This is a genomic window from Streptomyces sp. DvalAA-14 (assembly GCF_900091855.1).
Taxonomy (GTDB): Bacteria; Actinomycetota; Actinomycetes; order Streptomycetales; family Streptomycetaceae; genus Actinacidiphila.
Map to the genome: position 1 here is coordinate 1 of NZ_FMCH01000431.1, position 53,755 is coordinate 53,755.

At 72.9% G+C, this 53,755-nt stretch carries 45 protein-coding genes and 3 pseudogenes; 23 read left to right on the forward strand and 25 right to left on the reverse strand.

Features of this window, described 5'->3' with window-relative positions:
• Nucleotides 1–133: 133 nt before the first annotated feature.
• The 3 genes from GA0115240_RS23045 to GA0115240_RS23055 are packed head-to-tail and all read left to right on the forward strand — an operon-like array spanning nt 134 to nt 6,536.
• Entirely contained in the window at nt 134–1,519 is a 1,386-nt protein-coding gene (locus GA0115240_RS23045; protein WP_093739202.1) for an LLM class flavin-dependent oxidoreductase, read from the forward strand.
• Nucleotides 1,516–5,502, forward strand: a complete 3,987-nt coding sequence (locus tag GA0115240_RS23050) for an ABC transporter ATP-binding protein (protein ID WP_093739204.1) — start codon at nt 1,516–1,518, stop codon at nt 5,500–5,502. Before GA0115240_RS23045 ends, GA0115240_RS23050 begins: the two co-directional genes overlap by 4 nt.
• A complete protein-coding gene (locus GA0115240_RS23055) occupies nt 5,499–6,536 on the forward strand; it encodes an aldo/keto reductase (RefSeq protein WP_093739206.1) in 1,038 nt (345 codons plus the stop codon). Before GA0115240_RS23050 ends, GA0115240_RS23055 begins: the two co-directional genes overlap by 4 nt.
• Nucleotides 6,537–6,588: 52 nt before the next feature.
• On the opposite strand, the gene GA0115240_RS23060 is transcribed toward GA0115240_RS23055, so the two are convergent.
• The 7 genes from GA0115240_RS23060 to GA0115240_RS23090 all read right to left on the reverse strand — a co-directional run bounded on the left by GA0115240_RS23060 (nt 6,589) and on the right by GA0115240_RS23090 (nt 14,032).
• Nucleotides 6,589–7,773, reverse strand: a complete 1,185-nt coding sequence (locus GA0115240_RS23060) for an LLM class flavin-dependent oxidoreductase (protein WP_093739208.1) — start codon at nt 7,771–7,773, stop codon at nt 6,589–6,591.
• On the reverse strand, nt 7,770–8,861 hold the full coding sequence (locus GA0115240_RS23065) for an LLM class flavin-dependent oxidoreductase (RefSeq protein ID WP_093739210.1): 1,092 nt from the start codon (nt 8,859–8,861) through the stop codon (nt 7,770–7,772). Before GA0115240_RS23065 ends, GA0115240_RS23060 begins: the two co-directional genes overlap by 4 nt.
• Complete coding sequence (locus tag GA0115240_RS23070) at nt 8,858–10,234, reverse strand: NtaA/DmoA family FMN-dependent monooxygenase (RefSeq protein WP_093739212.1); 1,377 nt, start codon at nt 10,232–10,234, stop codon at nt 8,858–8,860. The genes GA0115240_RS23065 and GA0115240_RS23070 overlap by 4 nt, the downstream gene beginning before the upstream one ends.
• A gap of 22 nt (nt 10,235–10,256) precedes the next feature.
• Nucleotides 10,257–11,489 carry an LLM class flavin-dependent oxidoreductase gene (locus GA0115240_RS23075; RefSeq protein ID WP_093739214.1) on the reverse strand — a complete coding sequence of 411 codons (1,233 nt, stop codon included), beginning with the start codon at nt 11,487–11,489 and terminating at the stop codon, nt 10,257–10,259.
• Between the two features lie 125 nt (nt 11,490–11,614).
• Nucleotides 11,615–11,830: a putative leader peptide gene (locus GA0115240_RS23080; protein ID WP_093739216.1), complete on the reverse strand. Its 216-nt coding sequence runs from the start codon at nt 11,828–11,830 to the stop codon at nt 11,615–11,617.
• Nucleotides 11,831–11,981: 151 nt separating this feature from the next.
• Complete coding sequence (locus GA0115240_RS23085; protein ID WP_093739218.1) at nt 11,982–12,734, reverse strand: GNAT family N-acetyltransferase; 753 nt, start codon at nt 12,732–12,734, stop codon at nt 11,982–11,984.
• A gap of 215 nt (nt 12,735–12,949) precedes the next feature.
• Nucleotides 12,950–14,032, reverse strand: coding sequence for a non-homologous end joining protein Ku (locus GA0115240_RS23090; RefSeq protein ID WP_093739220.1), 1,083 nt, complete (start codon nt 14,030–14,032; stop codon nt 12,950–12,952).
• Between the two features lie 38 nt (nt 14,033–14,070).
• On the opposite strand from GA0115240_RS23090, the gene ligD reads away from it, so the two are divergent.
• Complete coding sequence (ligD, locus tag GA0115240_RS23095; protein WP_093739222.1) at nt 14,071–14,958, forward strand: non-homologous end-joining DNA ligase; 888 nt, start codon at nt 14,071–14,073, stop codon at nt 14,956–14,958.
• Nucleotides 14,959–15,024: 66 nt separating this feature from the next.
• Here the strand turns inward: ligD and GA0115240_RS23100 are convergent, their stop codons facing one another.
• From GA0115240_RS23100 to GA0115240_RS23120, 5 genes are all read right to left on the reverse strand, one after another.
• Nucleotides 15,025–15,660 (reverse strand): hypothetical protein, encoded by a 636-nt coding sequence (locus GA0115240_RS23100; RefSeq protein ID WP_093739224.1) that lies wholly within the window; start codon nt 15,658–15,660, stop codon nt 15,025–15,027.
• 78 nt (nt 15,661–15,738) lie between these two features.
• Nucleotides 15,739–16,167 (reverse strand): DUF779 domain-containing protein, encoded by a 429-nt coding sequence (locus GA0115240_RS23105; protein ID WP_093739226.1) that lies wholly within the window; start codon nt 16,165–16,167, stop codon nt 15,739–15,741.
• Nucleotides 16,168–16,318: 151 nt separating this feature from the next.
• Nucleotides 16,319–17,215 (reverse strand): alpha/beta fold hydrolase, encoded by an 897-nt coding sequence (locus GA0115240_RS23110; protein WP_093739228.1) that lies wholly within the window; start codon nt 17,213–17,215, stop codon nt 16,319–16,321.
• Between the two features lie 83 nt (nt 17,216–17,298).
• Nucleotides 17,299–18,303 (reverse strand): RNA polymerase sigma factor, encoded by a 1,005-nt coding sequence (locus GA0115240_RS23115; RefSeq protein ID WP_093739230.1) that lies wholly within the window; start codon nt 18,301–18,303, stop codon nt 17,299–17,301.
• Between the two features lie 38 nt (nt 18,304–18,341).
• Complete coding sequence (locus GA0115240_RS23120; protein ID WP_093739232.1) at nt 18,342–19,286, reverse strand: DUF5996 family protein; 945 nt, start codon at nt 19,284–19,286, stop codon at nt 18,342–18,344.
• 227 nt (nt 19,287–19,513) lie between these two features.
• Between GA0115240_RS23120 and GA0115240_RS23125 the strand changes: the two genes are divergently transcribed.
• Together GA0115240_RS23125 and GA0115240_RS23130 are read left to right on the forward strand one after the other, a co-directional pair.
• Nucleotides 19,514–20,014: a MarR family winged helix-turn-helix transcriptional regulator gene (locus GA0115240_RS23125; protein WP_256069941.1), complete on the forward strand. Its 501-nt coding sequence runs from the start codon at nt 19,514–19,516 to the stop codon at nt 20,012–20,014.
• A 191-nt stretch (nt 20,015–20,205) separates the two neighbouring features.
• A complete protein-coding gene (locus GA0115240_RS23130) occupies nt 20,206–21,360 on the forward strand; it encodes an ROK family transcriptional regulator (RefSeq protein ID WP_093739234.1) in 1,155 nt (384 codons plus the stop codon).
• Between the two features lie 201 nt (nt 21,361–21,561).
• Here the strand turns inward: GA0115240_RS23130 and GA0115240_RS23135 are convergent, their stop codons facing one another.
• Complete coding sequence (locus GA0115240_RS23135; RefSeq protein ID WP_093739236.1) at nt 21,562–23,031, reverse strand: aldehyde dehydrogenase family protein; 1,470 nt, start codon at nt 23,029–23,031, stop codon at nt 21,562–21,564.
• A 233-nt stretch (nt 23,032–23,264) separates the two neighbouring features.
• On the opposite strand from GA0115240_RS23135, the gene pip reads away from it, so the two are divergent.
• Entirely contained in the window at nt 23,265–24,242 is a 978-nt protein-coding gene (gene pip / locus GA0115240_RS23140) for a prolyl aminopeptidase (protein ID WP_093739238.1), read from the forward strand.
• Nucleotides 24,243–24,296: 54 nt separating this feature from the next.
• Here pip and GA0115240_RS23145 read toward each other — a convergent pair whose 3' ends face one another.
• Nucleotides 24,297–25,052, reverse strand: coding sequence for a LysR family substrate-binding domain-containing protein (locus GA0115240_RS23145; RefSeq protein WP_093739240.1), 756 nt, complete (start codon nt 25,050–25,052; stop codon nt 24,297–24,299).
• Nucleotides 25,053–25,138: 86 nt separating this feature from the next.
• Here GA0115240_RS23145 and GA0115240_RS23150 point away from each other — a divergent pair, with 86 nt between their 5' ends.
• Both GA0115240_RS23150 and GA0115240_RS23155 read left to right on the forward strand, forming a co-directional pair.
• Entirely contained in the window at nt 25,139–25,504 is a 366-nt protein-coding gene (locus GA0115240_RS23150; RefSeq protein ID WP_093739242.1) for a DUF5997 family protein, read from the forward strand.
• Between the two features lie 121 nt (nt 25,505–25,625).
• Entirely contained in the window at nt 25,626–26,432 is an 807-nt protein-coding gene (locus GA0115240_RS23155) for a GntR family transcriptional regulator (protein ID WP_256069942.1), read from the forward strand.
• Nucleotides 26,433–26,474: 42 nt separating this feature from the next.
• Here the strand turns inward: GA0115240_RS23155 and GA0115240_RS23160 are convergent, their stop codons facing one another.
• Nucleotides 26,475–28,166 (reverse strand): TauD/TfdA family dioxygenase, encoded by a 1,692-nt coding sequence (locus GA0115240_RS23160; protein ID WP_256069943.1) that lies wholly within the window; start codon nt 28,164–28,166, stop codon nt 26,475–26,477.
• 240 nt (nt 28,167–28,406) lie between these two features.
• Between GA0115240_RS23160 and GA0115240_RS23165 the strand changes: the two genes are divergently transcribed.
• A complete protein-coding gene (locus tag GA0115240_RS23165) occupies nt 28,407–28,889 on the forward strand; it encodes a signal peptidase II (RefSeq protein ID WP_161302389.1) in 483 nt (160 codons plus the stop codon).
• Nucleotides 28,890–29,207: 318 nt separating this feature from the next.
• On the opposite strand, the pseudogene GA0115240_RS23170 reads toward GA0115240_RS23165, so the two are convergent.
• Nucleotides 29,208–30,620 (reverse strand): annotated as a pseudogene (locus GA0115240_RS23170) (N,N-dimethylformamidase beta subunit family domain-containing protein); the annotation flags it as partial.
• A 131-nt stretch (nt 30,621–30,751) separates the two neighbouring features.
• The gene (locus GA0115240_RS23175) at nt 30,752–31,279 is read right to left on the reverse strand and encodes a DoxX family membrane protein (RefSeq protein ID WP_093739246.1); all 528 of its coding nucleotides are present in this window, start codon (nt 31,277–31,279) and stop codon (nt 30,752–30,754) included.
• 294 nt (nt 31,280–31,573) lie between these two features.
• Between GA0115240_RS23175 and GA0115240_RS23180 the strand changes: the two genes are divergently transcribed.
• The 3 genes and pseudogenes from GA0115240_RS23180 to GA0115240_RS38505 all read left to right on the forward strand — a co-directional run.
• A complete protein-coding gene (locus GA0115240_RS23180) occupies nt 31,574–32,665 on the forward strand; it encodes a DUF1996 domain-containing protein (RefSeq protein ID WP_093739248.1) in 1,092 nt (363 codons plus the stop codon).
• A 377-nt stretch (nt 32,666–33,042) separates the two neighbouring features.
• On the forward strand, nt 33,043–34,071 hold the full coding sequence (locus GA0115240_RS23185; RefSeq protein ID WP_176725154.1) for a thaumatin family protein: 1,029 nt from the start codon (nt 33,043–33,045) through the stop codon (nt 34,069–34,071).
• 170 nt (nt 34,072–34,241) lie between these two features.
• A pseudogene (locus tag GA0115240_RS38505) lies at nt 34,242–34,517 on the forward strand (hypothetical protein); the annotation flags it as partial.
• 303 nt (nt 34,518–34,820) lie between these two features.
• Here the strand turns inward: GA0115240_RS38505 and GA0115240_RS23195 are convergent.
• Nucleotides 34,821–35,459, reverse strand: coding sequence for an NAD(P)-dependent oxidoreductase (locus tag GA0115240_RS23195; protein ID WP_093739254.1), 639 nt, complete (start codon nt 35,457–35,459; stop codon nt 34,821–34,823).
• A 79-nt stretch (nt 35,460–35,538) separates the two neighbouring features.
• Here GA0115240_RS23195 and GA0115240_RS23200 point away from each other — a divergent pair, with 79 nt between their 5' ends.
• Nucleotides 35,539–36,114 carry a TetR/AcrR family transcriptional regulator gene (locus GA0115240_RS23200; RefSeq protein WP_093739256.1) on the forward strand — a complete coding sequence of 192 codons (576 nt, stop codon included), beginning with the start codon at nt 35,539–35,541 and terminating at the stop codon, nt 36,112–36,114.
• A gap of 70 nt (nt 36,115–36,184) precedes the next feature.
• Here GA0115240_RS23200 and GA0115240_RS23205 read toward each other — a convergent pair whose 3' ends face one another.
• The 3 genes from GA0115240_RS23205 to GA0115240_RS23215 form a co-directional block, all read right to left on the reverse strand.
• Complete coding sequence (locus GA0115240_RS23205; RefSeq protein WP_093739258.1) at nt 36,185–37,051, reverse strand: geranyl diphosphate 2-C-methyltransferase; 867 nt, start codon at nt 37,049–37,051, stop codon at nt 36,185–36,187.
• Nucleotides 37,052–37,131: 80 nt separating this feature from the next.
• Complete coding sequence (locus GA0115240_RS23210; protein ID WP_093739260.1) at nt 37,132–38,181, reverse strand: family 2 encapsulin nanocompartment cargo protein terpene cyclase; 1,050 nt, start codon at nt 38,179–38,181, stop codon at nt 37,132–37,134.
• Nucleotides 38,182–38,197: 16 nt separating this feature from the next.
• Entirely contained in the window at nt 38,198–39,640 is a 1,443-nt protein-coding gene (locus GA0115240_RS23215) for a family 2B encapsulin nanocompartment shell protein (protein WP_093739262.1), read from the reverse strand.
• Nucleotides 39,641–40,103: 463 nt separating this feature from the next.
• Here GA0115240_RS23215 and GA0115240_RS23220 point away from each other — a divergent pair, with 463 nt between their 5' ends.
• The 4 genes from GA0115240_RS23220 to GA0115240_RS23235 all read left to right on the forward strand — a co-directional run bounded on the left by GA0115240_RS23220 (nt 40,104) and on the right by GA0115240_RS23235 (nt 44,010).
• Complete coding sequence (locus GA0115240_RS23220; RefSeq protein ID WP_093739264.1) at nt 40,104–40,838, forward strand: biuret amidohydrolase; 735 nt, start codon at nt 40,104–40,106, stop codon at nt 40,836–40,838.
• A gap of 79 nt (nt 40,839–40,917) precedes the next feature.
• Nucleotides 40,918–41,811, forward strand: coding sequence for a cysteine hydrolase family protein (locus tag GA0115240_RS23225; protein ID WP_237555137.1), 894 nt, complete (start codon nt 40,918–40,920; stop codon nt 41,809–41,811).
• 49 nt (nt 41,812–41,860) lie between these two features.
• The gene (locus GA0115240_RS23230; RefSeq protein WP_093739266.1) at nt 41,861–43,546 is read left to right on the forward strand and encodes a regulator; all 1,686 of its coding nucleotides are present in this window, start codon (nt 41,861–41,863) and stop codon (nt 43,544–43,546) included.
• A gap of 38 nt (nt 43,547–43,584) precedes the next feature.
• Nucleotides 43,585–44,010, forward strand: coding sequence for an AtzH-like domain-containing protein (locus GA0115240_RS23235; RefSeq protein ID WP_093739268.1), 426 nt, complete (start codon nt 43,585–43,587; stop codon nt 44,008–44,010).
• A 167-nt stretch (nt 44,011–44,177) separates the two neighbouring features.
• Here the strand turns inward: GA0115240_RS23235 and GA0115240_RS23240 are convergent, their stop codons facing one another.
• The gene (locus tag GA0115240_RS23240; RefSeq protein ID WP_093739270.1) at nt 44,178–45,323 is read right to left on the reverse strand and encodes a glutathione-independent formaldehyde dehydrogenase; all 1,146 of its coding nucleotides are present in this window, start codon (nt 45,321–45,323) and stop codon (nt 44,178–44,180) included.
• A gap of 284 nt (nt 45,324–45,607) precedes the next feature.
• Here GA0115240_RS23240 and GA0115240_RS23245 point away from each other — a divergent pair, with 284 nt between their 5' ends.
• The 3 genes from GA0115240_RS23245 to GA0115240_RS23255 all read left to right on the forward strand — a co-directional run bounded on the left by GA0115240_RS23245 (nt 45,608) and on the right by GA0115240_RS23255 (nt 46,925).
• Nucleotides 45,608–46,228, forward strand: coding sequence for an L-threonylcarbamoyladenylate synthase (locus tag GA0115240_RS23245; RefSeq protein WP_093739272.1), 621 nt, complete (start codon nt 45,608–45,610; stop codon nt 46,226–46,228).
• An 80-nt stretch (nt 46,229–46,308) separates the two neighbouring features.
• Nucleotides 46,309–46,545, forward strand: a complete 237-nt coding sequence (locus GA0115240_RS23250) for a hypothetical protein (protein ID WP_093739274.1) — start codon at nt 46,309–46,311, stop codon at nt 46,543–46,545.
• Nucleotides 46,545–46,925 (forward strand): toxin Doc, encoded by a 381-nt coding sequence (locus tag GA0115240_RS23255; protein WP_093739276.1) that lies wholly within the window; start codon nt 46,545–46,547, stop codon nt 46,923–46,925. Before GA0115240_RS23250 ends, GA0115240_RS23255 begins: the two co-directional genes overlap by 1 nt.
• 66 nt (nt 46,926–46,991) lie before the next feature.
• Here GA0115240_RS23255 and GA0115240_RS23260 read toward each other — a convergent pair whose 3' ends face one another.
• Together GA0115240_RS23260 and GA0115240_RS23265 are read right to left on the reverse strand one after the other, a co-directional pair.
• Complete coding sequence (locus GA0115240_RS23260) at nt 46,992–47,645, reverse strand: phosphatase PAP2 family protein (RefSeq protein WP_093739278.1); 654 nt, start codon at nt 47,643–47,645, stop codon at nt 46,992–46,994.
• A 147-nt stretch (nt 47,646–47,792) separates the two neighbouring features.
• Nucleotides 47,793–48,026 (reverse strand): Ig domain-containing protein, encoded by a 234-nt coding sequence (locus tag GA0115240_RS23265; protein WP_202451659.1) that lies wholly within the window; start codon nt 48,024–48,026, stop codon nt 47,793–47,795.
• A 229-nt stretch (nt 48,027–48,255) separates the two neighbouring features.
• Here GA0115240_RS23265 and GA0115240_RS23270 point away from each other — a divergent pair, with 229 nt between their 5' ends.
• On the forward strand, nt 48,256–49,290 hold the full coding sequence (locus tag GA0115240_RS23270; protein ID WP_237555138.1) for a hypothetical protein: 1,035 nt from the start codon (nt 48,256–48,258) through the stop codon (nt 49,288–49,290).
• A gap of 477 nt (nt 49,291–49,767) precedes the next feature.
• Entirely contained in the window at nt 49,768–52,638 is a 2,871-nt protein-coding gene (locus GA0115240_RS23275) for a glycoside hydrolase family 2 protein (RefSeq protein WP_093739284.1), read from the forward strand.
• Between the two features lie 68 nt (nt 52,639–52,706).
• Here GA0115240_RS23275 and GA0115240_RS23280 read toward each other — a convergent pair.
• A pseudogene (locus tag GA0115240_RS23280) lies at nt 52,707–53,739 on the reverse strand (zinc-binding dehydrogenase).
• Nucleotides 53,740–53,755 lie beyond the last annotated feature (16 nt).

The following is a 53,755-nucleotide window of genomic DNA, read 5'->3' on the forward strand; positions in this document are numbered from 1 at the left end:
ACCCTCCGCGCCCGCACCCCCCGCGCCCACGCCCGCCGCACCGGCCCACCCGCCGCCACCGGGTATCCGACCGGCTCACAGCCCTCCGCCGTAGACTCCGCCGCCGTGCGATCCGATGAGGAGAAGAACCTCCATGACCCGAAGGACTGACCGCAAGCCGCTGCACCTCAACGCCTTCCTCATGTCGGTCGGGCACCACGAGGCCGCCTGGCGGCTGCCGCAGAGCCCCGCTGCCGGCGGCACCGGCGTCGAGCACTACAAGAACCTGGCCCGGATCGCCGAGCGCGGCCTGCTCGACTCGCTCTTCCTCGCCGACAGCCCGGTCCTGATGGGCGACCCCGGCCGGCGCCCGGCCGGCAAGCTGGAGCCCACCGTGCTGCTCACCGCCCTCGCCGCGGTCACCAGCCGGATCGGGCTGATCGCCACCGCCTCCACCAGCTACAACGAGCCCTACAACCTGGCCCGCCGGTTCGCCTCCGTGGACCACGTCTCCGGCGGCCGGGCCGGCTGGAACATCGTCACCACCGCCGGCGCCGACGCCGCCCGCAACTTCGGCCTCGACGACACCCCGCTGCACCGGGACCGCTACCTGCGGGCCGCCGAGTTCGTGGACGTGGCCACCAAGCTCTGGGACAGCTGGGCCGACGACGCGGTGATCGCCGACAAGGAACTCGGCGTGCACGCGGGCCCCGACCGGGTGCGGAGGATCGAGCACCGGGGTACGTATTTCCGTGTGGACGGCCCGCTGAACGTCGAGCGCTCCCCGCAGGGCTACCCGCTGCTCGTCCAGGCGGGATCCAGCCATGACGGCAAGGACTTCGCCGCACGCTACGCCGAGGCCGTCTTCACCGCGCAGCAGACCCTCGACGAGGGCATCGCCTTCTACAAGGACGTCAAGCAGCGCGCCCTCGGCTTCGGCCGCGACCCCGAGGGCATCAAGATCCTGCCCGGCATCGTGCCGGTCATCGGCGACACCGAGGCCGAGGCCAGGGAACTCGACGCCGAACTGGACCGCCTGATCCGCCCCGAGTACGCCAAGCGGCAGCTCGCCGACCGGCTGCGCCTGCACCCCGACGAGCTGGACCTCGACCGGGAACTGCCGCTGGACATCCCCACCGAGGACGAGATCGAGGGCGCCAAGAGCCGCTACACGCTGGTGGTGGAGCTGGCCAGGCGCGAACACCTCACCGTGCGCCAGCTGATCGGCCGGCTCGGCGGCGGACGCGGCCACCGCACCTTCGCCGGCACCGCGGAGCAGGTCGCCGACACCATCGAGCACTGGTACGAGCAGGGCGCCGCCGACGGCTTCAACATCATGCCGGCCGTGCTGCCCTCGGGGCTCGAACTGTTCGTGGACCGGGTGGTCCCGATCCTGCAGCAGCGCGGCCTGTTCCGCACCGAGTACACCGGCAGCACGCTGCGCGAGCACTACGGGCTGCCGCGTCCCGCCAACCGGATCTTCGAAACCGTCGACACCAGCGCCGGGCATCTCGGCATCGCCCTTACGGAGGTCCGGTGACGGACTGTCAACCCGCGACACCCGGGCCGGCCGCTTCGGCGGCCGGCCCGGCCGCGCGCCAGGAACCCGCCGCCGGCTGGGTCCGCCGGCTGGGCGGCTACTGCCTGCGGCACCGCGCCGACCTCGGCGCCGCCTTCCTCGGCGCCGTGCTGGCCGCCGTCGCCACCGCCACCTTGCCGCTCGTGCTGCGGCACGTGGTGGACGGCGTGGCGGCCGGCACCACGAGCTCGCTGACACCGTGGACGTCGCTGCTGGCCGGCCTGGGCGCGCTGCGCTTCGGCGCCAGCTTCCTGCGCCGCTACCGGGCCGGACGGCTCTCCCTCGGTGTCCAGTACGACCTGCGCAACGACGCGTTCGCCGCGCTGCTGCGGCTGGGCGGCGCCCAGCAGGACGGCCTGCGCACCGGGCAGATCGTCAGCCGCTCGATCTCCGACATCACCTTGATCCAGACCCTGCTGCAGTTCCTGCCCAACATGACCGGCAACGCCTTGATGTTCGTCGTCTCGCTGGTCTTCATGGCGCTGCTGTCCCCGCTGCTGACCGTGGTGGCACTGGTGGTCGGCCCGCTGCTGTGGCTGATCGCGCTGCGCAGCCGCCGCGACCTGTTCCCGGCGAACTGGCACGCCCAGCAGGAGGCCGCGGAGGTCGCCTCGGCGGTGGAGGCGACCGTCACCGGCGTCCGCGTCGTCAAGGGCTTCGGGCAGGAGCAGCGTGAGCTGGCCGCGCTGGAGCAGCGGGCCCGCACCTTGTTCTCCTCCCGGCTGCGGGTGGTGCGCTGCACCAGCCGCTACAACCCCGCCCTGCAGGCGGTGCCCGCGCTCGGGCAGGTCGCGGTGCTCGCGCTCGGCGGCTGGCTGGCCCTGCACGGCCGGATCTCACTGGGCACCTTCCTCGCCTTCACCACCTACCTGGGCTCCTTCGTCACCCCGGTCCGCCAGGTCGCCACCCTGCTCACCGTCTGGCAGCAGGCCAGGGCCGGCACCGAACGCGTCCTGGAGGTCATCGACGAGGCGCCCGCCATCACCGACGCGCCCGATGCCCGCGAGCTGCCCGCCGGACCTCCCGCGGTGAGCTGGCAGGACGTCACCTTCGGCTACGACGGCCACGAACCGCTGCTGCGCGGCTTCACCCTCGACATCGCGCCCGGCGAGACCGTCGCCCTCATCGGACCGGCCGGCTCCGGCAAATCCACCGCGGCCGCGCTGCTGCCCCGCTTCTACGACGTCCCCTCCGGCTCGGTACGCGTCGGCGGCATCGATGTCCGCGCGCTGCGGCTGTCCTCACTGCGGTCGTCGATCGGCTTCGTGTTCGAGGAGAGCCTGCTGCTGTCCGACACCGTGCGGAACAACATCGCCTACGGGGACCCGGACGCCGACCGGCGGCGGGTCGAGGAGGCCGCCAGGATCGCCCGCGCCGACGAGTTCGTGGAGCGGCTGCCGCAGGGCTACGACACGGTGGTCGGCGAACAGGGCCTCACCTTGTCCGGCGGGCAGCGCCAGCGGGTCGCGCTGGCCCGCGCCCTGCTCGGCGACCCCGCCGTGCTGGTGCTCGACGACGCCACCTCGGCGATCGACGCCCGGGTGGAGTCCGAGATCCACACCGCGCTGCGCAAGGCGACCCGCCGCCCCACCACCTTGATCGTGGCGCACCGGCGGTCCACGCTGGAACTCGCCGACCGGATCGCGGTCCTGGACGGCGGCCGGGTGGTGGACACCGGCACCATGGACGAACTGCGCGCCCGCTCGGCGCTGTTCCGTTCGCTGCTGATGGCCGCCGAGGTGGCCGAGCCGGAAGGCGACACCGACCCGGCCGCCGACGGACCCGCCGGACAGGCACCGCCCGAGCCCGCACCCGGCGCCCAACTGCCCCCCGACGAGCAGGAGCTGGTGACCGCGGCCCCCGCGGCGCCCGCCGTCACCGCCGCCCTGTGGCGCCGGCCCGACGCCGACAGCCCGTCGCGCCAGGAGGGCACCGCGCTGCGGGCCGCCCAGATGATGGCGATGGCGGCCGCCGCCGCGGGCCGCGGCCGGGCCGGTCCCGGCGGGGGAGTCCTGGGCTCGGCCCCGCCGACCCCCGAACTGCTCGCCGGGCTGGCCAGAATGCCGCTGCCCGACGCCGACCCGGAGGTGCCCACCGAGGAAACCCGCGCCGCCGACCCGCACTTCGGCCTGCGCGCGCTGATCCGCCCCTTCCGGGTGGCCCTGACGCTCGGCCTGCTGCTGGTCGCGCTGGACGCCGTCGCCCAGATCGTCGTCCCCATCCTGGTCCGTCAGGGCGTGGACCGGGGCGTCACCCGGCATTCGGGAACGGTGCTGCTGATCGCGGCCGGCGCCGCCGCGGCCGTGGTCGCCGCGGACTGGACAATCTCCGTCGCCCAGCTGCGCACCACCGGACGCACCGGGGAACGGCTGCTCTACACCTTGCGGGTGAAGACGTACGCGCAGCTCCAGCGACTCGGCCTCGACTACTACGAACGCGAACTCGGCGGCCGGATCATGACCCGGATGACCACCGACGTGGACGCCTTGTCCAACTTCCTGCAGACCGGGCTGATCACCGCGGTGGTCAGCCTGCTCACCGTGCTCGGCGTACTCGTCACCCTGCTGGTCATCGACGCCGGGCTGGCCGTCGTGCTGCTGTGCGCCCTGCCGCTGCTGGTCGGGGCGACCGCGCTGTTCCGCCACTACTCGGTGCCCGCCTACCACGAGGCCCGCGAACGGGTCAGCGCCGTCAACGCCGACCTGCAGGAGAACGTGACCGCCATCCGCGTCACGCAGGCATTCCGCCGCGAGGAGCGCAACGCCCGCGATTTCGCGGCGCTCGCCTGGTCCTTCCGGGACTCGCGGCTGCGCGCCCAGCGCTACATGGGCACCTTCTTCCCGTTCGTGGAGTTCCTCGGCACCCTGTCCACCGCCGCCGTGCTGACCGTCGGCGCCGGCCAGGTCCGCGGCGGGACGCTCACCGCCGGCACCCTGATCGCGTTCCTGCTCTACGTGGACCTGTTCTTCTCGCCGATCCAGCAGCTCTCCCAGGTCTTCGACGGCTACCAGCAGGCCGTCGTCGGCCTCGGCCGGCTGCGCACCTTGATGCGCACCCGGACCGGCACCCCGGCCGCCGCGGCGCCACTGCCCGTCGAGGCGCTGCGCGGCGGGATCGAGTTCGACCAGGTGTCCTTCGGCTACGCGGGCGGCGGCGGCCAGGAGGTCCTGCACGCGCTGGATCTGCGGATCGCTCCCGGCGAGACCGTCGCCCTGGTGGGTGCGACCGGCGCCGGCAAGTCCACCGTGATGAAGCTGATCGCCCGGTTCTACGACCCGACGTCCGGCTCGGTCCGGGTGGACGGCCATGATCTGCGCGAGCTGGACCTGGCCGGATACCGCCGGCGGCTCGGCGTGGTCCCGCAGGAGGCGCACCTGTTCAGCGGCACCGTCCGGGACGCCATCGCCTACGGCCGGCCGGAGGCCGCTGACGCCGAGGTCGAGGCCGCGGCCCGCGCGGTGGGAGCGCACGACATGGTGGCCGGGCTGCCGCTCGGCTACCTCCAGCCGGTGGGCGAACGGGGCCGCAATCTGTCCGCGGGACAGCGGCAGCTGCTGGCCCTGGCCCGGGCCGAGCTGGTGGACCCCGACATCCTGCTGCTGGACGAGGCCACCGCCTCGCTGGACCTGGCCACCGAGAGCCGGGTCACCGCGGCCACCGAAGCCCTCACCCGGCGCCGGACCACCCTGGTCGTCGCCCACCGGCTGACCACCGCCGCCCGCGCCGACCGGGTGGTCGTCATCGATCGCGGCGCGGTGGTGGAAAGCGGCACCCACGCCGCCCTGCTCGCCGCCCAGGGGCCGTACCGCAGGCTGTGGGACGCCTTCCGGCAGACCGGCGGCGGGGCCACCGTCGACCAGCTCACCCCGGACCCGCCGTCCGGTCCGCCCGTCCGGCTCGCCGGCGACACCGGCGACCACCTCGTCAATGGGAGCGCACGATGACCGACTACCGCCTCTTCGGACGCACCGGCCTGCGGGTCAGCCCGCTGTGCCTGGGCGCCATGATGTTCGGACCCCGGGGCAATCCCGACCACGCCGACGCCGTACGGATCATCCACCACGCCCTGGACAGCGGCATCAACTTCGTGGACACCGCCGACGTGTACTCGGCCGGCGAGTCCGAGACCGTGGTCGGCAAGGCGCTGGCCGGCGGCCGCCGCGAAAACGTGGTGCTGGCCACCAAATTCCACGGCAGCCTCGGCACCGACCCCAACGAGCAGGGCAACTCCCGCCGCTGGATCGTCCGCGAGGTGGAGAACAGCCTGCGCCGGCTCGGCACCGACTGGATCGACCTCTACCAGGTGCACCGCCCCGACCCCGAGACCGACTTCGACGAGACGCTCGGCGCCCTGACCGACCTGGTCCGCCAGGGCAAGATCCGCTACATCGGCACCTCCACCTTCCCGCCCTCGTCGATCGTGGAGGGCCAGTGGATCGCCGAGCGGCGCGGCCGGGAGCGGGTGGTCTCCGAGCAGCCGCCGTACTCGGCGCTGGCCCGCGGCATCGAGCGCGAGATGCTGCCGGTCGCCCAGCGCTACGGCCTGGGCGTGCTGTCCTGGTCGCCGCTGGCGGGCGGCTGGCTGTCCGGCCGCTACCGCAAGGGCGCCGAGCAGCCCCGCTCCAGCCGCGCCGACCGGCAGGCGGCCCGCTTCGACATCGGCTCACCGGAGAACGCGGCCAAACTGGCGGCGGCCGACGCGCTCGCCGTGCTCGCCGAGGACAGCGGGCTGACCCTGGTCCAGCTCGCCCTGGCCTTCGTGCTGGAACACCCCGGCATCACCTCGGCGATCATCGGCCCGCGCACCTTCGAGCAGCTGGACAGCCAGCTCGGCGCGGACAAGATCACCCTGAGCCCGGACGTGCTCGACCGGATCGACGAGATCGTGCCGCCGGGCACCAACCTGGTGGACCGGGACGCCGGTTACACCCCGCCGGCCATCGCCGACCCGGCCCTGCGCCGCCGCGGCGCCCGCTGACGGCAGGCGCCCGGTGACGGCACGCTCCCGCTGACGGCAGCCGCCCGCACCGCTACCGCCAGGCCCGGGCCAGCAGTTCGAGCGAACGCACCCGGTCCTGGTGGTCGTGCGTGATCGTGGTGACCAGCAACTCGTCGGCGCCGGTGGCCCGCTGCAGCACCCGGAGCCGGTCCACCACGGTCTGCGGCGAACCGGCGAACTGGGTCCGCACCCGGTCCTCGACCAGCCCCCGCTCCTGCGCGGTCCACTCGTGGGCGGCGGCCTCCCGCGGAGCCGGGAAGGGGATGGCGCCCCGCCCGGAGCGGATGCTGTGCACCCACAGGCCGTACGGGGAGGCCAGGTGCCGGGCGGTCGCGTCGTCCTCGGCGACCACCACGTCGGCGGAGACCAGCACATGCGGCGCGGCCAGCGCCGCCGACGGCACGAACGCCTTGCGGTAGGCCTCCACCGCCTCCAGGATCGCCGCCGGGCTGACGTGGTAGTTCGCCCCGAAGGGCAGCCCGAGCGCGCCCGCGGTCCGGGCACTGATGCCGCCGCTGCTGCCCAGGACCCACAGCTGGAGGTCCGCGCCCTCACCGGGCAGCGCGTGTGCCTCCAGGCCGTCCCGGGTGCGGAAGTCGCCGCGGATCAGACCCTGGATCTGCTCCACCTGCTCGCGGTAGTCGGCCGGTTCGGCGCCCTGCTGCTGCACGAGCTGGATGTAGCGGGCCAGCAGCGGCGAGCCGATCAGCGAGCTGATGTCGAACGGCGCGGGAATCAGCAGACCCTCCGGCGTGGTGTACTCCTCCTTCGTCGGCGTCGGCGTCGGCGTAGGCGCCGGGGCCTTGGCCGCTGGGGCGCCGCCGCCCCCGCCGGCCGCGGGCTTTCGCTGCGGGAAGCCGGACCGGCCCAGGCCGAGATCGATCCGGCCGGGGAACAGCGCGTCCAGCAGGCCGAACTCCTCCACCACCGACAGCGCCGTGCGGTGGCCGAGCTGCACCGCGCCCGCGCCCACCCGTATCCGCTCGGTGGCCGCCGCGACCAGCTGGATCACCAGCGCCGGCGAGACCCCGGCCACACCGGTCGCCAGATGGTGCTCGGCCAGCCAGTAGCGGGCGTAGCCGGCGGCCTCGGCCCGCTGGGCCAGGTCCACGGTGTTGCGCAGCGCCTGCGCCGGGGTCGAGCCGGACGGTATCGGCGACAGGTCGAGGATCGACAGGGGGACAGCCGGCCGGCCGGCCGCCGTGGGCGCGCTCATAGGGCGCCGCCTTCCTGGGTCGTGGTGGGCGCGGGGCCGGCGGGGGCCCACGGCCAGGGCGGATCGGGGATGCCCCTGCGCAGGGCGGGGGCGATGTCGGACTGGAAGAGTTCCAGCGCGCCGCGGTGCTGGGCCTCGGTCAGACCGCCGGCGTCGGCGTGCAGATGGAGCACGGTGTGCCCGAACTCCTCGTGGTAGCGGTGCACCTTGTCGATGATCTGCTGCGGGCTGCCGATCAGCGCGGAACTGCGCTCGACGAAGTCCTCCAAGGTGGCGAAGACCGGGGCGGCGCCCAGCGACTTCTGCAGCGCCAGCTGGCCTTCGAAGACCGGCCGGTAGGTGGCGAGGGCCTCCTGCGAGGTACGGGCGGCGTAGTAGCCGGCCGTTCCGGCCCCGACGGTGGCCAGCGCCGGGTCGTGGCCGTAGTGCTGCCACCGCTGCCGGTAGTGGCGGACGAGTTCGGCGTAGGGCTCGATGGGATGGGTGACGTTGGCGGAGAACAGCGGGTCGCCGTAGCGCGCCGCCAGGTCGACCGAGGCGCGGCTGGTGGCGCTGCCGTGCCAGACCCGGATCGGCTGCTGGAGCGGGCGCGGCCACACCTCGGCGTCCTTGAGCTGCGGCCGGAAGCGGGGGTCGGCGGTGACCTTGTCCTGCCGCCAGATCCGCCGGAACAGCTCGTAGCTCTCCGCGTTGCGGTCCCACTGGTCCTCGGTGGTGACATGGAACAGCTCGCGCTGGGCGGCCCCGTTGCCCTTGCCGACGATCAACTCCAGCCGCCCGCCGGACAGATGGTCCAAGGTCGCGTAGTCCTCGTAGGCCCGCACCGGATCGAGCAGGCTCAGCGTGGTCACCGCGGTGAACAGCCGGATCCGGGAGGTGAGCGCCGCGATGTGGCTGAGCACCACCGGCGGGGAGGACGAGATGAACGGCCGTTCGTGGCGCTCGCCGACCCCGAAGCCGTCGAAGCCCAGCTCCTCGGCCAGCACGGCGTTGCCGACCACCTCCCGGAAGCGGTCGAGTGTCGGCTTCTTGACGCCGGTCCGGTGATCGGGCGTGTGCACGATCAGGGTGATGGCGAGGAATCTCATGAGGCCGCCTCCCGCGGTGCCGCGCCGGCCGGCGGCGGGATGCGCAGGCCCAGGTGGTCGCGCAGCGTGGAGCCCGTGTAGTCGGCGCGGAAGACCCCGCGCTCCTGGAGCAGCGGCACCACCGAGTCGGCGAACTCGTCCAGGCCGCCGGGAGTGACATGCGGCACCAGGATGAAGCCGTCGGCGGCCTCGGCCTGCACGAAGGAGTCGATGGTGTCGGCGATGGTCCGCGCGGAGCCGACGAAGGTCTGCCGGGCGCTGGTCCTGATCATCAGGTCCCGGATCGACAGTCCCTCCGCCTCGGCCAGCTGCCGCCACTCGCGGGCCACCGCCAGCGGGTCGCGGTGCATCCGCACGCTGGCCCGGCCGCGGGCGACGGTGTGCTCGCCCGGGTCGGGATCGATGTCCGGCAGCGGGCCCTGCGGGTCGTACGCCGACAGGTCCCGGTTCCACACCTGTTCCAGCAGCTTGATCGCGGTCTGCCCGCTGACCTGGCTGCGCCGCACCTCATGGGCCTTGTCCCGGGCCTCGGCGTCGGTGTCGCCGAGGACGAAGGTGGCGGCGGGCAGGATCAGCAGCTCGTCGCGGGCACGGCCGTACTTCGCCAGCCGGCCCTTGACGTCCTGGTAGAAGGCCTTGCCCGCCTCCAGTTCGGCGTGCCGGCTGAAGATGGCGTCGGCGCCGGAGGCGGCGAACTCCCGGCCCTCCTCGGAGTCGCCGGCCTGGAAGACCACCGGCCGGCCCTGCGGGCCGCGCGGCACATTGAACCGGCCCGCGATGTCGAAGTGCTCGTCCTTGCGCCGGAAGGCGCCGGCCGCCGGATCGGCCAGGAAGCGGCCGGATTCCTTGTCGGCGACGATCTCGTCCCCGTGCCAGGAGTCGAACAGCTCCGTGGTGGCCTCCAGGAACCGCCGGGCCCGCGAGTAGCGGTCGTGCTGGGCCAGGAAGCCGCCGCGGCGGAAGTTCTCGCCGGTGAACGCGTCCCAGGAGGTGACCACGTTCCACGCGGCGCGCCCGCCGGACAGATGGTCGAGGCTGGCGAACTGCCGGGCCACCTCGTAGGGCTCGTTGAAGGTCGAGTTGATGGTGCCGGTCAGCCCGATCCGCTCGGTGACCGCGGCCAGCGCCGCCAGTACGGTGAACGTGTCGGGGCGGCCGACCACGTCCAAGTCGTAGATGAGGCCGCCCTGTTCACGCAGCCGCAGCCCTTCGGCCAGGAAGAGGAAGTCGAACTTGGCCCGCTCGGCGGTGCGGGCGAAGTGGGCGAAGGAGCTGAACTCGATATGGCTGCCGGCCGCCGGGTCGCTCCACACGGTGGTGTTGTTGACGCCGGGGAAGTGGGCCGCGAGATGGATCTGCTTGGGCGTGCTCATGATGGGATACGGTCCCTCCGGCTCAGGCACCGACGGTGCCGGCGGCGTAGCGGTTGGCGGGCCTGGGCAGTCCGAGCAGGCCGCGCAGGGTCGTGGCCTGGTAGGAACGGCGGAACGCGCCGCGGCCTTGGAGCTCGGGCACCAGACCGGCGGTGATCGCCCGCAGATCGTGGTCGGCGTCGGCCGGGCGCAGCCGGAAGCCGGTCAGCCCGGCCCGCTGGAATTCCACGAGCAGATCCGCGAGTTGGGCCGCGGTACCGGTGAAGATCGGCGCGTCGCCGACGTAGGGCGTGTCCAGCAGCGCGTCGAGCCGGTCGCGGCGGGCGCGGGCGGTCGCCGCGTCCTGGTCCAGGAAGACCACCAGGTCCCCGAAGATGTGCACGGTCTCGGCCGCGCGGCCCGCGGCCTGCTGCTCGGCGCGGATCTCGGCCACGATCGGGGCGGCCTGCGCCGGCTCGTGGGGCGTCACGAAGCCGACATCGGCCGAGCGGGCCACCAGCCGGTACGGCACCGTCCTGTGCGCCAGCGCGGTGACCAGGGGCTGGCCCTGCGGCGGCCGGGGGGTGATGGAGGGGCCCTTGACGCTGAACCGCCGCCCCTGGAAGTCGATGTAGTGCAGCTTGTCGCGGTCCACGAACCGCCCTGTGGCCTCGTCGCGGATCTCCGCGTCGTCCTCCCAGCTGTCCCACAGCCGGCGGACCACTTCCACGTAGTCGGCGGCCTCGTCGAACAGCTCGGTCAGCAGGTCGTCCAGCGCCCGCGACGTCCGAGCCCCGGTGAGGTCGGCCGCGGCGACCGGGGGCAGCGTCCGGCGGCCGAAGTGCGCCGCCACGTGGGCCTGGGCCGCGACCTGCACCCGCAGACCGGCCCGGCCGCCGCTCACGAAGTCCAGGGTGGCGATCGCCTTCGACAGGTGGAACGGCTCGGTGTGGGTGGCGACCAGTGTCGGGACCAGCCCGATGTGCCGGGTCAGCGGGGCGACCCGGGCGGCGGTGAGCACCGCGTCGAGCCGGCCGCGCACCTGGTCGGTGCGGTCGTCGGGCTCGAAGGGGTCGGCGGACTGGAGGGCCAGCGAGTCCTCGAAGGTGACGAAGTCGAGCAGCCCGCGCTCGGCCTGCCGCACGGAGTCGGTCCAGTAGCGGGCGTCGAACAGTTCGCGGGGCCGGGCGCCGGGCTCGCGCCAGGCGGCGGGGTGCCAGCCCGCGTCCTGGAGGGCCACGGCGAGATGCAAGGGGGGCAGCGCTGATGCGGACATACCGGGGGAGCCTTTCTCGATCGACCGGGGGCGGACGCGAGCGGGCAGGACTCCGGTACGGACGCCGGCGGGCGTACGTCAGTGGCGGGGCCGGAGCGGGCGCGGTCGCGTCGCGAGGAGGCGGATCAGCGGCAACAGAGCGCGCCGGCCACGCGCAGCAGATCGATGTGCTGGCGTCCGTAGAGCCGGACCAGCGGTCCGCCGGGCACCAGGACGCGCACGGCGGCGGGGTGGAAGGAGCCGAGGCGGATGCGGTCGCGGGAGCCGGCCCGCGGGTGGGCCGGTGAGCCGGCCCGGGGGCAGCAGGCGTCGTGGACGGCGCGGCGGAGCTGTGCTCGCACTGCCGTCACCCCCTGTCCGGACCCGAAGGTCCATTGACGCTAACCCGCCCGCACTGCCCCGCGCAATCCCCGCAGCACCCCGCTGTCCTCAGCCTTCCCCGCGGGTCCGGCACCCGCCCCGGCGGACGGCCGGAGCAGGGCCCGGGCCGCCTCAGCGGCCGGTGCGGGCGTCGTCGGGCACGCGCAGGAAGTGGAAGACGACGCTGCGGCGCACGGTGAAGCCGATCGACTCGTAGAGCCGGATGGCGCCGGTGTTCACCGCGGTCGCGTGCAGGAAGGGGGTGTCGCCGCGCTCCTGGATGCCCGCCGCGACCTGGCGGACCAGCCGGCCGGCCAGCCCCCGGCCCCGGTAGCGCTCGTCGGTGCACACGGCGCTGATCTCGGTCCAGCCGGGCGGGCGCAGCCGCTCACCGGCCAGCGCGACCAGCTCGCCGCCCTGCCGGATGCCGTAGTACGCGCCCATCTCGACGGTGCGCGGCAGGAACGGGCCGGGCTGGGTGCGGCCCACCAGGTCCAGCATCTCCGGGACGTCCGCGGGGCCGAGCCGCACCGCCTCCGGGTCGGCTTCGCCGCGCAGCGAGGTGGCGACCAGCTGAACGCCTTGCCCGGACTGGCCGGTGGCCCAGCCCTCGGGAAGGGTCGCCACCCCCGCCAGGGCGAAGGCGTTGCCCGGTCCGACCAGGGTGGCCAGATCGGTCCACCCGGCCGGGTCCGCGGGGTCGGCGATGGCGACGAAGGGGGAGACCTCCGGCTGGAAGCGGGCGGCGGAGCCGACGATCTCGGCCAGATGCCGCTGGCGTCCGGTCAGCGCCGCCCAGGCGACGTTGTCCAGAACGGAGTCCGCGTCGGCCGCGGGCTCATGCGGCGGCACCTGCTCGTGCGGGGGCTGAAGGCTGGTCGACATCGTCGGCTGTCTCTCCCTTTCCTGGGCGTACGGGTCGAGCTCGTGGCACCGGCGGCGGGCTGTCCGCCGTAGATCACCATGGAGGGAACTCGAAAGCGGCTCCGGAAAATCCCCCCGGACGGACTGACAGGCCGAAAAACATCCCGGAATAGGCGGGTTTGGCAGGCGTTGGCGGGTCCAGCCTTCACATGCCGTTCAGAAACGCCCGGCGGCGGTCACCCGGTGCGGCGCCGGGAAGCGGACTTCTTCGCGGGGGCCTTCTTGGCGGCCGCGCTTTTGGCGGTTGCCTTCTTGGTGCCGGCCTCGGCGGCGGTCTTCTTGGCCGCCGTCTTCTTCGGGGTCGCCGCCTTCGACCCGCCGCCCGACGATCCCCCCGACGGCGCCGATTCCGACCCGGCGCCCGAAGCGGAGCCCGGCTTCTTCGCCGCGGACTTCCCGGCGGCGGACTTCTTCGCCGGCGCCTTCTTCCGCCCGGGCGACCGCAGCTGGTGCACCGTCGCCTCCTCGTCCGATTCCTCGTCCGGCTCCTCGCCGCCGCGGGCCTGATCCACCGACGCCCGCAGCGCCGACATCAGGTCGACGACCTTGCCGCCCGTGTCCTGCGCGCCGGGGGCCGGCGGCTCGACGCCCTCCAGCTTCGCCGCCACCAGCGCCTCCACCGCCTGCGCGTACTCGTCGTGGTACTCGCTGAGGTCCGCCTCGCCCAGCGCCTCGATCAGGGTGTCGGCCAGCCGCAGCTCGGAGGCGCTGATCTTGACGTTGCCCCGGGGTGTGGCCTCCGCCGGGTCGTTCAGCTCGTCCGGCCAGCGCAGCGTCTGCAGCAGCAGGATGTCGTCCTGCGGCCGGATCAGTGCCAGGTGCTCGGAGTTGCGCATGGCGAACTTGCCGACCGCGGCCTTTCCCGACCGGGTCAGGGCGTCGCGCATCAGGACATAGGGCTTCTCGGCCGAGGGGGAGGCGGGCGCCAGGAAGTACGGCGTGTCGACCTGCATGGGGTCCAGGGCGGCCATGTCGAGGAAACCGCTGATCTCGATGGTCTTGGCGGTGGGCAGCGGCAGCGCCTTGAGGTCCTCGTCGGTCACCTCGACCAGTTCGTCCGCGGTCTCGTACGCACGGGTGATGTCCGCGGTGGACAGCACCTGCTCGTCCAGCTCGCAGGTCTTCTGGTAGCGGACGCGGCCCTGGTCGGCCCGGTGGATCTGCCGGAAGCCGATCTTGTGGCTCGACACCGCCGAGCCGAGCTTCACCGGGATGGAGACCAGGCCGAAAGCCAGGTTCCCCGACCAGACGCTGCGCATGGCATGTCCTTTTTGTATGCCTATGGGATCTTTATCGTATGCCGATCACCGAGGTCGAGGGCCGACGTCTCACCCTCAGCAACCTCGACCGGGTGCTCTGGCCGGGCACCGGGACCACCAAGGGCGAACTGCTGCATTACTACGCGACCGTCGCCGGCACGCTGCTGCCGTACATCCGCGGCCGGGCGGCCAGCTTCGTCCGCACCCCCGAAGGCGTGCAGGGCCAGCGCTTCTTCCAGAAACGCCCGCCGGCCGGTACCCCCGACTGGGTGACCGTCACACAGACGCTCCGGCACAGCGGCGACCCGATGGACCAGGTGCAGGTCGACGACCTGGCCACCTTGATCTGGGCGGCGAACCTCGCCTGCGTGGAGATCCACGTCCACCAGTGGGCGACCGCGGAGCCGGACCGCGCCGACCGGCTGGTGCTGGACCTCGACCCCGGCGACGGCTGCACGGTGATCGACTGCTGCGCGATCGCCCTGCGGCTGCGCGAACGGCTCGCCGCGGACGGCATCGCGACATGGGCCAAGACCAGCGGCGCCAAGGGCCTGCACCTGCTCGCGGCGATCCGCGGCGCGAGCCCCGCCGCCACCACCGCCTACGCCAAGCGCGTAGCCCGCGAACTCCAGGCCGACGACCCGGCCCGGGTGGTGGCGAGCATGGCCAAGGCCGACCGCGCGGGCCGCGTCTTCATCGACTGGTCGCAGAACTCCGCCCGCAAGACCACCGCGGCCCCCTACACCGTACGGGCGCAGCCGACCCCGACCGTCTCGGCGCCGCTGAGCTGGGACGAGGTGGCCGCCGCGGCCGATCCGGCCGAGCTGGTCCTCACCCTGCACGAGGTGCCGGGGCGGATCGCCGAACACGGCGATCCGCTCGCCGGGCTGCTGGACCGGCGCCGCGCCCGGGCACTGCCGGACTGATCCCGCCGCCGCGGGCCCGCGGGGGCGGGCCGACAACGCGGCCATCCCGGCGGGCCCCGGCCCGAGCTACCGCCGGGGTTCCCCGTACCACCGCCACGCCGTCAGCCGCGGGCGCCCGGGCAGCTCCAGCCGCCCGGTCGACCAGAGCAGGGCCGGCCACGGTTCGGCGTCCGTCGGCGCGTGCGGGAACAGCCGGTGCAGGACCCGCGCACACAGGTCGGCCGGCGGCTGCCGGCCGGGATCCAGGCAGGCGGTCATGTCATGGGTGTGCACCAGCGCCTCCACCACGCCCATCGCGCCGAAACCCTCCGCGTCGGAGGCCCCGAACACATGGTGGGACCGGAGCTCCGGCGCCGTCACCCGCACCATGGCCACCAGCAGGGCCCCGGACGCCTCCAGCACCCGCAGCAGGCCCTCCGGTCCCTCGGACCGCTCGACGAACACGGTGTTCGCCGGGCCGCCGGGGGTGCGCCGCCGCAGGCCGAAGGGCACATGGGCGGTCGACGACGGGTCGGGCGAGCCGAGCTGGGCGGCGTACGCGAACAGGTCGTCGGCCAGGTGTTCCGCGGTCTCCCAGCGGGACCACGTCAGCGGTCCGGCCGCCTCGTCCCAGCCGTCCGCCGGCACCAGGCGCAGCGCCGCCGCGCTCAGGCGAACCGCGAGGCCGACATCGTCGGCCGTGACCGGCCCGGGCGCGTCCATCGATGATCCGCTCACGCCAGGCACGGTACGCCAGGATCCGGGCCGGCGATCAACCTGTTTCCCGGCGGCGCCCGCGCCTCAGACCCCTCCGTCGTCCGCGCCGGTCGGCGGGTCCGGCTCCGCTTCGAGCCCGGTCAGCTCCTCCTCGGTCAGCAGCCGGGACCTGAGCAGGAAGCGGACGCCCTCCGGGGCCTCCAGCGAGAAGCCGCTGCCCCGGCCCTTCACCACGTCCACCGTCAGATGGGTGTGGCGCCAGTACGCGAACTGGCTCGCGCTCATCCAGAACGGGGTGTCCCCGGCGACCCGGCCGAGCAGCACGTCGGCGGCGCCGACCCGGAACTCGCCCCGGGGGAAACACATCGGCGAACTGCCGTCGCAGCACCCGCCGGACTGGTGGAACATCAGCGGACCGTTGCGCTCGGCGAGTTGGCGGACCAGGGCCTCCGCCGCCTCGGTCAGCTCGACACGGCGCACCCGGTGACCGGTCGGACGGGTCGGGACCTCCATGTGCCGCTCCCTCACTGCCATGGCGGAGCGTGTCCGGCCCCGCGCACTCCACTGGAGCACGGCCGGACACGCGCCGCCATGCCGCGGACGGCAAATTCTTCCGCCGGCCGCGGTCGCCAGCCGCGGGCGCCGGCCGCGGTCGCCGGGCCCGTCAGGCCGGGGTGGACGCCACGAACGCGGTGACCGCCCGCGCGAAGCGCCCGGGTTCCTCGATATGGCCGAAGTGCCCACTGTCTTCCAGGACAAGCAGCTCGGAGCCCGGAATGAGGCCGTGGAGTTCCTCCGACCAGCGGACCCCGCAGATGACATCGTGCCGGCCGACCACGATCAGCGCCGGGACATCGAGCTTGCCCAGGACCTGCCGGTCGTCGATGGTGTCCTCGCCGCGGTCCGCGTCCAGCCCGGAGATGTACGAGCCGCCCACCGCCGCGCGGAAGGACGCCCACTCCTCCTCGTGCGCCCAGTAGTCGGCGAAGTAGGCCGGCAGCAGGCCCTGCGCCGCCGCCGCGAACTCCTCGTCGTCGGAGATGTCCGGGACCGACTGCAGGGCGCCGAGCACCTGCGGCAGTTCGGGGCGGCCGGCGAACTTCCGGGCGAACTCGCCGACGTTGCGCACGGCCTCGGCCTGGAACTCGGGTCCGGTGGCCGGCGCGCTCTCGTACAGGATGATCCCGGCCAGCCGGTCGGGGTGGTGCAGGGCGTAGTGCTGGGCGACGAAGCCGCCGTGCGAGTGGCCGAGCAGGTGCACCCGCGGGATCGCGAGGTGGTCGATCAGGGCGTCGAGGAAGCCGGCGTACCGGGCGCGGGTGTAGCCGTGCGGATGGTTCGGGAGGCGGCCGGACCCGCCGGTGCCGACCGGCTCCGGGTAGACCACGGTGAGGTGCTCCTCCACCGCCGGCATCCGCAGGTACTCCCAGAAGATGCCCGGCCCGCCGGAATGGGCCACGACCACCGGGCCGGTGCCGTGCACGTGATAACGCTGGGTGACGCCCTGGATCTCGACGCTGTGGGTGCCCTGCGACAGCGGATGGCGGGCGGGGGTGGCCATGGGAACTCCGATCGTGATGGTGCGGGAACACCGACAGGACGCGGAGCGGACGCAGAAGTTCGATCCCGGAAAGGTGACCGTCGTCACATCCGGCCGGGTTCGGCCGTCGTGCCGCCGGCTTGCTGCTCCGCGGCCGCGGCGGATCCCGCTCCGGCCGGGGCCGTGCCCGCGGGTCGCGGATGGAAGAGCCGCAGCCGGTGCACCCGGCCCTGCTCCAAGGTCATCAGCCACGTCACCGCCGGCGGGCAGTGCTCCGGATCCTCCGCCGGGCTGGTCATGTCCATCTCCCAGATGGCCAGGGACCGGCTCGCGACCACATGGGCGAGGTGCTGGCGCACCCCGGCGGCCAGATCGCCCTCCATGCCCCTGATCAGCAGGTCGCCGCCGCCCACCGGCTGGTTTCCGCTCAGCAGGGCCACATCCGGTGCCCATCGGTCGGCCAGCACTTCGGCGAACTCGCCGCGCTCGGCGGCGGCCAGGGTCTCGTGCGCCTCCCGGCGGCTGGCCGCCGTCAGCCGGGCGGCATCACCGTGCGCCGAGGCCGCGGTCGCGGTCAGCGCCTCGGCCAGCTTGGCCCGCCCCTGGCTCAGCCGGCTGCGGACCGTGCCCACCGGCAGCGCGCACACCGCCGCTATCTGCTCGTACGACGTGATGTCGGTGCTGAAGTGCCGCAGCACCAGTGGCAGGCGCAGCGCGGGGGAGAGCTCCTCGATCGCGTCCCAGACCCAGTCCCGCAGCGCGTGCCGGTCCAGGGCCTGTTCGGGGGTCGGCCCGGCGGACGGCAGCGCCAGGTCGTCGACCGGCTCCGCGGGGGTGACGGACCGCAGTCGGTCGCGACACGCGTTGCGGACGATCATCCGCAGCCAGGGGCCGACCGCCGCCGGGTCACGGACGTCGCCGATCCGCCGCAGAGCGGTCAGCGCCGCGTCCTGCACGGCGTCGTCCACGTCCGGGCTGCGGCCCAGCAGACTCAGCGCCACCGCGCGCATGCCCGCCCGGTGCCGCTCCAGCAGGAGCCCCAGGGCCACGACGTCCCCGGACTGGGCGCCGCGGGTGAGGTCCGCGTCCGCCAGGGGACCGGTCGTCATAGGTCCGCCTTCCCGCTCGTACCGTGCGCCTCAGCGCCTCAGCGCCTCACAGCGTCGCGCAGCCGCTGGTCGGTGACGCCGCCGGGGCACTCGCGGCGCCGCTCCCACCCGGCCAGATCCGCGCCCACCCGGTAGGCGCTGTTGAAGAACTCCAAGGCGGTGTCCCAGGGGTCCGCGGCGGCCCGCGCGTCGTCGTACATCAGCAGCGCGATGTGGCTGTCCCGGCTCGCGGACCACCGCGCGCTGTCCGGGCGCAGCGGACGCGCGGCCAGATCCTCCGGCTCGGGGGCGGTGTAGGAGTAGAAGGCGGGCGCGGGGACGGTGTCGTCGCCGAACCAGAATCCGGCGCTGATCACCTCGCGCGAGTACGCCTCGCGGGTGACCGGGTCGGCGTCGGCGGAGGCCCGCACCTCGCGCTCGGAGAACCGGGTCACGGCGATGTCGAAGGTGTGCCAGAAGTGGTGGACCGGGCTGGTCTTGCCGGAATAGCCCGCCGCGTACTCCTCCAGCAGCAGGTTGACCTGGCTGAGGACGTGCCAGTAGCGGCTGACCGCGGCCGGGTCGTAGCTGCGGTGCTCGTGGTCGTCGGCGAACGGCCGGTGCTCGTCGGGCAGTCCGTACGGGTAGGGGTGGTGCGGCTCCACCCCGATGTCGAGGGCGATGAGCGCGGTCAGGGTGTCGCGGTAGAAGTCGGCGACCGAGCGCCCGGTCAGCGGGAAGGAGGTCTGCCGGCCGGACAGGGTGCGCACCACCAGGCGGTGCGCGACGAAGTCGAAGTCGACGCAGAAGGACTCGCCGCCGTGGATCGGCCCCATGGGCCGGGTGGTGATGCCCTGCCCGGTCAGATGGAAGGGCACGTTCCACCAGTGGTTGCGGCGGGGGCTGGCCGCCAGCCGGATCTTGCCGACGATCTGCACGAACCGGTGCAGCGTCTCCTTGGTGTCCCGCCAGGACTCCAGGGGCAGGTTCGGGAAGAGTTCCACGTCGCTCTCCTGGATCGGCGGGCCGGTACCGGAACGCCGCCAGGGCGCTCCCCGGTCATTTTCGGCGACGCGGGCCCGACGCGCCACCCGCCGTGCTCCGGGCGGCCACAGGGGAGCCGGTTGTCAGCGAGCGGCCGGGAGCCCAGCCGCATTGTTCACCGGCGTTGTCAACCCGCATTGCTAACCTGGGCGGACGAAGGCGGACCGGACGATGGGAGCGCCGCGGCGTGGCCGAGCACAGCGGGGCGGAAGGCTCCGGGCAGCTCGGTGCCCGCCCCGGCCCGGCGGACCTCGCCCTGCTGGCGCAGTGGGACGTCGTGCAGTCGGGTATGCGCCGGCTGACCGAGCAGCTGCTGAGCGACGTCGAAGCGGAGGGCGGCCTGGCGCCGTCCTCCTTCCAGGTGCTGTGGTTCCTGCTCACCGCGCCCGGGAACAGCGCACCGATGAACCAGCTCACCGCGACCCTGGGCTTCACCACGGCCGGTACCACCAAGGTCGCCGACCGCCTCGCCGCGGCAGGGCTGCTGGAGCGACGGCCCCTGCCCGCCGACCGGCGCATCATCCTGGCCACGCTGACCGGCGCGGGACGCGACGCGGCCGTCACCGCCGCCACGACCCTGGCCGCGGCGCTGCGTGCGCGCGTCGTCGGGTCCCTCGGTGCCGACGGTTTCGCCGAGCTGTCCGCCGCGGTCCGGTCCCTCGACCCGGCGCCGGGCCGCGGCGGCTGAAGCCCGCGCCCGCCGGAGCGCCGGAACCGCCGAGGGCACCCGGAATCGTTCACCTGTGTTCGGCAAGTTGACGAACACAGGTAAGCCCGGCGAGGTAGATCCGGTAACTTTGCTTCCGGAGAATCCCGCGGAGCACGGTCCGGAACCGCCGGATCGCGGCGCCCCGCGGGACCCGTCTCACGAGGGACACGATGGACGCGACCGCCACTGTCGACCGCTTCGACCTGCCCGCCAGCGCGCGAGCCGTGCTGCGTGCCCTAGCTGTCGACGGCCCGGCGACCCGGCCGCAGCTCAGCGCGCTGCTCGCACTGTCCCGGCCCACGATGTCGGTGGCGATGGCGGAGCTGTCGCGGCTGGGACTGGTGGCCGGGCAGGGCAGCTCCCGCGGCGCCACCGGCCGCAGTGCGGTCGTCTACTCGCTGGCCGCGCGGGCCGGCCACGTCCTCGGGGTGGAGATCGGCGCCACCGGGGTCAGGGCGGCCGCGTACACCCTGGACGGCCGGGAGATCGGCGCCGCCGAGGAGCGGCTGCCGGCCGACCAGCCCACCGTCACCCCGGAGGCCGTCGACGCGGCCGCGGGCGTGGTCCGGAAGGTGCGCGCCGAGGTCGCCGGGCAGTACGGGCCGCTGCGCGAGGTGGTGGTGGCCGCGCCGACCCTCCCCGACACCGAGCGCGGGGGCAGCCTGCGGCCGCACGGCACGGCCGGGATCACCGACGAACTGGGCGTACCCGACGGCGTACCGGTGACGGTGGAGAACAACGTCAACTGCGCGGCCGTCGCCGAGCACCGCTTCGGCGTGGCGCGCAATCAGCAGATGTTCGCCTACATCCAGGTGGGCGTGAAGATCGGCGTCGGCATCGTGCTGGACGGCCGGCTGCTGCGCGGCGCCAGCGGCGCGGCCGGTGAGGCGGCCATGCTGCCGTTCCCGTGGTCGGGGTCCCAGCAGCCGCAGCGGGCCGGCCTCGAGCAGTTCCTCGGCTCGGACGCACTGATGGAGCGGTGCGCCGCCGCCTGGCCGGCGGCCGGCGCCGGGCCGGTGCCCCGCGACGCCAAAGCCCTGTTCGAAGCGGCGGCCGGCGGACACGGCGTCGCGCGCCGGGTGGTGGACCAGCACTCCACCGACATCGGCCGGCTGGTGGCCGCCGTGGTCGCCCTGATCGACCCGGGCCTGGTGGTGCTCGGCGGCGGCGTCGGCCAGAACCAGCTCGTCCTCCTCGAAGTCCGCCGGACCGTTCGGGCGTTGACCTGGGACACCGAGGTGACGATCGGCGGACTCGGCGACCGCGCCACCCTGCTCGGGGCGGTGCACGTCGCCGTCAGCCGGGCCCTCGACTCGATGGCCTGACGACTCGATGCCTGACGGCTCGATGGCCTGACGGTTCGGCGGCGGGAAACGCCCACCCGCGTGATCGGCGCGGTCCGGCGATCCCCCGAGGATCGCCGGACCGCGCCGGGCCCGGGCCGGTGGCCCGCTGAGCGGCCGGGCCGGCCGCGGTGGGCAGCCGTCGGTCGAACTCAGCGGCGGGTCGGCCGGGAACAGCAGGGCTCAGTACGGGTACGCCACCGGCTCGTGCTGCACCGTCAGCCAGCGCAGCTCGGTGAACTCGTGCAGGTTGGACTCGCCGCCGGCCCGTCCGCCCAGTCCCGAGGCGCCGCGCCCGCCGAACGGGACCTGCGCCTCGTCCAGGCAGGTCGAGTCGTTGACGTGCACCATGGCGGCGCCCAACTGCCGGGCCAGTCGCCGGCCCCGCTCGGGATCACCGGTGACGACCGCGTCGACCAGCCCGTACGGGGTGTCGTTGGCGACGGCCAGCGCCTCCTGCTCGCTGTCGACGGCCAGGACCGGCGCGATGGGGGCGAAGATCTCCTCCGTCCACAGCGCCATGTCGCGGGTGACACCGGTCACCACCGTCGGCCGGTGGAACAGCCCTTCGCCGTCACCGCCCTCCACCACCGTCGCACCCGCGTCGACCGCCTCGGCGAGCAGCTTGCGGGCCCGCTCGCGCTGCTCGGTGCTGATCATCGGGCCGAGGCCGACCCCGTCCTGGGACGGATCGCCGACGGTGATGCGGGCCGCCCGCGCCGCCAGGTCCGCCACGTAGCGGTCGAACACCGGGCGCAGCACGATGTGGCGCCCGGCGGTGATGCAGGTCTGGCCCTGGTAGTGGAAGGCCGACCAGGCGCCGATCTGCCCGGCCTGCTCCAGGTCGGCGTCCTCCAGCACGATCAGGGCGTTGTTGCCGCCCAGTTCGAGCGAGACCTTCTTGAGCTGCCCGCCCGCCTCGCGGGCGATGGTGCGGCCGACCGCGCTGGACCCGGTGAAGTGGACCATCGCTATGTCCGGGTGGGCGGTGAGCGCCTCACCGGTGTCCTGGCCGCCCGGCACCACCTGGAGCACACCCGCCGGCAGGCCGGCCCGGTCGAACAGGTCGGCCAGCAGCAGGCCGCCGCTCAGCGGGGTGTGCGGCGAGGGCTTGAGCACCACCGCGTTGCCCACGGCGAGCGCGGGGGCCAGCACCCGCATGGCCAGGACCAGCGGGAAGTTCCACGGGGTGATCACGCCGACGACACCGAGCGGAACCCGTTCCGCGACGCTCTCCCGGCCCGGGGCGCGCGAGGGCAGCGTCTCGGACAGCGCGGCGCCCGCGAGCGCGGCGGCCTGGTACAGCTCGTCGACGGCGCCGGCCACCTCGTACGCGGCCTTGCCCCGGATCGAGCCGGTCTCCCGGACGATGAGGTCACTGAACTCCGCGGCGCGGTCGCGCAGCTGTTCGGCGACGTTCCGCAGCAGGTCGGCCCGGGTACCGAAGTCGGTCGCGGCCCAGGCCCGGCCGGCTGCGGCGGCCTCCCGCGCCGCGCGGTCGAGGTCGGCGGGCGACGCCCAGCCGGCCGCACCGAGCGGCTCCTGGCGCGCCTTGTCCAGAACGGTCGAGGTACGCCCGTTCTCGGCCGGGACGAACGCCCCGCTGATGTAGAGAGCGCCGTCCCAGGGGTTCGGCGTGGATGGGGTCGGCATACGGGCCTCCGTGGTCGAAGTGCTGATGGTGCGGCGGAGCGGGCGGGGGGTCAAGCAGCCGAGCGGTACGCGGTACGGGCGCGGGTGTTTGTTAACCTTCCGAACTTAGAACTTAGCAGCGAGGGGCTCCTTTGAGGAGTGGACGGCTGGTAAAGGACCGCTCCGCCGCTGCGGGGCCGCGCCCCCGTGCATCCCGCTGGACACCCGCTCACCCGGCCGCCGATCATGCGGGGATGACCGATACCGCGCAGCCCTTCCCGCCCATCGAGCCCTTCGACCGGGGCATGCTCGACGTGGGCGACGGGCAGCTCGTCCACTGGGAGACATCCGGCAATCCCGCGGGAAAGCCCGCCGTCCTGCTGCACGGCGGCCCCGGCTCGGGGAGCACGCCCTGGCCGCGACGCCTGTTCGATCCGGAGGCCTACCTGATCGTCCAGTTCGACCAACGGGGCGCGGGACGCAGCACCCCGTCCGCCGCCGACCCGGCGACCGACCTGTCCGCCAACACCACGCACCACCTGATCGCCGACATGGAACAGCTCCGCGCACACCTCGGCATCCGGCGCTGGCTGGTGTGGGGCATGTCCTGGGGAGTCACCCTCGGCCTCGCCTACGCCGAGCGGTATCCCGAGCGGGTCAGCGAGATGATCCTGCCATCGGTGACGATGACCCGGCCCGCGGAGGTGCACTGGCTCTATCACGAGGCGGGCCGCTTCTTCCCCGAACAGTGGCGGCGCTTCCGCGAGGGCGTGCCCGCAGCCGAGCGCGACGGCGACCTCGTCGCCGCCTACTACCGCCTGCTCAACGAGTCCGCCGACACCGCGGTGCGGGAGCGGGCCGCCCGGGACTGGTGCACCTGGGAGGACGAGGTGCTGTCGAACGAGGAGGGGTGGCGGCCCAACCCCCGCTACGACGACCCGGCGTTCAGAATGACCTTCGCCCGGATCGTCACGCACTACTTCCACCACGGCGCCTGGCTCGCCGACGGTCAGATCCTGCGCGACGCGCACCGGCTGGCCGGCATCCCCGGCGTGCTGATCCACGGCCGTTTCGACCTGGGCGGACCCGCCGACACCGCCTGGCAACTCGCCGAGGCCTGGCCCGACGCGGAGCTGCACCTGGTCGGCACCGGCCACGCCGGCGGCTGGGAGATGACCGCCCGCATCCTCGCGGCGTCCCAGCGCTTCGCACGGACGGACCTGGCCGGCTGACCGGCCACCGGCCCGGTTCCACCGCCCGCCGCCCGCCGGGCACTCCGGTGGCGGTCAGGACCGGCGGCGGGGCTTGCCGCGCTTGGCGTTCCCCGCGCCGCCGGAACCGCCGCGCGGGCTCTTCGCGCGGGACGTGGCGGCGGCGGGCTTCCGCCGCGCCTCGGCTTTGTCGGGGCGTTTGTCCTTCGGCTGGGCCGGCGCGGGGCCGCGGGTGCTGTTGACGGTCCGGCCCCGGACGATCCCGATGAAGTGCTCGACCAGGTCGGTGGTCCGCTCCTGCGGCCAGGACAGCGCCACCCGGGACTCGGGGGAGTCCCGGAGCGGCCGGTACGTCAGATCCCTGCGGTGGTACAGCCGGGCGAGCGACTGCGGGACGACGAGCAGTCCGACCCCTGCCGCCACCAGCTCGAAGGCGTCGGCCGTCGTGGCGGGGCGCTCCTTCGCGGGCAGCCCCGGCAACTCCTCCCAGCCGAGCGTGTCGTCGAGAGGACGCAGCACTATGTCGTCGGCGAGATCCTCGACCGCCACCTCCTCGACCGCCGTCACCAGATGGTCCTTCGGCACGACGACCACCGTCGTCTCGGCGTAGAGCGGGATCGCGCTCAGATCCGCCCCGTCGACCGGCAGCCGCAGCAGGCCCGCGTCGGCTTCGCCGTCCCGCAGGACCCGCGAGGCCTCGGCGGCGGCCACGGCCACGAGCGTCAGCGGCACCGCGGGCAGCCGCTCGTTCCAGATCCGCACCCACTTGGTCGGCGTCACACCGGGTACATAGGCGAGGCGGAACGAAGGGGGCACTTCCGAGCCTGTCACCCCGGCAGGTTACCGGTCGTGGTCGGCGGCGCCGTACCGGGTCGATACCCTGGACACCATGACGTCGCCCCACACCCCCCCAGACCATGAAGCCCGCCACGGCGGCGAAGAAGCTGGGTGTGTACCTGCAGGCCACCCCCGCCGAGTTCCAGGAGGGCGTCGTCTCGCGCGGCGAGCTGAACGCGCTGCAGGCCGATCCGCCGCAGTGGCTGCTGGAACTGCGCCGCAACGGTCCGCACCCCCGGCCGGTGGTCGCCGCCAAGCTCGGCGTGTCCATCGCGGGCCTGGCTCGTGGCGGCATCACCGAGGCCCTCACCACCGAGCAGATCGACGCGCTGAAAACCGAGCGCCCCACGTGGCTGGAACAAGAACGCGCCGTCCAGGCCGAGGTCCGCAAGGAGGCCGCGCGCATCAAGGACAAGCACCTGGCGCGCGGCGAGCAGCAGCGCTGACCGCGGACCCGGGGCGGCACGCCGCCGGGTCCGGTGCCGGCCCCCGCCGGGCTGTCGCCTCCGGTCGGCGGCGACAGCCCGGCGGGGGCCGGCGGGACGGCCGGGACGAACACGAGGGCGGGTGGAGGAGACAGTGCCGGAGGACCAGGGCGGCCCCCTCGGTGATCTGCGCTATCGGCGGGTGGCGGCCGAACTCCGCCGGGCCATCGTGGCCGGCGAGTACGCCTCCGGGGCCAAGCTGCCGCCCGAGGGGACCCTGGCCGAGCGCTACGGAGTCTCCCGGGGAACGGTCCGGCACGCACTGGATGTGCTGCGTTCCGACGGGCTGGTCACCTCGCGGCGCGGGACCCGGCGTACCGTGCTCGGCGGCTCGCCCGCGCAGAGCTTCGCGGAACTGCTGAGCTTCACCAACTGGGCGCGCTCCATCGGCGAGCAGCCGGGCGGCCGGGTGGACCGCATCGTACGGCGGCCGGCCGAGCAGGCCGAGGCCGATCAGTTGGGGCTGGCGCCGCGGGCCGAGGTGTACCAGGTACTGCGGGTCCGGACGCTGTCCGGCCAGCCGGTCATGGTCGAACGGACCCTCTACCCGGCCCGGGTGGGCGTGCTGGTGGCCGAACTGCCGCCCGACGCGGTCTCCCACACCGAGGCGCTGGTCGGCCGGGGCGTGCTGTTCACCGACGCCGACCACACCATCGACCTCGCCTGGGCCGACGCCGACGACGCCCGCCTCCTGGACTGCCCGGCCGGACAGGTGCTGCTGTGCGAGCGGCGCCGTACGACCGATCCGGCCGGCGTGCCGGTCGAGTGGTCCGAGGACCGCTATCTGCCCGGCACCGTCGCCTTCACCGTGCACAACTCGGTGGCCGCCTCCACGCTGGGCCGCCGGCACAGCCCGCGCACGGCGCCCGGCGGGGCCGAGGAGTCCTGACCGGCCCCGCCCCGGCCGCCCGCGGGCACCGCCCCGGCGCCGCTACCCGCGCAGCAGCGCGGTGAGCAGCGGCAGGAAGTGCTCGAACGGCGGGGTGGCCGCGTCCGCGTCCTTCGCCTCCTCGTCCCAGCGGCGGACGGCGACCGCGTTCGCCGCACCCGGCAGCGCCGCGAACGCGGCCGCCTGGGCCGGCGTCATCTCGCCGCCCTGGACCCGCAAGGTGTACCGCGACGCCTCGGACAAGGTGGCCCCGTACGTGGGATCCACCGCGCACAGGTAGCGCTTGGCGGCCACGTGCAGCCGCACCGGCTCGGTGACCTCGGACCCGAACCAGCGGCCCAGCAGGTCGGCCCCGGTGTGGCTGTGCCGGTTGTCGGTACCGGCCATCAGATCCTGGCCGGTGACGGCGCCCTCGAGATGGCCGACGTCGTGCAGCAGGGCCGCGGCCACCAGGTGCGGCGGCGCGCCGGCCGCCTCGGCCCGCATCCCCGCCTGCAGCATGTGCTGGGCCATGGTGACGGACTCGCCCAGGTACTCCGCCGCGCCCGCTCCGGCGAACAGCTCCGCCAACGGCTCGAGGGTGTCCGCGCGCCGCAGGACGGCCAGGGTGCTCGCCAGGCCGTCGAGGTCGGCGTAGCAGCCCTGGAGGTGCCGCGCGCCGTCCTGCGCGAAAGCGGTGCGGGCGTGCAGCAGCCGGGTGTTGTCGAACACCAGGCAGTCGCCCGGCCGCAGCCGCAGGTCCAGTTGCAGCTCCGGGCGCAGCAGCAGTTCGGCGAAGGTCCGGTAGGCGGTGTAGAACGCCTCCAGTTCGGGCGCCGGCAGCCGCAGCGTGCTGATCGAGCGGTTGTTGAAGCGCACCTCGCGCACCCGCCCGAGGCAGTCGGTACCGATCAGCGGCCGGTCCGCGCGCAGTTCGGCCCCCGCGTCCCGGAAGACGAACGGCACGGGCGTACGGGTGAGGATCTCGAACGCCGCCGGGTCCTGCGTGCGCAGCAGCGAGGCCGCCGCGAAGCCGTCCACCAGACCGGTCTCGCCGCCCTGCGCGTCATTGGCCAGGCAGTGCAGGAGCTGGATCGTCGGGACGGGGTCGCGGTACGGGTTGTCGGTGTGCGGCGTGATGCGGGCCGAGGTGAAGGCGAGGTTGTTGGGGTCGGGCTCGACCCGTACGTCGAAGAGCTTGCCGTAGTTGGTCTCGCGGACGTGGCCGAAGGTCTCCGCCACGGCGAGCACCTGGCCCTCGGCCCGCGGTACCCGCCGCAGCAGCATGAAGCCGAGCCGCAGGACGGCCTCCAGCATCCGTGCCCGCGTGCCCGGCTCGTCGAGATACGCGTCCCAGTCGGTCTGCGGCAGCCGTCCGGCGAGGTCGCCGGCCACCCACAGCTCCTTGCCGTCCTCGGTCCGCCGGTCCCCGTGCGAAGCCCCGTCCGGGCGGTTGGCCTCCAGCCAGGCCAGCGGATACGTCGAGTGGTGTCCGTCCGGGGCCCAGAGCACCTCGACCGACGCTGCCGCGCCGGGCTCACCGGCGGCTTCGTCGGTGGCGGCGCCGGTGGGGGTGCCGGTGGGGGTGCCGTCGGGGATGCCGGTGGCGGCTTCGACACGCAGGCCGGCCGGCAGGGAGCTGATCTGGAACAGCTTCTGTCCGGAGCGGGGGTCGCGGCAGTCGGCGCACGGACAGTTGTCGCGAAGCCACATCACCGGAAGGTCGTCGATCGGGAAGCTGAGCGGGGTGGGCACGTTCTCTCCTCGGAAAAGTTGTATAGCCAACTTTTCGAACCGTCGCAGGCGCGGGCGACCGGTGGGAAACCCCGGTGTGGCCACCGGGTGAACCCTGCCCGCCGGAGCCGGCCGGAGCGGGTCCGGGCCGGGCCTCCCGGGTCCGCGGGGCCCGTCCGCGGGCGGGCGTAGACTCCCGAGAAGATGAAGGCTCATTCATTGCGTGGTCATGGAACGTGCGGAAGGCGGCCGATGGCGGGCATGGGAGCGCCGCAGCGGGTGCTGTGGACGGCGGCCGCGGCCGGGCTCGCGGTGGACCAGGTGACCAAGGCCGTCGCCGCGGTGGCCGTCGAGGGTCACCCGCCGGTGCGCCTCCTGGGCGGCGCGTTGACCTTCACCGCCTTCCGCAACTCCGGTGCGGCCGGCTCCTTCGCCCCGCACGCCACCCTCGTCTTCACCGCGCTGGCCATCGGCGTACTCGCCTTCATCGTCCGCACGGCGCCGTCCCTGCGGTCCACCGGCTGGGGAGTCGGACTCGGGCTGATCTTCGCCGGCGCGGGCGGCAACCTCGCCGACCGCCTCTTCCGCACCCCCGGATTCGGCCGCGGCGCCGTCCTGGACTTCATCCAGATCGGCCACTCCGGCATCTTCAACCTCAGCGACCAGTGCGTGACCGCCGGAGCACTGACCGTCCTGGTGCAGACCTTCCGCGGGGTGCCGCTCAGGTCGAGCGAGGCCCACTGACGCGCCGGCCCCAGAGGCCCCGAAACGGCGGCCGGCCGGCCGCCGAGCGGTCAGGCCGGATAGAGGTGCCGCACGTTGTCGCGCGGGGCCGGCTGCCGGGTCGCCGCCGGGCCCTCGGCGAACGCCCGGAGCAGATTCTCGGTCGTGCGCGTGACGAAACGCCGGGTCCGCGCGTCCATGCCGTGGTCCCGCCCGTCGTCCCGGGTACCCGCCATCAGTGCCTCGACCCACCGCATCGTCCCGGTGGCGAAGACCCCCCGCGCCGCCCGGCACCGCGTAGTACGCGGAATCCGAGTGGCCGGCCCGCCCGTCGCACTCCAGCCGGGAGTGCGCGACGATCTCGATCGGCGCGGGCGCCGGGAAATGGGGCACCACCCGGTCGTACTCCACACCCACCAGGTGGTCGAAGCTCTCGCCCCGCCCGACACCGGTACCGGCGAACAGCCAGTGGTCGGGACGCTCGACGGTGTAGGCGGCGTCGGTCGGGAAGCCGTCGTAGATCACACCGGTCAGCGACGACTCCGGATCGGCGGCCGGGTGGCTGCGGAAGTCGGTGGTCGCCATCGTGGGGTGGTCCGCGAGATACGGGTCGGCCGCGAAGTCGTTCTTGTAGCAGACCACCGTGCGGGCCGGGCCGCCCGGGCCCGGCTCCAGCCGCACCCGCCGGAAGCAGGTGTTGGCGCCGAGGAAGGCCAGATTGGTTCCCGCGTCGCGGGCGGCGGTGACATGCCGCCGCTGCTCGGGCGTCCAGTACTCGTCGTGCCCGAGAGCCACCGCCGTGGTCGCGCCGCGCAGCACACCCGGCGAACGGTGCACGTCCAGCCCGGTGGTGTACGCCAGCGGAATGCCCAGCCGCTCCGCCAGCACCACCACCGCCCGCTCGTAGACCAGGAACTTCTCCGCGCCGCTCCGGTCGTACGGCCGGTCGAAGGTGACCGCCGTCGAGCGGTAGGCGTAGGCGCCGCCCTGGCCCTTGTAGAGGCTGTAACCGCCCCACAGGTTGTACGCCTGCCAGGTCGTCGGGGCATGCATCAGCACCGTCTTGCCGGCGCCGCTGGCCGAGCGGACGATGAGCGGGACGTACCGTTGGTGGCCGTTGTCGGCGTCCAGCCGCAGCAGGTAGGCGCCTTCGGGCCAGCCGTCGGTGCGGATCCGCAGCGTCGGCTCCCAGTCGGCCCGGATCGTACGGGTGGGGACGAACAACTGCGGGCGGCTCTGCGCCCGGCCCGCCACCCGGCCCGAACTCCACACCCGCCGGGCCTGCGCACCGCCGTACCAGCCGACGCGGTAGGCCGACACGCGCAGCACGGACGCGGTGGTCGACACGTGGAGCGTGAACTCCTCGCCGGGCAGCACGCTGGCCTTGTCGGTGTACCCCTGGACCGCGCCGGCCGGGCCGGTCGAACGCAGGCGCCAGTCGGCGTCGTCCGCCCGTTCCCACGTCCCGCCGGAGGGGGGCGACGAGGGGGTCGCGCCACGGCCGTCGCCGCCGGCGTCGCATCCGGCCACCGCCCCGACCGCGGTGGCCGCGGCGCCGGCCGCGACAGCACCGAGGAAATGCCGTCGCCCGAGCGGCCCGCCGCCGCGTGCCTCGCCCTCCCCGCCGCCGCTCTCGCCGCCGCCGGGTTCGCCGCGTTCTCCGCCGGTTTCGCGGCCCGTGCCCCCGTCACCCATCGCCCGGCCTCCGCTCCGTCCCGCCCGGTTGTGCCCGATCTCGTCCTGCCAGCACATCCTGCGACGGGCCGCCCGGCCTTGCGGCCCCGGGCGGCCCGGACATGACCGGCCGTCAGGCTGATGGACGCATCCGGGGACGGGAGTACGGATTCGGCGACGGCGGTGCGGGACTCCCGCCGCGGGCTGCCTCAGCCGCCCGACGCCTTCTGCTGGGCCAGGAACCGCGCACGCTTCCGGATGACCGCCGCGGCGCCCACCGCTGAGGCGGTGAAGGCCGTCGCGAGGACCCAGGGGCGGTTCAGGCAATGACCGGTGAGCTCGTCGAGCGAGAAGCGGCCGGGGCCGGCCAGGCCCAGGGATGCGGCGGTCCAGCCGAGCAGCCCGGGGTGTTCGAGACCGCCGCTGGCATTGAAGAAGCCGGCCGGCAGGTGCAGGGACACCGCCGCGGCCATCCCGCCGGCCGCCGCCGCGCCCGCGGCCGGCGTGGCCAGGCCCAGCGCCAGCAGCGCGCCGCCGCCCGTCTCGGCCAGCCCGGAGGCGAGGGCGGACTCCCGACCGGGACGGAAGCCCATCTGCTCCATGCCCTCGGCGGCGGCGCCCAGACCGCCCCCGCCGAACCAGCCGAACAGCTTCTGCGTGCCGTGCGCGAACAGCACCGAGCCCGCGCCGAGGCGCAGCGCGAGCAGTCCGAGATCCGTGCGATACGCGACGGCCATGGCCGGTCCTCTCCTGGAGCGTGTGCTGATGTCCTGGACACCGGCTGCAGCGCTGCGAGCCGACTGCTCCAGTCTCGGTACTTCCCGGCGCCGCGCCTCACCGCGCGGTCCGATCGGGCTAACCGGCCGGACTCGAAACCGGCGCTTGCTTCACTTCACCATCTGTTGACACACCAGCAGCAGAGGCGCACCATCCTGTGCGGGAGAGCGCTCTCCCACCGGTCCGCGGGCGCCATCATGCCTGGCTGCCGGTGACCGGACGCGATCCCTTCACCCCCCACACAGGAGGTCTTCATGGCACGCAGATTGAGAAAGGGCCCCGGACTGCTCATCGCCCTGGCGCTGTTCGCCGTCGGCGGCGGGGCCGCCCTGACGGCGAACGCGTCGGCCGGCACCGCCGTCGCGTCCCCGTCCGCCGGTCACCAGCAGGCAATGGCGATGTCCATGCCCGCGTCCACCCAGACGTCGGGGGACGACCCGGACGGCGACGGCTACATCATGGCCAACCCGCCGGTCACCGGCGTCACGCCCTCCACGTACGAGCCGCCGCACGCGTACTTCCACGAGTTCCAGGCCAAGTGCGCGCCCTCGCACACCGCGCCCGACGACCCGATCGTCTTCCCCGGGCAGCCGGGCAAGTCGCACGACCACACCTTTATGGGCAACGTGAGCACCAACGCCAACTCGGTCACCGCTTCCCTGGAGGCGGCGAGCGGGACCACCTGCCTGGCCCCCGGCGACAAGTCGGCCTACTGGATGCCGAGTCTGTACAACGGCACCCAGAAGATCCTGCCGCTGGGTCCGCAGACGATCTACTACAAGTCGGCGATCAACGACTACACCAGCGTGCGGCCCTTCCCCAAGGGCCTGCGCTTCGTGGTCGGCAGCCCCACGCAGACCCAGGACGAGTTCAAGAACCTCAAGGGCACGGTGGAGGGATGGGAGTGCGGAAACAGCTACAAGAACTACAACTTCCCGCCCACCTGTCCGAACACCCCTGACACCCAGCTCAACCTGCGTCTCCAGGCGCCGAGTTGCTGGGACGGCATCCACCTGGACACCCCGGACCACAAGAGCCACATGGCCTACCCGGTGGCCGGCGGCGCCAACGCGAACGTCTGCCCGGCCGACCACCCGGTGGCCCTGCCGATGATCGAGTTCAAGATGGCGTGGCCGGTCAACGGCGACATGTCGCAGGTGAGTCTGGCCAGCGGCGCCGGCTTCTCGTTCCACTACGACTTCTTCGCGGACTGGGACAACGCCACGCAGGCCGCGATGGTCACGCACTGCATCAACGGCGGCCTCCAGTGCGACGACCACGGTTACGACCAGTCGCAGCCGGGCAAGGGCGCGGTGCTCGACAGCAATTACCGGCTGATTCACTGAGCCTCGGTGGTGAGCGCTTTCCCAGGGGCCTGCCGGGCTCTGCGGGAGAGCGCTCTCCCTGTTCTGCCGAGACCGACCGAGCCCTGCCGTGCCCTGCCGCCCGGGTGGTCCGCGGGCGGCGGCCGGCCGGTGGGGGTCTTCGGTTGGTTCCCCGCCCCTAGCGGGGAACCAACCGCGCCGGGGACAGCCGGGCGTCGGGGCTTTTTTTGTTATTCGGCGCGCATCGGGCCGGTCTCCTACGGGTGGGGCCACCGGTCGGCGGTGGGCCGGATGCAGTGGTGGCCAGTCCTGGCCGCTGTTGGGGAGTGGTGCGTGTGTCGGGTCGTCGGCGTTCCGGGCGTCATGGGCGGGCGAGGCGCCGGGTCGGTCTCGTGGCCGTGGGGCTCTTCGCGTGCCTGGCCGTCGTCGCGGCGGTGTTCCTGGCCGGCGCGCAGGGCGACGGCGGCGCGGGCAGCCGGGCGGCGGTCGCCGACCCGGGGACCTCGGCAAGCACCGCGACCAGCGGCACGGCCACAGCCACGGTCGCCGTACCGTCGCCTTCGCCGTCGAAGACACCCGCCCGCCCCACCCCGAGCCGGACCCCGGCTTCCGCGACATCCCGCCCCGCGCGAAGCGCTCCCGCCCGCAAAGGCGGGGCCGCCGTTCCCACCGGCCGGGCGGCGGGCGGCAGCACCAAGGGTTCTACGCTCCATCCGGGCCCGGGGGAGCGGACCCTCACCCTGGTCAACCGGCTGAACCAGACGATCTGGCCCGCGATCGCCGCCGACCCGGCGCACCCCGTCGCGGCCACCGGATGGGTGCTGGCCCCCGGTGCCAGCCTGAGTTTCCTGATCCCCGACCACTGGGACGTGCGGGTCTGGGCGCGCACCGGCTGCGTGTTCAACGCGGCCGGTACCGGACACTGCGTGACCGGGGACTGCGCCGGCCACTTCCAGTGCGGCCGGACCTGGGGCGAATTCCCGTCCACGCTGGCGGAGTTCAACCTCAACGCCTGGAACGGGATGGACTTCTACGACGTCAGCCTGGTCGAGGGCAACAACCTGCCGATGTGGATCAACAACTCCGGCGGCAGCTCGCCCGACAAGATCGACGCCAACGGCTGCTCCGCGGCCGGCTGCACCCACGACGCCAACGCGAGCTGCCCCAAGGTGATGCAGCGCGTCCGGGGCGGCGCGGTGGTCGCCTGTCTCAGCGCCTGCCTGGTCTACGGCACCGACCAGACCTGCTGCACCGGCGCTTACGCCAGCCGCCCGGCCTGCGTCCCCTCGACCTGGCCCACCGACTCCGCCGCCGTCTTCAAGAAGGCCGAACCCTTCGCGTACTCCTACGTCAACGACGACGCGACCAGCGTGCTCACCTGCTCGGGCGAATGCGATTACCGGATCACCTGGGGCGTCAGCCCCTGAGGCCCCCGGGCGGACCCGGCTCGCGGGGAAAGCCGCGGGCGCAGCGCACTGCGCACCCGCACGCGACTGCCGGACCCGCCCGGATGCCGGCGAGGCAGCACCGGCAGGGGCTGCCGCCGCCTGCGACTCGGCCGTTCGGCTCGCCCGGAGACCGTGGAGGGATGGATGCCCTGGACCGGGAGACGCTGCTGGGCGTGACCTTCGTCGGCCCCGGCGTCAGCGAACTGCCACGCTCGGCCACCGTCGCGGTCGCCGGCGAGGTCCCCATCCCCCGGCTCCGGCACGCCGTGTCCCACTTCCCGACCATCAGCGAGGTCTCGGTACCCGCTCACGGCGTACGGAGGCTGAGACATCGCCCGCCGGCGGGCCCATCCCTCGTGCGGTTGCGCGCGGCGCGGCCCCATCGCGGGACCGGAGATGCCCGTCACGGCCCGGGCCCTCGGTGACGTCCTGCCGGGCGCTCCCGGACCGGGCCGACCCGTGTCACCGTCGTGACCCGGGGCTTCACGCGCTGCCAACTCGCCCACAGCGCAGGCGATCAGCGGGTAGGAGGCGCGAGGCGCTGCCCGCGCCGCCGGCGCCGACGGGATCACTGCGCGTCCCACCCGGCGGAGTCGCCGATCGCCCGCCCGGCGGCGGTCGTCGCCGTCATCACCAAGGCCGCGGTCGCGACCGGCCGACCGGCCGGTTTCCACCCCGACCGGCTCCGGCGCGGTGCGGCGGCTTCTCCGGCTGCCGCGCCGCGGCCGTCAGTTGGCGACCGATATGTGCCGGCGGATCGACGCGCCGTCGTCGAGCAGGCCGAGCACGCAGGCCGCCAGATCGGCCCGGGTGATCCGGTAGCCGCGTTTGACGTTGGTGTCGGTGGCGGTGCGGTACGAGCCCTTGGCCGGGTTGTCGGTGAGCTGCGGCGGCCGGACGATCGTCCAGTCGAGAGCGCTGGCGCGGACCGCCTCCTCCGCCCGCAGCAGGTCCGTCAACCGGTCCTTGAACAGCGGCTGGAGGATGGCCGGCTTGACGACGTACCGGGTGAACGGTCCGTCCCCGGCGTCGGCCGCCAGGGCGCTGCTGCTGGTCAGCACGAGCCGCTGGCTCCCGGTCTCGCCCATGGCCCGGACAATGCCGCGGGCGCCGTCGGTCGAGGCCGACGTCGGCCCCTTCCCGCGCGGCCCGATCGCGGTGATCACGGCGTCGGCGCCCCGCACGGCGGTTGCCGTGCCCGCCGGATCCGTGACCTCGGCCGTGACGACCCGCAAGGCCTGGTGGGCGGCCACGGTCAGCCGCGCCGGATCGCGGACGACGGCGGTCACCTCGTGCCCCGCCTCGAGCGCCTGCCGTACGAGCTGCGTGCCGGTGGCACCGGTCGCGCCGAATATGGTGAGCCGCATCGTCCGACCTCTTCCAGGTTAGTGAACACTCACACGTTATGATGTGCGAGCGTTCACTAACTTGTCAAAGGGAGATGCCGTGAGCACTCGGGAGCGGATCCTCGACGCCGCTGAGCAGATCCTGCGGACCCGGGGCGTCGCCCATGCCACGACCAAGGAGATCGCCAAGGCCTCCGGCCTGTCGGAGCCCGGGCTCTACCGGCACTTCAGCGACAAGGAGGACCTGCTGCTGCACGTCCTGCGGGAGCGGGTGCCCGGCGCCTCGCAACCGCACGTCGCGCCCGGCGAGGGCGAGATCGAGGCGAACCTCGCCGAGATGGCCCGGGCCGCACTCGACTTCTACCAGCGGTCGTTTCCCATGCTGGCCTCCCTGCTGGCGGATCCGCAGCGGATGGCCGCGCACCGCGAGTCGATGAGCAGGCACGGCGGCGGGCCCGACAAGGCGGTCAGCCGGTTCGCCGCCTATCTGCGCGCCGAGCAGGACCTGGGCCGCGTCGCCGCGGCGGCCGATCCCGACGCCGCGGCCTCGCTGCTGATCGGAGCCTGCTTCCAACAGGCCTTCCTGCGCTACTACGCCGAGGGCCCGGACGCCGCCCCCGCCCCGGCGTCGACAGCCCGCGCCCTGGCCCGCACCGTCACCCGCGCCCTCGGCTGACCGCAGGGCGGAGCCGCGGCCCCGCGAAAGCGCCGGGAGCCGCGGCTGGTTCGCCCCGCCGGGGCCGGGATCAGACCCGGTCGGCCGCGATCAGCAGGTACTGGAAGCTGCCGTTCCGGTACGCCGTCAAGAACGTGTCCTCGATCCCCGTGACCAGGTGTTCCGCGTTCTTGCGCAGCTCCCAGTAGGGGATGGTGGACTCCGTGAGGTCCTGGACGTGGACGGGGACGAGCCGGTGGCGGGCCATCGCCCGGAAGTACGCCGAGCGCGGGTGGATGTCGCAGATGTAGTGCGCGTTGATCTGGGACACCTCGCGGGAGGCCTGGCCGTAGGTGTCGTTGTAGCAGCCGGTGATCACCACATAGCGTCCGCCGCGGCGCAGCAGCCGGGAGTGCTCGGCGAACAGCAGGTCCAGTTCCACGTACATGCTGGACTCGTTGTTCCAGGACGCCGCGTACGCGCCGGTCGGGAAACCGGTGTCCAGCATGTTGCGGTGGTGATAGCGCACCTTGCCGTCGATACCACGGGCCCGGGCCTGCTCGTTGGCGAACTCCGCCTGCTTGGCGGAGATCGTCACCCCGTCGGCGTGGCAGTCGTAGCGCAGATTCGCCACCACGCTGCCGCCGCCGCGTCCGCAGCCGGCGTCGAAGACCCGGTCGGCGGGGGAGAGCGGCCCGAGGTGGGAGGCGAGGAGTTCGGCCTGGGCGTGCTCCAGGCGGTGCAGCTCCGCGGTGACCCGCTCCCGGCGCCGGGCGGGATCCGCTTCGTCGAGCACGGACCACTCGACGTCACCGACACCGTAGTGGTGGTGGTAGAGGTCGTCGATCTTCCCGAGCTCGAGGTTGACCGGGTTCTTCTCGGCGTTCCAGTAGTCCGCGACGCGGGTCTGGTACGTGGACTGGACGGGAATCGATGCTGTGGCGCCGGACTGGGACATGGCCAACGGGGTCTCCTCGTGGTGCTGATGCTGTTCCCCGCACGTCGAGATGGCGTGCGGCTTTCCTGGCGGTGGTGGGTTCACCAGTAGTTGGGCAGGTGGTAGCGGTGGGTGTTGGTCGCGTGCCACTCGTGGTTGCCGGCCACCCAGTCCGACAGACCCTGGGCGTAGCGCTGCACGAGCGGCGAGATCGCCGACACCGTGGCGGCCTCCTCCTCGAAGGCGCGCATCACCTCGTTGTGGATCTCGACGCTCTTGAGATAGGCGGCCTTCAGCCCGCGCCGGTCGTTGGCGGCCACGACCTGCGGCAGGTTGAGATGGGTGGGGTCGCTCGCCAGCTCCCGGGTGAAGGAGTAGAGGTCGTTGACGATGGTCGTCGCGTTGCAGGCCAGTGCCGTGATCCGCAGGATCTCGGGGCGGGCGTAGACCACCTCGGGCAGCTCGTAGCCGTCCACCGCGTCGACGATGGACAGACAGGGACGGAAGTTGTTGAACTGCCGCATGACCAGGTACTCCCACACCTCGGGGCGGTACCGGGTCTCGGCCCAGGCGGCCTCGGCGAGATAGCCCAGGTGCAGGCGGGCGATGTCGTGCACGAAGCGGCCGGTCTGGCTGGGGGTGGCGAAGGCGGCGTAGTCCTTCATGGCCGAGTGGTAGGAGCGCAGGGGGCCGTCGGCCTGCATGCCCTGCCGCCACCGCTCCTCCAGCTCCGGCGTGCCGTGGAAGGGGTCGATCGCCGACTGGGCCAGGATCAGCGGGCCGCCGAGCCCGCGGTGCGATCCGCCGCGGCCCTCGTCCTCCTCGCAGTAGCAGCTGTCGACGAGGTTCTCGGCCAGCAGCAGCTTGCCGGCGACGGTCAGGCGGTCCAGGTCGACCGCGCCCGGGTGCTGGAGCACCACGGCCCGGCCGAACTGGAATCCCGAGAAGTCTCCCTTCCAGGCCGGCGGGAACAGGTCCAGGCTCCGCGCCCAGGTCTCCAGCCGCCGGTCGACCTGCTCGGCCTTCTTCGGGTCGGCCGGGGCGACAGGCCGGTACCTGAGCCCGGGGATCGCCCCACCGCGCCGGGGGCGGGCGAAAGACGGCGGCCCGGGCAGCCGGCGCGTGGTGTCGGCGTGCGGGGGAGCGCTCATTGCGTACTCCACTCGGTCACTCGGCCGTTCGGCCGATCTGGACGTTCTCCAAGATCCCGGCCGCGTCGGGGACCAGGATCGCCAGCGAGTAGTAGGCGGTGACGAGGTAGTTGACGATCGCGGCGGTGTCGACGCCCATGCGCCGCACGTTGAGACCGGGCAGGTGCTCCTCGGGGATGCCCGTCTGGTGCAGGCCGACGACTCCCTGGTCCGCCTCGCCGGTCCGCAGCGCGATGATGCTGCTGGTGTGCTGCCGGCTGACCGGGATCTTCCCGCAGGGGAACAGCGGGACACCGCGCCAGGCCGGGACCTCGTGCCCGTTCACGGTCGCCGTGCCGGGCAGCAGTCGGCGCCGGTTGCATTCGCGGAAGAACGCGACGATCGCCTTGGGGTGCGCGATGAAGAGCCCGGTCTCGCGGCGCATGCCCAGCAGCTCGTCGAGGTCGTCCGGTGTGGGCGGCCCGGACAGGGTGCTGATGCGCTGGTCGTAGTCGGTGTTGTGCAGCAGTCCGAACTCCCGGTTGTTGACCAGCTCCCACTCCTGGCGTTCGCGGATCGCCTCCACTGTCAGCCGGAGCTGCTGCCCGGTCTGGTCCATCGGCTCGTTGTAGAGGTCGCCGACCCGGCTGTGGACGCGCAGCACGGTCTGGGCGAGTGACAACTCGTATTCACGCGGCCGCAGTTCGTAGTCGACGAACCCGCCGGGGATCGCCGGCTCGCCCACATGCCCGGCCCGCACCGGGACATCGGCCTCGCCCGCGCGGTTCACGGGCAGCGATTGCCGCTCGGCGTACCCGGCCACATGGGCGGCCAGGGACGGCACCCGGTCGGTGACGTCGGCCAACTCCCGCAAGGGCAGGGCCAGCAGCACGCCCGCGGTGTCGGCCCGCACCGAGGCCGGCCACCGCGGGTCGGACCGGCCGACGGCCTCGTCCCCCACCTGCTCGCCGGCGGTGACCACCCCGAGATGGGTCTGCTCGCCGTAGTCGCCGGCCGCGTACCGGACGAACCGGCCGTGCACCACCAGGTACATCTCGGTGACCGGCTGCCCCGCCTCGGCCACGACCTGGCCGGGCCGTACCTGCCGCAGCCGGAACCGGCCGGCGATCTCCCGCAGGACGCCGGTGTCGGACCAGCCGCGCAGGACAGGCAGTTCGGTGAGTGTCTCGGGGATGACCTCGATGTCGTCGGCGCCGTTGTGCTCGAACTGCACCCGGCCCGCGCCGACGCGCAGCCGAACGCGCCGGTTGACCCGGTAGGTGCCGCTCCTGACCTCCACCCACGGCAGCGCCCGCAGCAGCCAGCGCGAGCTGATGGCCCGCATCTGCGGCTCGGACTTGGTGGTGGTGGCGAGCTGACGCGCCGCCGAGGTGCCGAGACTGGTGCGCTGTTCGCCGGCGGCGGCCTCGGGCACCGGATCGTCGAGGACGGGACCGGTGGCGCCTTCCGGTGTGGACACATTTTCTCCTGGCGGATTGACACACAGGTGCGCGGCGCGGTCACCCCTGATCAGGCCGACCGACCGCAGGAGCAAGCCAATCAGCGAGGGCTGCGGCCCGGTATGGCGTGAAAGGGGGCGCTTCAGGCACCGGCGGTGCAAACCTCCCGGATGAGGCAGAGCAGGGGCGCGCGCGAATCCGCGCGCCGGGCGCCCGCACGAAGGCCACGCGCCCACCGCCGAACGGTCGCGCCGGCAGACGAACCGACCGGCGGATCCTCGAACTGACACGTCGTCACGTCGCGCCGCGGCCACCGCGCCCGACCGGACGCCGCCGGTCGGGAAGAGTCGCCGACCGCTTCATATCCGTGTAACGCGCCAACCGCTCGGCCGAAACCTGATCTCCCATAATGAGCACTACCGAAATGACCCGGTGGATGTGCGGCACCTTCGCATACCCCGCTTCACCATCCTTGGGGGGTCAATGGACAACACCGTGCGCGAAATACGGCGTGATCCCGAAATTCTCGTCGGCCCGGTCACCGCGAAGCCCTATGCATGGCCCTATGACCTGTCCGTGCCGACCAACCGCCTCGCCCTGCTCTGTATCGACTGGCAGACGGACTTCTGCGGCCCCGGCGGATATGTGGACTCCATGGGTTACGACATCTCACTGACCCGCGCCGGGCTGCCCGCGACCCAGAAACTGCTGGCGCACGCCCGCGCCGTCGGCATGCTCGTCGTCCACACCCGGGAGGGCCACACCGCGGACCTGTCGGACCTGCCGGCCAACAAGCGCTGGCGATCGGCGCGGATCGGCGCGGAGATCGGCGGGGACGGTCCGCGCGGCCGGATCCTGGTCCGCGGCGAGCCCGGCTGGGAGATCGTCCCCGAGGTCGCCCCGGTGGCCGGCGAGGTGGTCGTGGACAAGCCGGGCAAGGGGGCCTTCTACGCCACCCGGCTCGACCTCGTCCTGCGCACGCGGGGCATCACCCACCTGATCCTCACCGGCATCACCACCGACGTATGCGTCCACACCACCATGCGGGAGGCCAACGACCGCGGCTACGAGTGCCTGATCCTGTCCGACTGCACCGGGGCGACCGACCCGTCGAACCACGAGGCCGCGCTCCACATGGTGACCATGCAGGGCGGCGTCTTCGGCTGCGTCGCCACCTCGGACGACGTGATCGCCGCCACCGCGCCGGCGCTTGCGTAGCCCCTCCCGTGCACGCGTCCGGCCCCGCCCGGACCGCCGGCGTCACTCCATGACCCGCTGGACGAAGGCAGGATCCGCGATGGAAGCCCCGCACCCGCTCACAGCCGACGCCGCCCCGTACCCGTTCTCCTTCGACCCCACCACCACCGCCCTGGTCGTCATCGACATGCAGCGGGACTTCCTGGAACCCGGCGGGTTCGGCGAGAGCCTCGGCAACGACGTGGGCGAACTGCGCCGGACCATCGCTCCGTTGCGGGTGGTGCTCGCGGCCTGCCGCGCCGCGGGCATGATGGTCGTGCACACCCGTGAGGGACACCTGCCGGATCTGTCCGACTGCCCCCCGAGCAAGCTGCTGCGCGGCAGCCCCACCCTGCGCATCGGCGACCCGGGCCCGCGAGGCCGCGTTCTGGTCCGCGGTGAGGAGGGCCACGACATCATCGAGGAGCTCTACCCGGCAGCGGGCGAAGCGGTCATCGACAAGCCGGGCAAGGGCGCCTTCTACGCCACCGGTTTCGGCGATCTGCTCGCCGCCCGCGGCATTCGCCGTCTGGTGGTCACCGGTGTCACCACCGAGGTTTGCGTGCACACCACCGTTCGTGAGGCGAACGACCGCGGTTACGAGTGCCTGGTGCTCTCGGACTGCGTCGGCTCGTATTTCCCTCAATTCCACCGGACCGGCCTGGAAATGATCAGAGCGCAGGGGGGGCATCTTCGGCTGGACGGCCGATTCGGCGGCTTTTCTCGACGCGTTGACCACCGCGGCACCCGCTCAAGCCGCCACGGCGGAATCGGCCGCCCGGCCGCCGCGGTAACCGCCGGGCCGCATCCCGCCCCCGGGCAAAGAGCACACAGCACACAGCGCAGAGCAACCAGCAGTCGACAGCTCCCGGTGAGCGGTGGCCATGCCGCACCGAGCGCCGTCCACCGCCCCGCCCCGCCCCGCCCCGCCCCGCCCCGCCCCGACGAAGGGTGATCCCGCCGTGCCTCCGTTCCGCCGTGTGACCGCCGCTGAGAACAGACCCATGCCCCTCCCGCTGTGGGTACGGGGCGACACCAACGCCTTCTTCGGACTCGGCGTCAACGTCCTGGTCAATGTGCTGACCCTGACCGGGCTGTGCCTGGGTGTCCTCAAGATTCCGGGCCACGACGTCTTCCACACGATCCTGCCGGCCCTCGGGATCGCCCTGATCGTCGGCAATCTCTACTACGCCTACCTCGGCCGCAGACTCGCCGTGCGGGAGGGGCGGCCGGACGTCACCGCGATGCCCTACGGCCCCAGCGTGCCGCACATGTTCATCGTCGTCTTCGTCATCATGCTGCCGGTCTACCTGAAGACCAAGGATCCGCTGCTGGCGTGGAAGGCCGGCGTCGCGTGGGCGTTCATCATCGGCGTCATCGTGCTCATCGGGGCCTTCATCGGCCCCTGGATCCGCCGCTACGCGCCCCGCGCCGCCCTGCTGGGCACCCTCGCCGGCATCTCCATCTCCTTCATCTCCATGCGGCCGGCCGGCCAGATGTGGGACAAGCTGTGGATCGCCCTGCCGGTCTTCCTGCTCCTGCTCATCGGCCTGATGACCGACATCAAGCTGCCCGGGAACATCCCGATCGGGCTCGCCGCCCTGCTGGTGGGCACCGCGATCGGCTGGGCCGGCGGGGCGATGTCCGGGTCGGCGGTCTCCTCCGCGGCGGGCGACATCACCCTCGCGCTGCCGACCCTCCATCTGGGCACCCTGTTCTCCGGTCTGTCCGGTGTCTCACCGCTGCTGGCCACCGCCATCCCGCTGGGCGTCTACAACTTCACCGAGGGCATGACCAACGTCGAGAGCGCCGCGGCCGCCGGTGACTCCTACAACCTGCGCTCGGTCCTGCTGGCCGACGGCGCGGGCGCCGTCATCGGCTCCGCGCTCGGCTCCCCCTTCCCCCCGGCGGTGTACGTCGGCCATCCGGGATGGAAGAAGGCCGGCGGACGCACCGGCTACTCGCTCGCCACCGGCGCGGTCATCGCCCTGATGTGCTTCCTGGGCATGTTCGGCCTGCTGGCCGCGATCCTCCCGGTCGCCGCGATCGTGCCGATCCTGCTCTACATCGGCCTGCTCATCGGCGCCCAGGCCTTCCAGTTCTCGCCCAGGGCGCACGCCGCCGCCGTGGTCGCCGCGCTGGTGCCGAACATCGCCTCCTGGGCCGTCGGGCAGATGGACGACGCCCTCGCGGCGGCCGGGACCACCGCGGCGAAGGTCGGCGAGGCCAATCTCGAGTCGTCGGGCGTCGTCTATCACGGCTTGACGGTGCTCGGTGAGGGCGCGATCCTGGCGGGCCTGATACTGGGCGCGCTCGTCGCCTTCGTCATCGACAAACGGTTCGTGCCCGCGGCGGCGGTGGCCCTGGTGGGCTCGGTGCTCGCCTTCGTCGGGCTGATCCACGCCCCGAAGGTCGGCTGGGACGAGAACGGCGGCGTGGCCCTCGGCTACCTGTTCGCCGCCGTACTGTGCGGCGCCCTGGCCCTGACGCACCCGCCGGCCCGCGTCCCGGACGCGGACGAACGGGAACTCGACCGCCGGCACGGTGGCGACGCCGACCTCCCGGCCCCGCAACCGGCCCCGGAACCGGCCCCGGAACCAGCCCTGGCGGGCATCACCACCGGGACGGACGAAGCCGCCGGGCCCGGCGAAGCGGCCGGGCACACCGGCGCTCCGGCCCCGACCGACTGAGCCCGCCCCGCCACGACGAACCGAAAGGCACACAGCGGATGGATGTGGACCTGCCGCAGACGGTCGCCGAAGTGACGGCGGCCTTCGCGGGCTACGAGGAAGCGCTGGTCGCGGACGACCGCGTCGCCATAGCCGGCTACTTCTGGGATTCCCCCGGCACCGTCCGCTTCGGCGTCGCCGACCATCAGACCGGCGCGGCGGAGATCCGCAGCTGGCGGTGGCAACAGCCCCCGCTCCCTGCCGGCCGTACACTCCACGAGACCGTCATCAGCACGTTCGGAACCGAATTCGCCGTCGTCACCACGCTGTTCGCCTACCCGGGCGCCGCGGCCACCGGCCGCCAGACCCAGGCCTGGGTCCGGTTCCCGGCCGGCTGGCGCATCGTCAGCGCCCATGTGTCGCAGATCCCCGACGACGCCCGGACACCGACGACGGGAGGGCATTCCCACCGCGCCGCCACCTGAGACCCCCTGCGGGCCCTTGCCTGTGCGGGAATGTCCGCGCCCGGTGTCCGCAGGGGCTGGACGTGCCGAGCGGTGCGCCCCGGCCGTGCGGACGGCCGGGGCGCGGAATCGGTCGGGCCGCAGGTCCGCGGCGCCGTCGAGGCACCGCTGCGGCCGGGGCGCGACGGTCAGGCCGCCAGCTGCGGGTGCAGCACCACCTTGGTGTAGCCGTCGATCCGCTTGTCGAACTTCTGGTACGCCATCGGCGCCTGGTCCAGGGGGAGTTCGTGGGAGACCACGAAGCTCGGCTTGGCCCGCCCGGCGATGATCAGGTCCCGCAGCTGGCGGTTGTACTTCTTGACGTTGGCCTGCCCCGTTCCCACCCGCTGCCCCTTTTCGAACAGCTTGCCGATGGAGACGAGCAGTTGGCCGTGCCGCGCGTTCTCGTTGGGGGCGCCCGGGTCGGACGGCACGTACAGGCCGGGGACGCCGAGCCGGCCGGTGGCCCGGACCGTCTCCACCAGGGCGTTGAGCACCGTCGCCGGCTCCTCGTGGCCGAGGTCGTGCGAACGTGCCTGATAGCCGACCGCGTCGATGCCCTTGTCGGTGCCGTCGCCGTTGGTCTGCTCGCGGATCTGCTCCGCCGCGTCGCCCGCGGTGAAGTCGATCGGAATCGCACCGATCTCCTCCGCCTTGGCCAGCCGCTCCGGCACCCGGTCCACCACGAACACCTTGGCGGCGCCCCGCAGCAGGGCGGAGTAAGCGCCCATCAGCCCGACCGGTCCCGCCCCGTACACCGCGACGGTCTCGCCGGGCGAGACCTCGGCCAGCTCGCACCCGTGGTAACCGGTCGGGAAGATGTCGGCGAGCAGGACGAAGTCGCTCTCGAACGCGTCGCCCTCCGGCAGCTTCAGGCAGTTGAAGTCGGCGTACGGGACCCGCAGCATTTCCGCCTGGCCGCCGGTGTACGGGCCCATCGCCACATATCCGTAGGCGCCGCCGGCAAAGCCGGGATTCACCGTCAGGCAGAAGGCCGTGTCCCCGGCCAGGCAGTTCTTGCAGAAGCCGCACGCCACGTTGAACGGCATCACGACGCGGTCGCCGATCTTCAGCGAGGTCACGCCGGAGCCGACCTCCTCGATCACGCCCAGGTTCTCGTGCCCGAAGACGATGCCGGCCTCGGCGGCCGTGCGGCCCTCGTACATATGCAGGTCCGAGCCGCAGATCGCGGTGGATGTGACACGGACCAGCACGTCGTTCGGGTGCTCGATGCGAGGATCCGCGACGTCCTCGATCTTGACGGTGTACGGCTCCTCGTAGACGACTGCCTTCATGCTGCTCCCACCTCCGTGCCGGTTCCTGCGGTCGACCTGCCGAATGCGACGGACCAACGCCGCCATTCCAGCTAACCCCGCCTCGCAATCCAGGACAAGCCGGGGCGTTGTGGCCCCTCACGGCGGCACCGCTCTGCTGTGTATTGATCGCCCTGGGTGGTGATCCGACCGCAGAGAGCCACGGCCGCTGGCACAAGACCGCCCGCCGGGACCCTTCCGCCGTCCGCGTGATCACCGCGGTGCCCGTCGTCCACCGCGTCGACGCAGCCCCTTAGGCTTGGCCGATGGCCCGATACTTCGACGTGCATCCCGAAAATCCCCAGCCGCGGATCATCAGCGCCGTGGCCGACACCATCCGGTCCGGCGGACTTGTCGCGTATCCGACGGACTCCTGTTACGCCCTGGGATGCCGGCTGGGCAACCGTGACGGCATCGGCCGCATCCGGTCGATCCGGAACCTCGACGACCGCCACCACTTCACCCTGGTGTGCCAGAACTTCTCCCAGCTCGGGCAGTTCGTACAGATCGACAACGATGTGTTCCGGGCGATCAAGGCCGCGACGCCGGGCCGGTACACCTTCATCCTGCCGGGGACGAAGGAAGTGCCGCGTCAACTGCTGCATCCCCGGCAGAAAACCGTGGGCGTCCGCATCCCGGACCACGTGGTGACGCAGGCGCTGCTCGCCGAACTCGGCGAACCCCTCGTCTCCAGCACCCTGTTGCTGCCCGACGAGGGGGAGCCGATGACGCAGGGCTGGGAGATCAAGGAACGGCTCGACCACGTGGTCGACGCGGTGGTCGACTCCGGTGACTGCGGCACCGAACCCACCACCGTCGTCGACTTCTCCGGGGGCGGCACCGAGATCGTCCGATACGGGGCCGGCGACCCGGCCCGCTTCGAGTAGCCGCCAGGGCCGCGCCGGCGGTGGCGTCGGTTCCGCGGCCGGGTGCCGACCGATGGTACCTGTCCGGTACCATCCGAGGTATGCCAGCTTTGAACATCACCTTCACCGACGACGAACTCGAGGCGGTCCGGGCCGCGGCCACCGCCGAGGGCAAGAGCCTGAAGCAGTACGTCCACGACCTGCCGCTGCGCGAGCGCCAGCGGGCCGTCTTCGTCCGCTACGCGGCGGGCTTCGGCGAGCAGCGCCGCGGCGAGTTCGACGAGGCGTTCCCGGACGAGGTCCCGCCGGCCGCCGCGCGCGGGACCGAAGCCGCCTGATGGCCTCGGTGCTCTCCATCGACGTGGCCTGGCTGCTGGACGTCCAGGAGCAGGCACTGCCCGAGGACGTGTCGGTGGCCGACTACTCCGCGCTGGTCGCGGCCGTCGCCCGGCACAAGACGAAGATTCCCCGGCACGACACCGCCACCCCGGACGCGGCCTGGCGGGCGGCCGCCCTGCTGCACACCCTGGTCCGCCTGGAGCCCCTGCCGTACCGCAACTCGCTGTACGCCTGCCAGGTCGCAGCCGCCTACATGCATGCCTCCGGCGAGGGCGTGGACCCGCCGTACGGGGCCCTGGTGGATCTCGTCCGTGACCTCCGGTCCGGCAAGGCCGGCCTGTTCGACGCCGCCGACCGCATCCGCGCCTGGCGCATCTGACCTCGGTCGGCCCGTAGCCCGCCGTCTCCGCCCCAGGAACCGCCACCGGGTCCGACGGACCGGTGGTCAGTGGTGCAGCGGGACGAACAGCACGCAGGACACGGCCGCGCCGACCAGGAAGCCGACCACGGTCTGCGCGGGCGTGTGGTCGCGCAGAACGATCCGGGACCAGACGACCAGGCAGGCCGGGACCAGCACCAGGAGCAGCCGGGGCCCGTAGTCGGCCACCAGGATCACGGTGGCCGCGCCGGTCACCGCCGTGTGCCCCGACACCTTCCACCAGACGGTGATGGCCGCTCCGGTGGCCAGGCCGGCCATGATGGTGGCGACCAGGACGACGAGTTCGCGCGGCGCTCCGAGCGGCCCGAGCAGGACGACGCAGAGCACCGCGCAAGCTATGGCCACCGCCAGGGGGAGCGCCCGCTGCCGGCGTACCCGGACGTGGATGTCGGTGAAGCGCCCGGCACGCACTCCGCCGATGACCACCGCCAGCGGAATCCCGACGGACACGGTCGCGGCGGCCACCGCCCAGGCGACCCCGGCGACCCGGCCGCTGTGCCAGCCCACGACGAGCAGCAGCACGACGAGCACGGGAGCCGGCGCCAGTACATCCGTGACGAGGAGGGCGAAGGACCGCCGGGCTCCGGGGGCCGGCGCCGACGGGTCTGCCGGCAGCAGCGGTCCGGACACGGACGGGCGAGGAAGCCGCCTGGTGATCATGCGAAGTATTGTCGTACGACTGTCTGACCGCCTTCACACGGGGTCGCACGGCCCAAGGGCCCTCCGGCTCGCCTCCGCCCTGCGCCGGCCGGGTGGGGGAACCCGGATCGGCTTTCCCCACCCGGCGTCGCGCGTACCGGGCTCAGCTCAGAACGCCTTCTTCTTGTACTGGTCGACGGTGCTGGCGAACGCCCCGGTGACCGTCCCGGCCGTCGGCGGCGACCGGTCGCGGAGCCCGAGGCCGAAGTGGGAGACGCCGCCGGCGACCGGCGTGCCCGAGATCACGCCGGTCGCCCCGTCCAGGACGAGCCCCGCGGGCAGGGATCCGCCGGTGACGGACCAGGCATACGGCCCGGTAGGCGCTGCCCACCAGGCCGTCACCGAGCCGTGAGGTGCTGATCGCCCGTGGGCCGGCGGTTGCCGCGGTGGTGAAGACGGTGAAGCGATCCCCCTCTTGGGGCCCGCAGGTGCGGGTCAACTCCGATGCACGTCAACTCCGGTCCGGGCCACGGCCCGTAGGGCCGCACGCCGTGACGCCGGACCGCCGTGGGTCTAGGGTGTGGCGGTGATCTTCAAGAGGAAGCGGGAGGCCTCGGGCCTCGCTGGCGCCGTGTCCGAGCTCGAGCAGGCCGTCGCTGGTCGCGACGGCGACCGCACCGGGCAGGCCTTCACCGCTGTGATGAACGGTGTGCGGTCGGCGTCGGACGCCGAACGGGTCCTGGCGGGGCCCCGGTTGGCCATGCTGATCCCCGCCTTCCCGCCGACCGGTCCCCGTCCGGTGCTGGCGATGGCGGCCGGCTTCTGCGTCGAGCGCGGGGCCGATCCGGCGGCCTGCGCGGAGCCGATCCTCGGCGGCGTCCGCCGCGACCTGCTCGACGCCAGGGAGTTCGCCCGCCGCTGGACCGCCGCCGGCGGCGCCGCGGACGAACTGCCCGAGCCGGACGAGAAGATCATCGACGACGCGCTGCGGGCCCGCCTGGGCGGCGACGCGTACGAGGCCACGCGGTTGGCGCTGGCCTGGTGCTCGGTCGAGCAGTGGCAGCCGCCCGCGCTGGCCGTGCTGTGCCGCAGCGCCGCGACGCGCCGCCGGCACTCCTCGGCGATCCTCCCAGCCTGCCGCGAGCTCGCGGCCCTGAAGCGGCACGACCTCAAGTGCCTGGCCTACGCGCTGGCGGTGCTGGACGACGAGCCGCTGGTGGTGCTGCACCGGCCCACCGGGACCGGGTTCGAGGTGCGGATAGGCGGCATCGGGGACAACTTCCAGTTGCACACGCTGCTGGCCCACGTCCTCATCGGCGGCGGCCACCTCCCCGGCACCGCGCCGTCCGCGGAGAGCGTCCGCCTGGCCACCGACCCCGAGCCCGCGCGGGGACGCACCGAGGTCGTGGCGACCGGCCCCTTCGCACTCGTCGCCCCGGACGGCGAGCAGATCTGGAACGAGGGGCTGCCCGACGACATACCCGTGGTGGAGGGCCGCCGCCTGCTGGTGCTCGACCAGCCGATGTACCGGCGCAGTTGGAACGCCGACCGGTTCTTCCCGCTGCTCCCGGGCACGGCCGAGCTGACCCGCGTCCTGTCCGCGGACGAGGCGCGGACGTGGTTCGCCCGCACGTCGTCCGGCAGCGGAACCTACCGGGCGTCCTGACCCGGCGATCCGGCCGCGACGTCGTCGCACCCGTGCCGCGCGGGCGGCGCACGACGCCCGCGGCGGCACCGGCTGCCGGTGCGCGCCCCCGGCCACAGAAATTGAGCCAGAACCGGTGGCCGGGTTCCGGGCCGGTTCCGCCGGCGCCGGCATCATGGCCTGGACGTTTCGTCCGGTTGTCGGTCCGTACGCCGTGCCGTGCCGAGGTTGATCCGCTCAGAAGCGTTGGCCGGCGGAGCCGTTGGGCGGCGTCGGGCGAGGCCGAATGTGCCCCTTCCCGCGTGGTTTCCCGGGCGGATTCTCGGTCGGCGTCTTGACTCCGCACACGGGCCCAAGGACGCTGTAGCGCAGTCGCTGGTAAAGAAGGTTTCCTAACTATTGGACGCTTCCCGCGCCCACCGGAAGCCCAGGCCGCGCCACCACCGCTCGCCGTTCGGCCCAGCCTCAGCAGGCGGAATCGCACACCGAGGAGTCGACATGGTGTTCCGAGGGAAAATCCTGATCACGGCGGCCGCGTTGGGTCTCACCGCGGCGCTCACCGCGCTGCCCAGCAGCGCCGCCGTCCGGCAGCCGCAGCCCGCGGCGGTTCCGGCCGCCGTCGCCGCACCCGCCGCCGCACCCGCCGCCGATCCGCCGACCGGCTCCACCGCGCTGGCGGATCTCGGCGCGGCGAACGGCTGGAAGGTGCTGACCAGCGCGACCGCGACGCAGGGCGGCAGCCAGATCTCCAAGGCCGGATTCTCCACCGCCGGCTGGCTCTCGGTGCCCAACGATCCCGGCGGCGCCCCCGGCACCGAGATCAATGCCCTGCTGCGCAACGGCAGTTGTCCCAACGTGTTCTTCTCGGCGAACATGAAGTCCTGCTTCGGCCAGATGACCAAGGTCGGCGCGGAGACCATCACCCAGTTCTCGGCGCCCTGGTGGTACCGCACGGACTTCACCGCGCCGCCCGGCGGGCAGAGCGCCCAGCTGATCCTCAACGGGGTCATCGGCACCGCCGACGTATGGGTCAACGGCACCGAAGTGGCCACCGCGGCCACCGTCACCGGCGCTTACGCCCGTCGCGCCTTCGACATCACGGGCCTGCTCAAGCAGGGCGCCAACTCGCTGGCGATCGAGATGCACCCGAACAACCCCTCGGCCATGCTCGCGCTGGACAACATCGACTGGAGCCAGATCCCGCCGGACAACAACACCGGCATCCAGTTCCCGGTCCAGCTGCGCACCGGAGGCCCGCTGATCGGCGGCAACGCGCATGTCGTCCCCAACACGGCAGCGAATCTGAGCAGTTCGGCTCTGACGGTCAAGACGGACGTCACCAACACCTCGGCGTCCGCGCAGACCGGCACGGTCTCCGCCACCGTCACCCCGCCGGACAACGGCGCCCCCGTCACGGTCAGCCAGACCGTCACGGTCCCGGCGAACACCACCAGCACGGTGAGCTTCACGCCCGCCGCGTATCCCGCGCTGACGATTGCCGACCCCCGGCTGTGGTGGCCCTATCAGCTGGGCGCGCAGCCGCTCTACACGCTCGCCACCTCGGTCGCCCAGGGCGGCACCGTCCTCGACTCCACCAGCGCCACCTTCGGCATCCGGACCGTCACCTCCTACCTCACCGGCGCCTCCTCCCTCGCACCCGACGGCGTCCGCGCGTTCAAAATCAACAATGTGCCGTTGGTCATGCGCGGCGGAGGCTGGGACCCGGACCTGTTCCTGCGCTACGACCCGGCGGACACCGCCCGGCAGATCGGCCTGCTCAAGTCGATGGGCCTCAACATGGTCCGGCTGGAGGGGCACTTGATGCCGGCGGACTGGTACCAGCAGATGGACGCGGCGGGCATCCTCGTCAACGCGGGCTACCAGTGCTGCGACTTCTGGGAGAAGAGCAGCTACACCAGCGCCCAGCAGGCCGACTACCAACTGACCGCGCAGACCGTCGGCGAGACCCTGCGCTCGCACCCGTCCGTCTTCAGCTTCCAGTGGTCCGACAACCAGCCGACCAGCACCCAGGAGACCCTGGCGCTCGGCGGCTTCGCCGCCGCCGACTACCCCGGCCCCTTCATCTCCTCCGCCGAGTACAAGAGCAGCCCCCAACTCGGCGCTTCGGGAGAGAAGGAGGGTCCGTACGACTGGGTTCCCCCGAACTACTGGTACGACACCACGCACAGCAGCGGCGACGACCAGACCAACTCCGGCGGGGCCTGGGGCTTCGACAGCGAGGAGGGATCGGGCGACTCGGTGCCCACCGCGGACTCCCTCAACCGCTTCCTGTCCGCCTCCGACCTGTCCGCCCTGTGGCAGACACCGGGCGCCAACCAGTACCACACCAACTACGAGGGCACCGGCCACACCGACTACTCCTTCGGCACCCTCTACAACCTCGACACCGCGATCACCAAGCGCTACGGCCCCTGGTCCGGCCTCAACCAGTACGTCCAGGAGGCCCAGGTCCAGAACTACGAGAGCACACGCGCCCAGTTCGAGGCGTTCATCGCACACTCCGCCAACGCCTCGGCCCCCTCCACCGGCACGATCTACTGGCAGCTCAACAAGGGCTGGCCCTCGCTGCTCTGGTCGCTCTACAACAACGACGGCGACCAGGCCGGTTCGTTCTTCGGCGTCCAGAAGGCCAACCGCCCGCTGCACGCGCTCTACACACTCGACACCGGCACGGTCACGCTCGACAACATCGGTCCCGCCACCCAGTCCGGCGTGAGCGTCGAGTCCAAGGTCTACAGCACGGCCGGCGCTCTGCTCGACGACCGCACCTCGTCGAGCCTGTCGCTCGCCTCGCAGCAGGTCAGGAACGCGGTCCTGACACCGGTCGTCCCGACGGCCGCCAACACGGTGTACTTCGTCGAACTCCTGGTCAAGCAGAACGGCGCGGTCGTCGACCGCAACGTCTACTGGCTGCCCACCACCCCGGACAAGACCAACTGGAACTCCACCATCGGCGAGCCGCAGGCGACGATGACGCAGTACGGCAACCTGACCGCCCTGAAGAACCTGCCCACCGCGACATTGAGCGCCACCGCGGCCGTCAGCTCCAACGCCGGCCCGGCCGGCGCGGACAAGCAGGTCGCCGTCACCGTCACCAACACCTCGTCGAAGCCCACGGTGGGCTTCTTCCTCCGGGCCGACCTGCGCCGCGGCACCGCCTCCGGAGCGGAACTGTCCGGGGACAACGAAGTCCAGTCGTCGGTGTGGAGCGACAACGACACCACCTTGTGGCCCGGCGAATCCGAGACACTCACCGCGAGCTACAGCTCGGCCGATCTGCAGGGCGCCACCGCGGTGGTCAGCGTCTCCGGCTGGAACGTTCCCAGGTTCGACGTCGTGGCAAGGTGACCGCGAGGCCGTACATGCCTTTCGCGCGCGCGGTGTTCGCACCCCGCTGACCGCGCGGCGGGCGGCGCTTAGGACGGAACAACCGCGGCGGGCAACAGCGGGATCCCGTCCGACTCGGGCCGGCGCCGGACCCGGACGACGAGTTTGCCGGTGGCGCGGTCGTGCTCCATGTCGTCGTGGGCCCGCGGCACCTGCTCCAGGCCCTCGTAGACGCGGTCGACGGGAAAGGCCAACTGGCCGGCGGCGACCGCGTCGAGGATCTCCTGGAAGGCTTCGCGCGGCAGGTCGGCGGCGTCGCCGAAGTAGCCCGCCAGGCGAACGCCCCTCGGCAGGTACTCGTTCGGGGAGAAGTCCGGCACCGTCCACTGGTTGGAAAGACTGCCGCCGAAGCAGGCCGTGCCGTGGACGCGTACCGCGCGCAAGGTGTCGGGCAGGGTCGGGGTGCCGACCAGATCGAGAGCGGCGTCGACGCCGTCCGGGTACACCTCGCGCACCGCGGAGGCGATCTCGCCGGTGTCGAGCAGGGGGTGGTCGACCCCGTGCTCCTTCAGCGCGGCGAGGCGGTCGGCCCGCCGGGTGGTGGACAGCACCGTGGCGCCGCGCCATGCGGCCAGCGCGGCGGCGGCCAGGCCCACCGAGGAGGTGCCGCCGCGGATCAGCACGGACTGGCCGGACTGGAGGTCCAGCCCCACCGTGAGCGAGCCGTAGGCGGTCTGCACCATCTCCGGCAGGGCGCCCAGCACTTCCCAGGGCAGGTCGGTGTCGACGGGGATGACCTGGGACAGCGGCACCGAGGTGTATTCCGCGTAGCCGCCGTCGTAGGTGCGGCCCATGTCGCCCATCATCGCGACGACCTTCTGCCCGGGAAGCAGTCCGCTGCCGGCCGGGGCCGCGTCGACCGTGCCGGCGGCCTCGATGCCCGGCACCCGGGGAAGCTGACGCCCACGCCCAGACCCAGCCGGAGCTTCAGCTCCGAGCGGTTGAGGCCGAACGCCTCGACGCGGATGCGCACCCAGCCGTCCCGGTCGGGTGGGAGCGGGAGCGTGGTCAGCCGCAGGTTCGTCCGACGGGGCCGGGGGCGGAGAGCCGGACGGCGCGCAGTAGTGGTCGGCGAGGA

Coding starts and splice junctions, on each gene's coding strand:
- GA0115240_RS23090 (WP_093739220.1), bottom strand. CDS start 14,032: ATGCGCAGCGTCTGGTCGGGGAACCTGGCTTTCGGCCTGGTCTCCATC.
- GA0115240_RS23245 (WP_093739272.1), top strand. CDS start 45,608: ATGGCCCGATACTTCGACGTGCATCCCGAAAATCCCCAGCCGCGGATC.
- GA0115240_RS23260 (WP_093739278.1), bottom strand. CDS start 47,645: ATGATCACCAGGCGGCTTCCTCGCCCGTCCGTGTCCGGACCGCTGCTG.
- GA0115240_RS23225 (WP_237555137.1), top strand. CDS start 40,918: ATGGAAGCCCCGCACCCGCTCACAGCCGACGCCGCCCCGTACCCGTTC.
- GA0115240_RS23115 (WP_093739230.1), bottom strand. CDS start 18,303: ATGACGACCGGTCCCCTGGCGGACGCGGACCTCACCCGCGGCGCCCAG.
- GA0115240_RS23110 (WP_093739228.1), bottom strand. CDS start 17,215: ATGGCCACCCCCGCCCGCCATCCGCTGTCGCAGGGCACCCACAGCGTC.
- GA0115240_RS23100 (WP_093739224.1), bottom strand. CDS start 15,660: ATGGACGCGCCCGGGCCGGTCACGGCCGACGATGTCGGCCTCGCGGTT.
- GA0115240_RS23205 (WP_093739258.1), bottom strand. CDS start 37,051: ATGTCCCAGTCCGGCGCCACAGCATCGATTCCCGTCCAGTCCACGTAC.
- GA0115240_RS23085 (WP_093739218.1), bottom strand. CDS start 12,734: ATGTCGACCAGCCTTCAGCCCCCGCACGAGCAGGTGCCGCCGCATGAG.
- GA0115240_RS23045 (WP_093739202.1), top strand. CDS start 134: ATGACCCGAAGGACTGACCGCAAGCCGCTGCACCTCAACGCCTTCCTC.
- GA0115240_RS23150 (WP_093739242.1), top strand. CDS start 25,139: ATGAAGCCCGCCACGGCGGCGAAGAAGCTGGGTGTGTACCTGCAGGCC.
- GA0115240_RS23220 (WP_093739264.1), top strand. CDS start 40,104: ATGGACAACACCGTGCGCGAAATACGGCGTGATCCCGAAATTCTCGTC.
- GA0115240_RS23255 (WP_093739276.1), top strand. CDS start 46,545: ATGGCCTCGGTGCTCTCCATCGACGTGGCCTGGCTGCTGGACGTCCAG.
- GA0115240_RS23075 (WP_093739214.1), bottom strand. CDS start 11,489: ATGTCCGCATCAGCGCTGCCCCCCTTGCATCTCGCCGTGGCCCTCCAG.
- GA0115240_RS23165 (WP_161302389.1), top strand. CDS start 28,407: ATGGGAGCGCCGCAGCGGGTGCTGTGGACGGCGGCCGCGGCCGGGCTC.
- GA0115240_RS23250 (WP_093739274.1), top strand. CDS start 46,309: ATGCCAGCTTTGAACATCACCTTCACCGACGACGAACTCGAGGCGGTC.
- GA0115240_RS23055 (WP_093739206.1), top strand. CDS start 5,499: ATGACCGACTACCGCCTCTTCGGACGCACCGGCCTGCGGGTCAGCCCG.
- GA0115240_RS23235 (WP_093739268.1), top strand. CDS start 43,585: ATGGATGTGGACCTGCCGCAGACGGTCGCCGAAGTGACGGCGGCCTTC.
- pip (WP_093739238.1), top strand. CDS start 23,265: ATGACCGATACCGCGCAGCCCTTCCCGCCCATCGAGCCCTTCGACCGG.
- GA0115240_RS23070 (WP_093739212.1), bottom strand. CDS start 10,234: ATGAGCACGCCCAAGCAGATCCATCTCGCGGCCCACTTCCCCGGCGTC.
- GA0115240_RS23065 (WP_093739210.1), bottom strand. CDS start 8,861: ATGAGATTCCTCGCCATCACCCTGATCGTGCACACGCCCGATCACCGG.
- GA0115240_RS23195 (WP_093739254.1), bottom strand. CDS start 35,459: ATGCGGCTCACCATATTCGGCGCGACCGGTGCCACCGGCACGCAGCTC.
- GA0115240_RS23175 (WP_093739246.1), bottom strand. CDS start 31,279: ATGGCCGTCGCGTATCGCACGGATCTCGGACTGCTCGCGCTGCGCCTC.
- GA0115240_RS23105 (WP_093739226.1), bottom strand. CDS start 16,167: ATGGAGGTCCCGACCCGTCCGACCGGTCACCGGGTGCGCCGTGTCGAG.
- GA0115240_RS23240 (WP_093739270.1), bottom strand. CDS start 45,323: ATGAAGGCAGTCGTCTACGAGGAGCCGTACACCGTCAAGATCGAGGAC.
- GA0115240_RS23180 (WP_093739248.1), top strand. CDS start 31,574: ATGGCACGCAGATTGAGAAAGGGCCCCGGACTGCTCATCGCCCTGGCG.
- GA0115240_RS23060 (WP_093739208.1), bottom strand. CDS start 7,773: ATGAGCGCGCCCACGGCGGCCGGCCGGCCGGCTGTCCCCCTGTCGATC.
- ligD (WP_093739222.1), top strand. CDS start 14,071: ATGCCGATCACCGAGGTCGAGGGCCGACGTCTCACCCTCAGCAACCTC.
- GA0115240_RS23230 (WP_093739266.1), top strand. CDS start 41,861: ATGCCCCTCCCGCTGTGGGTACGGGGCGACACCAACGCCTTCTTCGGA.
- GA0115240_RS23275 (WP_093739284.1), top strand. CDS start 49,768: ATGGTGTTCCGAGGGAAAATCCTGATCACGGCGGCCGCGTTGGGTCTC.
- GA0115240_RS23135 (WP_093739236.1), bottom strand. CDS start 23,031: ATGCCGACCCCATCCACGCCGAACCCCTGGGACGGCGCTCTCTACATC.
- GA0115240_RS23130 (WP_093739234.1), top strand. CDS start 20,206: ATGGACGCGACCGCCACTGTCGACCGCTTCGACCTGCCCGCCAGCGCG.
- GA0115240_RS23210 (WP_093739260.1), bottom strand. CDS start 38,181: ATGAGCGCTCCCCCGCACGCCGACACCACGCGCCGGCTGCCCGGGCCG.